This is a genomic window from Comamonas denitrificans (genome assembly GCF_017368815.1).
In the GTDB taxonomy this organism is placed as follows: domain Bacteria; phylum Pseudomonadota; class Gammaproteobacteria; order Burkholderiales; family Burkholderiaceae_C; genus Comamonas; species Comamonas denitrificans.
In genome coordinates, this window is record NZ_JAFNME010000008.1 from 1 (window position 1) to 55,602 (window position 55,602).

The 55,602-nt window shown below is 61.8% G+C and carries 55 protein-coding genes and 3 tRNA genes (1 of these 58 only partly in view); 26 read left to right on the forward strand and 32 right to left on the reverse strand.

Going from position 1 to position 55,602, the window contains the following annotated elements; genetic code table 11:
• The 7 genes from ubiT to bamC form a co-directional block, all read left to right on the forward strand.
• The coding region (ubiT, locus tag J1777_RS05000) for a ubiquinone anaerobic biosynthesis accessory factor UbiT (protein ID WP_207574746.1) at positions 1-489 on the forward strand (489 nt) is incomplete at its 5' end.
• The gene (locus J1777_RS05005) at positions 486-941 is read left to right on the forward strand and encodes a putative zinc-binding protein (protein WP_207574747.1); all 456 of its coding nucleotides are present in this window, start codon (positions 486-488) and stop codon (positions 939-941) included. The genes ubiT and J1777_RS05005, both read left to right, overlap by 4 nt.
• On the forward strand, positions 934-1,515 hold the full coding sequence (locus J1777_RS05010; RefSeq protein ID WP_207574748.1) for a UbiX family flavin prenyltransferase: 582 nt from the start codon (positions 934-936) through the stop codon (positions 1,513-1,515). The genes J1777_RS05005 and J1777_RS05010 overlap by 8 nt, the downstream gene beginning before the upstream one ends.
• A gap of 55 nt (positions 1,516-1,570) precedes the next feature.
• On the forward strand, positions 1,571-3,055 hold the full coding sequence (ubiD, locus tag J1777_RS05015) for a 4-hydroxy-3-polyprenylbenzoate decarboxylase (RefSeq protein ID WP_207574749.1): 1,485 nt from the start codon (positions 1,571-1,573) through the stop codon (positions 3,053-3,055).
• Between the two features lie 11 nt (positions 3,056-3,066).
• Entirely contained in the window at positions 3,067-3,618 is a 552-nt protein-coding gene (locus J1777_RS05020; RefSeq protein ID WP_207574750.1) for a class I SAM-dependent methyltransferase, read from the forward strand.
• Between the two features lie 142 nt (positions 3,619-3,760).
• A complete protein-coding gene (gene dapA, locus J1777_RS05025) occupies positions 3,761-4,657 on the forward strand; it encodes a 4-hydroxy-tetrahydrodipicolinate synthase (RefSeq protein ID WP_207574751.1) in 897 nt (298 codons plus the stop codon).
• Positions 4,658-4,738: 81 nt separating this feature from the next.
• On the forward strand, positions 4,739-5,857 hold the full coding sequence (gene bamC, locus J1777_RS05030) for an outer membrane protein assembly factor BamC (protein WP_207574816.1): 1,119 nt from the start codon (positions 4,739-4,741) through the stop codon (positions 5,855-5,857).
• 170 nt (positions 5,858-6,027) lie between these two features.
• Here the strand turns inward: bamC and J1777_RS05035 are convergent, their stop codons facing one another.
• Positions 6,028-6,420, reverse strand: a complete 393-nt coding sequence (locus J1777_RS05035) for a hypothetical protein (RefSeq protein ID WP_207574752.1) — start codon at positions 6,418-6,420, stop codon at positions 6,028-6,030.
• A gap of 411 nt (positions 6,421-6,831) precedes the next feature.
• Here J1777_RS05035 and J1777_RS05040 point away from each other — a divergent pair, with 411 nt between their 5' ends.
• Together J1777_RS05040 and J1777_RS05045 are read left to right on the forward strand one after the other, a co-directional pair.
• Positions 6,832-7,206: an antitoxin Xre-like helix-turn-helix domain-containing protein gene (locus J1777_RS05040; protein ID WP_242700401.1), complete on the forward strand. Its 375-nt coding sequence runs from the start codon at positions 6,832-6,834 to the stop codon at positions 7,204-7,206.
• Between the two features lie 53 nt (positions 7,207-7,259).
• Positions 7,260-7,922 (forward strand): RES family NAD+ phosphorylase, encoded by a 663-nt coding sequence (locus tag J1777_RS05045; RefSeq protein ID WP_242700402.1) that lies wholly within the window; start codon positions 7,260-7,262, stop codon positions 7,920-7,922.
• A 216-nt stretch (positions 7,923-8,138) separates the two neighbouring features.
• Here the strand turns inward: J1777_RS05045 and J1777_RS05050 are convergent.
• The 3 genes from J1777_RS05050 to J1777_RS05060 form a co-directional block, all read right to left on the reverse strand.
• Positions 8,139-8,225, reverse strand: a tRNA-Leu gene (locus tag J1777_RS05050).
• Positions 8,226-8,327: 102 nt separating this feature from the next.
• Positions 8,328-11,513, reverse strand: a complete 3,186-nt coding sequence (locus J1777_RS05055; protein ID WP_207574755.1) for an efflux RND transporter permease subunit — start codon at positions 11,511-11,513, stop codon at positions 8,328-8,330.
• The gene (locus J1777_RS05060) at positions 11,510-12,658 is read right to left on the reverse strand and encodes an efflux RND transporter periplasmic adaptor subunit (protein WP_207574756.1); all 1,149 of its coding nucleotides are present in this window, start codon (positions 12,656-12,658) and stop codon (positions 11,510-11,512) included. The genes J1777_RS05055 and J1777_RS05060 overlap by 4 nt, the downstream gene beginning before the upstream one ends.
• Positions 12,659-12,787: 129 nt before the next feature.
• Here J1777_RS05060 and hpnC point away from each other — a divergent pair, with 129 nt between their 5' ends.
• Positions 12,788-13,660 carry a squalene synthase HpnC gene (gene hpnC, locus J1777_RS05065; protein WP_207574757.1) on the forward strand — a complete coding sequence of 291 codons (873 nt, stop codon included), beginning with the start codon at positions 12,788-12,790 and terminating at the stop codon, positions 13,658-13,660.
• An 84-nt stretch (positions 13,661-13,744) separates the two neighbouring features.
• On the opposite strand, the gene J1777_RS05070 is transcribed toward hpnC, so the two are convergent.
• Together J1777_RS05070 and J1777_RS05075 are read right to left on the reverse strand one after the other, a co-directional pair.
• Positions 13,745-14,464, reverse strand: a complete 720-nt coding sequence (locus J1777_RS05070) for an LrgB family protein (RefSeq protein ID WP_207574758.1) — start codon at positions 14,462-14,464, stop codon at positions 13,745-13,747.
• Positions 14,461-14,844 (reverse strand): CidA/LrgA family protein, encoded by a 384-nt coding sequence (locus J1777_RS05075; protein ID WP_207574817.1) that lies wholly within the window; start codon positions 14,842-14,844, stop codon positions 14,461-14,463. The genes J1777_RS05070 and J1777_RS05075 overlap by 4 nt, the downstream gene beginning before the upstream one ends.
• A gap of 304 nt (positions 14,845-15,148) precedes the next feature.
• On the opposite strand from J1777_RS05075, the gene J1777_RS05080 reads away from it, so the two are divergent.
• From J1777_RS05080 to hpnE, 3 genes are read left to right on the forward strand one after another with little or no spacing between them, the layout of a single operon-like run.
• Positions 15,149-15,850, forward strand: coding sequence for a DUF3334 family protein (locus tag J1777_RS05080; RefSeq protein WP_207574818.1), 702 nt, complete (start codon positions 15,149-15,151; stop codon positions 15,848-15,850).
• A gap of 17 nt (positions 15,851-15,867) precedes the next feature.
• A complete protein-coding gene (gene hpnD, locus J1777_RS05085; RefSeq protein ID WP_207574759.1) occupies positions 15,868-16,710 on the forward strand; it encodes a presqualene diphosphate synthase HpnD in 843 nt (280 codons plus the stop codon).
• Positions 16,707-17,987: a hydroxysqualene dehydroxylase HpnE gene (gene hpnE / locus J1777_RS05090; protein ID WP_341352935.1), complete on the forward strand. Its 1,281-nt coding sequence runs from the start codon at positions 16,707-16,709 to the stop codon at positions 17,985-17,987. The genes hpnD and hpnE overlap by 4 nt, the downstream gene beginning before the upstream one ends.
• 28 nt (positions 17,988-18,015) lie before the next feature.
• Here the strand turns inward: hpnE and J1777_RS05095 are convergent, their stop codons facing one another.
• The 7 genes from J1777_RS05095 to J1777_RS05125 form a co-directional block, all read right to left on the reverse strand.
• On the reverse strand, positions 18,016-18,222 hold the full coding sequence (locus J1777_RS05095) for a DUF2788 domain-containing protein (protein ID WP_242700406.1): 207 nt from the start codon (positions 18,220-18,222) through the stop codon (positions 18,016-18,018).
• 238 nt (positions 18,223-18,460) lie between these two features.
• Entirely contained in the window at positions 18,461-19,666 is a 1,206-nt protein-coding gene (locus J1777_RS05100; RefSeq protein ID WP_207574761.1) for an ABC transporter permease, read from the reverse strand.
• Between the two features lie 2 nt (positions 19,667-19,668).
• Entirely contained in the window at positions 19,669-20,490 is an 822-nt protein-coding gene (locus J1777_RS05105; RefSeq protein ID WP_278253472.1) for an ABC transporter ATP-binding protein, read from the reverse strand.
• Complete coding sequence (locus J1777_RS05110) at positions 20,487-21,833, reverse strand: efflux RND transporter periplasmic adaptor subunit (protein ID WP_207574762.1); 1,347 nt, start codon at positions 21,831-21,833, stop codon at positions 20,487-20,489. The genes J1777_RS05105 and J1777_RS05110 overlap by 4 nt, the downstream gene beginning before the upstream one ends.
• 11 nt (positions 21,834-21,844) lie before the next feature.
• Positions 21,845-23,359 (reverse strand): efflux transporter outer membrane subunit, encoded by a 1,515-nt coding sequence (locus tag J1777_RS05115; protein ID WP_207574763.1) that lies wholly within the window; start codon positions 23,357-23,359, stop codon positions 21,845-21,847.
• Between the two features lie 122 nt (positions 23,360-23,481).
• Positions 23,482-24,528: a tRNA (adenosine(37)-N6)-threonylcarbamoyltransferase complex transferase subunit TsaD gene (gene tsaD, locus J1777_RS05120; protein WP_207574764.1), complete on the reverse strand. Its 1,047-nt coding sequence runs from the start codon at positions 24,526-24,528 to the stop codon at positions 23,482-23,484.
• A gap of 155 nt (positions 24,529-24,683) precedes the next feature.
• Positions 24,684-25,220 carry a DUF937 domain-containing protein gene (locus J1777_RS05125; RefSeq protein WP_207574765.1) on the reverse strand — a complete coding sequence of 179 codons (537 nt, stop codon included), beginning with the start codon at positions 25,218-25,220 and terminating at the stop codon, positions 24,684-24,686.
• A gap of 114 nt (positions 25,221-25,334) precedes the next feature.
• On the opposite strand from J1777_RS05125, the gene J1777_RS05130 reads away from it, so the two are divergent.
• The 3 genes from J1777_RS05130 to rpsU all read left to right on the forward strand — a co-directional run bounded on the left by J1777_RS05130 (position 25,335) and on the right by rpsU (position 27,392).
• Positions 25,335-25,814 carry a MarR family transcriptional regulator gene (locus tag J1777_RS05130; RefSeq protein WP_207574766.1) on the forward strand — a complete coding sequence of 160 codons (480 nt, stop codon included), beginning with the start codon at positions 25,335-25,337 and terminating at the stop codon, positions 25,812-25,814.
• 1 nt (position 25,815) lies between these two features.
• Complete coding sequence (locus J1777_RS05135) at positions 25,816-26,943, forward strand: FUSC family protein (protein WP_207574767.1); 1,128 nt, start codon at positions 25,816-25,818, stop codon at positions 26,941-26,943.
• 236 nt (positions 26,944-27,179) lie between these two features.
• Positions 27,180-27,392: a 30S ribosomal protein S21 gene (gene rpsU / locus J1777_RS05140; RefSeq protein WP_003052999.1), complete on the forward strand. Its 213-nt coding sequence runs from the start codon at positions 27,180-27,182 to the stop codon at positions 27,390-27,392.
• 61 nt (positions 27,393-27,453) lie between these two features.
• On the opposite strand, the gene J1777_RS05145 is transcribed toward rpsU, so the two are convergent.
• Both J1777_RS05145 and J1777_RS05150 read right to left on the reverse strand, forming a co-directional pair.
• The gene (locus J1777_RS05145; RefSeq protein WP_207574768.1) at positions 27,454-28,092 is read right to left on the reverse strand and encodes an FMN-binding negative transcriptional regulator; all 639 of its coding nucleotides are present in this window, start codon (positions 28,090-28,092) and stop codon (positions 27,454-27,456) included.
• Positions 28,093-28,133: 41 nt separating this feature from the next.
• The gene (locus tag J1777_RS05150; RefSeq protein ID WP_207574769.1) at positions 28,134-28,751 is read right to left on the reverse strand and encodes a LysE/ArgO family amino acid transporter; all 618 of its coding nucleotides are present in this window, start codon (positions 28,749-28,751) and stop codon (positions 28,134-28,136) included.
• A gap of 111 nt (positions 28,752-28,862) precedes the next feature.
• Here J1777_RS05150 and J1777_RS05155 point away from each other — a divergent pair, with 111 nt between their 5' ends.
• Together J1777_RS05155 and J1777_RS05160 are read left to right on the forward strand one after the other, a co-directional pair.
• Positions 28,863-29,780 (forward strand): LysR family transcriptional regulator ArgP, encoded by a 918-nt coding sequence (locus tag J1777_RS05155; RefSeq protein ID WP_207574770.1) that lies wholly within the window; start codon positions 28,863-28,865, stop codon positions 29,778-29,780.
• A gap of 70 nt (positions 29,781-29,850) precedes the next feature.
• Entirely contained in the window at positions 29,851-30,297 is a 447-nt protein-coding gene (locus J1777_RS05160; RefSeq protein WP_207574771.1) for a GatB/YqeY domain-containing protein, read from the forward strand.
• Positions 30,298-30,410: 113 nt separating this feature from the next.
• Here the strand turns inward: J1777_RS05160 and J1777_RS05165 are convergent, their stop codons facing one another.
• Positions 30,411-31,307, reverse strand: coding sequence for an EamA family transporter (locus tag J1777_RS05165; protein WP_207574821.1), 897 nt, complete (start codon positions 31,305-31,307; stop codon positions 30,411-30,413).
• Complete coding sequence (gene pmbA, locus J1777_RS05170) at positions 31,307-32,734, reverse strand: metalloprotease PmbA (RefSeq protein WP_207574772.1); 1,428 nt, start codon at positions 32,732-32,734, stop codon at positions 31,307-31,309. The genes J1777_RS05165 and pmbA overlap by 1 nt, the downstream gene beginning before the upstream one ends.
• A 70-nt stretch (positions 32,735-32,804) precedes the next feature.
• Here pmbA and yjgA point away from each other — a divergent pair, with 70 nt between their 5' ends.
• Together yjgA and mog are read left to right on the forward strand one after the other, a co-directional pair.
• Positions 32,805-33,452: a ribosome biogenesis factor YjgA gene (gene yjgA / locus J1777_RS05175; protein ID WP_207574773.1), complete on the forward strand. Its 648-nt coding sequence runs from the start codon at positions 32,805-32,807 to the stop codon at positions 33,450-33,452.
• Positions 33,445-34,065, forward strand: coding sequence for a molybdopterin adenylyltransferase (gene mog / locus J1777_RS05180; RefSeq protein ID WP_207574774.1), 621 nt, complete (start codon positions 33,445-33,447; stop codon positions 34,063-34,065). The genes yjgA and mog overlap by 8 nt, the downstream gene beginning before the upstream one ends.
• A 122-nt stretch (positions 34,066-34,187) precedes the next feature.
• Here mog and J1777_RS05185 read toward each other — a convergent pair whose 3' ends face one another.
• From J1777_RS05185 to J1777_RS05220, 8 genes are all read right to left on the reverse strand, one after another.
• On the reverse strand, positions 34,188-35,267 hold the full coding sequence (locus tag J1777_RS05185) for a TRAP transporter substrate-binding protein (RefSeq protein WP_207574775.1): 1,080 nt from the start codon (positions 35,265-35,267) through the stop codon (positions 34,188-34,190).
• Positions 35,268-35,469: 202 nt separating this feature from the next.
• Positions 35,470-36,552 carry a TRAP transporter substrate-binding protein gene (locus J1777_RS05190; protein ID WP_207574776.1) on the reverse strand — a complete coding sequence of 361 codons (1,083 nt, stop codon included), beginning with the start codon at positions 36,550-36,552 and terminating at the stop codon, positions 35,470-35,472.
• Positions 36,553-36,757: 205 nt separating this feature from the next.
• Positions 36,758-38,632 (reverse strand): 1-deoxy-D-xylulose-5-phosphate synthase, encoded by a 1,875-nt coding sequence (gene dxs / locus J1777_RS05195; RefSeq protein WP_207574777.1) that lies wholly within the window; start codon positions 38,630-38,632, stop codon positions 36,758-36,760.
• Positions 38,633-38,705: 73 nt separating this feature from the next.
• On the reverse strand, positions 38,706-39,611 hold the full coding sequence (locus J1777_RS05200; RefSeq protein WP_207574778.1) for a polyprenyl synthetase family protein: 906 nt from the start codon (positions 39,609-39,611) through the stop codon (positions 38,706-38,708).
• Positions 39,611-39,859, reverse strand: coding sequence for an exodeoxyribonuclease VII small subunit (gene xseB / locus J1777_RS05205; protein WP_207574779.1), 249 nt, complete (start codon positions 39,857-39,859; stop codon positions 39,611-39,613). The genes J1777_RS05200 and xseB overlap by 1 nt, the downstream gene beginning before the upstream one ends.
• A 71-nt stretch (positions 39,860-39,930) precedes the next feature.
• On the reverse strand, positions 39,931-40,638 hold the full coding sequence (locus J1777_RS05210) for a MarC family protein (protein ID WP_207574780.1): 708 nt from the start codon (positions 40,636-40,638) through the stop codon (positions 39,931-39,933).
• A gap of 42 nt (positions 40,639-40,680) precedes the next feature.
• Complete coding sequence (gene cutA / locus J1777_RS05215) at positions 40,681-40,998, reverse strand: divalent-cation tolerance protein CutA (protein ID WP_341352936.1); 318 nt, start codon at positions 40,996-40,998, stop codon at positions 40,681-40,683.
• A 13-nt stretch (positions 40,999-41,011) separates the two neighbouring features.
• Positions 41,012-41,470 carry a RidA family protein gene (locus J1777_RS05220; protein ID WP_207574781.1) on the reverse strand — a complete coding sequence of 153 codons (459 nt, stop codon included), beginning with the start codon at positions 41,468-41,470 and terminating at the stop codon, positions 41,012-41,014.
• Between the two features lie 86 nt (positions 41,471-41,556).
• On the opposite strand from J1777_RS05220, the gene J1777_RS05225 reads away from it, so the two are divergent.
• Entirely contained in the window at positions 41,557-44,055 is a 2,499-nt protein-coding gene (locus J1777_RS05225) for a ComEC/Rec2 family competence protein (protein ID WP_207574782.1), read from the forward strand.
• Positions 44,056-44,113: 58 nt separating this feature from the next.
• On the opposite strand, the gene bfr is transcribed toward J1777_RS05225, so the two are convergent.
• Positions 44,114-44,587: a bacterioferritin gene (gene bfr / locus J1777_RS05230; protein WP_207574783.1), complete on the reverse strand. Its 474-nt coding sequence runs from the start codon at positions 44,585-44,587 to the stop codon at positions 44,114-44,116.
• 204 nt (positions 44,588-44,791) lie between these two features.
• On the opposite strand from bfr, the gene ahpC reads away from it, so the two are divergent.
• Together ahpC and ahpF are read left to right on the forward strand one after the other, a co-directional pair.
• The gene (gene ahpC / locus J1777_RS05235) at positions 44,792-45,367 is read left to right on the forward strand and encodes an alkyl hydroperoxide reductase subunit C (protein ID WP_207574784.1); all 576 of its coding nucleotides are present in this window, start codon (positions 44,792-44,794) and stop codon (positions 45,365-45,367) included.
• A 100-nt stretch (positions 45,368-45,467) separates the two neighbouring features.
• Positions 45,468-47,024, forward strand: coding sequence for an alkyl hydroperoxide reductase subunit F (gene ahpF, locus J1777_RS05240; RefSeq protein WP_207574785.1), 1,557 nt, complete (start codon positions 45,468-45,470; stop codon positions 47,022-47,024).
• A 210-nt stretch (positions 47,025-47,234) separates the two neighbouring features.
• Here the strand turns inward: ahpF and J1777_RS05245 are convergent.
• The 5 genes from J1777_RS05245 to J1777_RS05265 all read right to left on the reverse strand — a co-directional run bounded on the left by J1777_RS05245 (position 47,235) and on the right by J1777_RS05265 (position 50,030).
• Positions 47,235-47,311 (reverse strand) — tRNA-Asp (locus tag J1777_RS05245).
• Positions 47,312-47,313: 2 nt separating this feature from the next.
• Positions 47,314-47,389 (reverse strand) — tRNA-Glu (locus J1777_RS05250).
• A 97-nt stretch (positions 47,390-47,486) separates the two neighbouring features.
• Positions 47,487-48,137 (reverse strand): LysE family translocator, encoded by a 651-nt coding sequence (locus J1777_RS05255; protein WP_207574786.1) that lies wholly within the window; start codon positions 48,135-48,137, stop codon positions 47,487-47,489.
• Positions 48,138-48,415: 278 nt separating this feature from the next.
• Positions 48,416-49,150, reverse strand: coding sequence for a GTP cyclohydrolase I (gene folE, locus J1777_RS05260; protein WP_207574787.1), 735 nt, complete (start codon positions 49,148-49,150; stop codon positions 48,416-48,418).
• Between the two features lie 106 nt (positions 49,151-49,256).
• Entirely contained in the window at positions 49,257-50,030 is a 774-nt protein-coding gene (locus J1777_RS05265) for an endonuclease/exonuclease/phosphatase family protein (protein WP_207574788.1), read from the reverse strand.
• Between the two features lie 287 nt (positions 50,031-50,317).
• On the opposite strand from J1777_RS05265, the gene J1777_RS05270 reads away from it, so the two are divergent.
• The 3 genes from J1777_RS05270 to J1777_RS05280 are packed head-to-tail and all read left to right on the forward strand — an operon-like array spanning position 50,318 to position 53,809.
• Positions 50,318-51,370 (forward strand): Fe(3+) ABC transporter substrate-binding protein, encoded by a 1,053-nt coding sequence (locus J1777_RS05270; RefSeq protein WP_207574789.1) that lies wholly within the window; start codon positions 50,318-50,320, stop codon positions 51,368-51,370.
• 24 nt (positions 51,371-51,394) lie between these two features.
• Positions 51,395-53,047 (forward strand): ABC transporter permease, encoded by a 1,653-nt coding sequence (locus J1777_RS05275; protein ID WP_207574790.1) that lies wholly within the window; start codon positions 51,395-51,397, stop codon positions 53,045-53,047.
• Between the two features lie 24 nt (positions 53,048-53,071).
• Positions 53,072-53,809, forward strand: a complete 738-nt coding sequence (locus tag J1777_RS05280) for an ATP-binding cassette domain-containing protein (protein ID WP_207574791.1) — start codon at positions 53,072-53,074, stop codon at positions 53,807-53,809.
• An 83-nt stretch (positions 53,810-53,892) separates the two neighbouring features.
• Here the strand turns inward: J1777_RS05280 and aspS are convergent, their stop codons facing one another.
• Positions 53,893-55,602, reverse strand: partial view of an aspartate--tRNA ligase gene (aspS, locus tag J1777_RS05285; protein ID WP_207574792.1) — the 3' portion only. It continues 93 nt past the right edge of the window; the window shows 1,710 of its 1,803 coding nt (coding positions 94-1,803); the start codon falls outside the window, past its right edge — the gene reads right to left on this strand; the stop codon is at positions 53,893-53,895.

The following is a 55,602-nucleotide window of genomic DNA, read 5'->3' on the forward strand; positions in this document are numbered from 1 at the left end:
CCGGTGGGCGCTGTGCTGGCCCGCCTGCCGGCCTACCCCGGCTCGCTGCTGCTGGTCACCGCCATCAACCTGGCCCTGGCCAAGCAGTTACCGGACGATGTCAAAGCCATCTTGCACGGCAAGCGCATCAGCATCCGCGTGCGCGATGCCCGGCTGGGCTTTGATTTCACCTGGAACGGCCAGCGCTTTGCCCCCAGCCAGCCCTACGCCGAGGCCGACCTGACCATTAGCGCCAACGCGCAAGACTTTTTGCTGCTGGCCCAGCGCCGCCAAGACCCGGACACCCTGTTCTTTAACCGCCGTTTGGTCATGGAAGGCGACACCGAACTGGGCCTGGTGGTGAAAAACGCCCTGGATGCACTGGAGCTGCCCGTACTCGACCCCAGCCACTGGAGCCCGCGTGCGGTGCTGCAGCGCAAAGCCCCCCATCTGGCCCGGCAACTGCCTGCCCTGCCATCTTTGAGCACCTTGTTCGGAAACCGCCCATGACCGACACCGCCCCATCTGCCGATACCACCGGTGCAACCGCTGCCACCGATCCCGCCAGCGCTGCCTTGCCGCTGGTCTATTCCTGCTCCGGCTGCTCCAGCGCCGCGCAGCTGGCCAACCACGTTGCCGTGCGCATGGACCGCACCGGCATGGCAGAAATGTCTTGCATCGCCGGTGTCGGGGGCGACGTGCCCAAGCTGGTGAAACTGGCCACCTCGGGCCGCCCCATCCTCGCGCTGGATGGCTGCCCGCTCGAATGCGTGCGCAACAGCCTGCAGCGCCACGCCATCACCCCGACCCGCCACTACCAGCTGCACAAATACGGCGTGAAAAAGCGCAACCACCAGGACTTTGACCCCGAACAGGCCGCTGCCGTGCTGGCGCACATCCAGGCCGACCTGCACGCCCATCCCCTGCCTGAGCAGCCCCCGCTGGCCACCGCCCATGTCTGAACCGCGCCAACGCATCATCGTCGGCATTTCCGGGGCCAGCGGCGCCATCTACGGCGTACGCCTGCTGCAGGCACTGCGCACACTGCCAGGCATAGAAACCCACGCGGTCATCTCTGACGCAGGCTGGCTCAACATCACCCACGAACTGGGCCTAGAGCGCACGCACGCACCCGCCCTGGCCGACGTGGTGCACAGCATCGACCACATCGGTGCCAGCATCGCCAGCGGCTCGTTTCGGGCCAGTGGCATGGTGGTGGCGCCCTGCTCCATGCGCACGCTGGCGGCCATCGCCCACGGCCTGACCGACAACCTACTCACCCGCGCGGCCGACGTAATGCTCAAAGAGCGCCGCCGTCTGATCCTGCTGGCCCGCGAAACCCCGCTGCACCTGGTCCACCTGCGCAACATGACCACCGTGACGGAAATGGGGGCCATCGTCTGCCCGCCGGTGCCCGCCTTCTACCAAAAGCCGCAAACCGTCGAAGACATCGTGCAGCACAGCCTGGCCCGCGTGCTCGATTTACTGGGGCTGAAGCAAACGCTGGCTGCACCGTGGATGGGATTGAACCAATAAAATACATAGCTACTTGCGCTTATCCCATAAGCGATAAGACCACTTTTTATTCAAAATGCACTACCGCGACCTGCGTGACTTCATCGCGCAACTGCAAAGCCAGGGCGAGCTGCGCCGCATCAGCGCCCCGGTTTCGCCCCACCTGGAAATGACCGCCCTGGCCGACCGCGTGCTGCGCTCGGGCGGCCCGGCGCTGTTGTTTGAAAACCCCACCGGCCACACCATGCCCGTGCTGGCCAATTTGTTTGGCACGCCGCAGCGCGTGGCCCGCGCCCTGGGCGTGGCGGGCTTGCCAGAGATCCGCGCCTTTGGCGAAGTGCTGGCCGCGCTGAAAGAGCCCGAGCCGCCGCGCGGCATGAAAGACCTGTGGGGCCGGCGCGACCTGATCAAAACCCTGTGGAGCATGGCCCCCAGCAGCGTGCGCCGCCCGCCCTGCCAGGAGGTGGTGTGGACGGGTGCAGAGGTCGATTTAACGCGGCTGCCCATCCAGCACTGCTGGCCCGGCGATGTGGCCCCGCTCATCACCTGGGGGCTGACCATCACCCGCGGGCCGCATAAAAAGCGGCAAAACCTGGGCATCTACCGCCAGCAGGTGATCGGCCATAACCAGCTCATCATGCGCTGGCTGGCGCACCGGGGCGGAGCGCTGGACTTTGCCGAGCACGCCAAGCAGCACCCCGGCCAACCCTACCCCGTGGCGGTGGCCATCGGGGCCGATCCGGCGACCATCCTGGGCGCGGTCACCCCCGTGCCCGATACGCTGTCGGAGTACCAGTTTGCCGGCCTGCTGCGCGGTGCCCGCACCGAAGTGGCCGATGCCATGACCGTGCCGCTGCAAGTGCCAGCCAGCGCCGAAATCGTGCTGGAGGGCCACATCCACCCCGACCCCAGCCACAAAAGCGGCTACCAGCACGCGCTGGAAGGCCCGTATGGCGACCACACCGGCTACTACAACGAGTGTGCCGAGTTTCCCGTCTTCACCGTCGAGCGCATCACCCAGCGCCAGAATGCCATCTACCACAGCACCTACACCGGCAAGCCGCCGGACGAACCGGCCATGCTTGGGCTGGCGCTCAACGAGTTGTTTGTGCCGCTGTTGCAACGCGCTTTTCCGGAGATCATTGATTTCTACCTGCCCCCCGAAGCGTGTAGCTACCGCATGGCCGTGGTCAGTATCAAAAAGGCCTACGCGGGCCACGCGCGGCGCGTAATGATGGGGGTGTGGAGCCACCTGCGTCAGTTTCTGTACACCAAGTTTGTCGTCGTGGTCGATGAAGATATCGACGTGCGCTCCTGGCCCGAGGTCATCTGGGCCATGACCACGCGCATGGATCCCGTGCGCGACACCATGCTGCTGGAAAACACACCAATTGATTACCTGGACTTTGCCTCGCCCGTGAGCGGCCTGGGCGGCAAGATGGGGCTGGATGCCACCAACAAATGGCCTGGCGAAACCCAGCGCGAATGGGGCCGCACCATGGCCATGGATGCCCAGGTGACGCAAAAAATGGCCGCGCTGGCCGAGCAACTGGGGCTATAAACTCTTGCCCCATGCTCTCTCCCCCACCCCCCTCTGATTGGATACTGCGCTGGCAACACCTGCTGGCTGCGCACTGCACGGTGCTGGACTTGGCGTGTGGAGCCGGTCGCCATCTGCGCCATTTTGCGCAGCGGGGGCACCGGGTCACCGGGGTCGATCGCAACGCCGAGGCCCTGGCCCACCTAGCCCACCTGGGCGAAGTGCTGCCCGCCGATTTGGAAAACGGCCCCTGGCCTTTGGCGCAGCGCCAGTTTGCTGCCGTCATCGTGACCAACTACCTCTGGCGGCCCCGCTGGCCCCAATTGCGTGACTGCCTGGCCCCAGGTGGGGTGCTGCTGTACGAAACCTTTGCCCACGGCCACGCCGCCTATGGACACCCCAGGCGGGCAGAATTTTTATTGCAGCCGGGGGAGTTGCTCAGCCTGTGTGCTGGCTGGCACATCGTGGCGTACGAGCATGGCGTGCTGACCAGCCCAGGTTCTGCACGGGTGGTGCAGCGCATTGCCGCTGTGCGTCCCGCATCCGATGCAGCGGACACCCTACGGCCACTGCAAGCCGAATAACGATTTGACCAATTGTTTCGTCAGATTAATCATTGTTTTGCCATGAATGGCAAAAATCGACGAAAAAATACCCCCATTCAGATCACTAAAATGGCGGTTTTCTTCTCCCCTCGGCCTTTTTTTTAGAATCGCAGAAATTTTTATGAGCACTCCCACCGTCGGCCTGCAAGGCAGCATCGTCGCCCTGATTACCCCCATGCTTGAAGACGGCAGCGTCGATTACCCCGCCCTGCGCAAGCTCATCGACTGGCACATTGCCGAAGGCACCGACTGCATTGGCGTGGTGGGCACCACCGGCGAATCGCCCACCGTGAACGTAGAAGAACATTGCGAAATCATTCGCGTGGCCGTCGAGCAAGCCGCCGGGCGCGTGCCCATCATGGCCGGTTGCGGCGGCAACAGCACGCGCGAAGCCATTGCCCTGGCGCAGTACGCCAAGCAAGTGGGGGCCGACAGCCAGCTGCAAGTGGTGCCCTACTACAACAAGCCCACCCAAGAAGGCATTTACCAGCACTACAAAGCCATTGCCGAGGCCGTGGGCGACCTGCCCATCGTGCTGTACAACGTGCCCGGGCGCACGGTCGCCGATATGCAGCCCGAAACCGTACTGCGCCTGGCACAGATCGACAGCATCATTGGCGTGAAAGAAGCCACCGGCAACATTGAACGCGCCCAGTGGCTGATTCGTGAAGTGCCCGCCGGCTTTGGCGTGTATTCGGGCGACGATCCAACCGCCGTGGCCCTGATGCTGTGCGGCGGCCATGGCAACATCTCCGTGACGGCCAACGTGGCCCCCCGCCTGATGAGCCAGCTGTGCAAAGCCGCCATCGCCGGTGACCGCGACACCGCGATGGCCATTCAGCGCCGCCTGCTGCCCGTACACCGCAGCCTGTTTGTCGAATCCAACCCCATCCCCGTGAAATGGGCCGTGGCCCGCCTGGGCCACTGCGGTGCCACCCTGCGCCTGCCGCTGACCCCGTTCACGGCGCAAAATCACGCGGTGGTGGAATCGGCTTTGCAAGGTGCTGGCTTGCTCTAAACTCGCGGTTTGCCATTTTTTCGCAAAAGTGGCTGCCCATTGAAATCCCCTAGGACCTTACCCAAGGAAACTCGCGTGAAAGTGCAACACCCCCTTGCCCGTGCTGGCGTAATTGGCTTGGCGCTTGCCGTGTCGGCCTGCTCCGTCATTCAAGAAGACAAGATCGACTACAAAAGCGCTCAAAAAGCCAGCACCCTGGAAGTGCCGCCGGATTTGACTCAGCTGTCCAAAGACACGCGTTACACCACCACGCAAGACAAGTCGGTATCGGCCCTGGCGCTGCAAGCCGGCCAAGCGCAGGTGCCCACGGTCGAGCGCTCGGCCCCCTTGCAAGTGGGTGATGTGCAAATTCTGCGTGAAGGCGACAAGCGCTGGCTGCTGGTGAATCGCCCCGTCGAGCAACTGTGGGAGCCCGCCCGCGAGTTCTGGATCGACCACGGCTTTAACCTCGAACAGGAAAAGCCCGACCTGGGCATCCTGGAAACCGATTGGGCAGAAAACCGCGCCAAGCTGCCCCAGGACGTGATCCGCAAAACCCTGGGCAAGGTGTTCGACTCGCTGTACTCGACCAGCGAGCGCGATAAATTTCGCACCCGCTTAGAGCGCCGCGCCGATGGCAAGACCGAAATCTTCATCACCCACCGGGGCATGGAAGAGGTGTACAGCTCCAGCCAGAAAGACTCCACCGTCTGGCAACCGCGCGGTGCCGACCCGGAGCTGGAAACCGAATTTCTGCGCCGCCTGATGATCAAACTGGGCACCAGCGAAGAGCAATCCAAAGCCTTGGTTGCTTCAGCCGCAGCCCAAGGTGGCAACACAACCAGCAGCGTCAAAATCATCACCGTCGCAGATGCCCCGGCCCTGGCGATGCAAGAGCCATTTGACCGCGCTTGGCGCATTGTGGGCGTGGCCCTGGATCGCACTGGCTTCACCGTGGAAGACCGCGACCGCAGCAAAGGGCTGTACTACGTGCGCTATGTACAAGCCAACAAGGCCGAAACCACCAAGGAAAAACAAGGCTGGTTTGCCCGCAAGTTCAGCAGCAAGAAGCAAGCCGAAAACACCCCCCAGCAATACCAAATTGCCGTGCGCAGCGAAGGCACAAGCAGCCAAGTACTGGTCTTGAATGCCCAGGGTCAGCCGGAAACCACCAAAGCGGCGCAAAACATTGTGCGGGTGTTGGCCGAAGACCTGAAGTAGTCCTCCAACCAGCGGCGGCCACCACCGCTGGTGCCATCCCCAAACCAAAATCAAAACAAAACCGCTGCCTGGGCAGCGGTTTTTTTATTGGCCAGCGCCCAACACGCTGCCGGGCCGCACCAATAAAAAAGCCTGCTTAAGCAAGCAGGCTTTTTTGTGGTGAACGCGAATTACTTGGCGGCTTCGGTAGCGGCTTTGGCAGCAGTATCAGCAGCTTCTTTGGCAGCATCTGCAGCCTTGTCCAGGGCTTCTTTGGCAGCGTCAGCAGCAGCTTCTACTTTTTCGCCAGCCTCAGCAGCGGTGTCTTTGGCAGCATCGGTGGCATCCGTAGCAGCGGCTTGCGCTTTGTCGCCAGCTTCTTCAACAGCGGCAGTGGCAGCGGTTGCGGCCTGGTCAGCAGCTTCTTTGGCGGCATCAGTGGCTTCAACAGCAGCGTCTTTGGCAGCTTCAACGGCTTGCTCAACCGCAGGTGCGGGAGCGGGCGCAGCAGCTTCTTCTTTTTGACCGCAAGCGGTCAAGGCGAAAGCGGCAAGCAAGGAGGCCAGCAGGACGGATTTTTTCATGAAAAACACCTCTCAAAAGGATTGTTGTCAATAGAGCAAAACGCTAGTTCAGTGAGAAACCGGGTGCTACTGTAGCTGAATTTGATTTAACACAACCGAACCTATCGCCATTAACGAGGCACTTGCCCATTCGGTTTACCCAAATTTAAAAATATTTTGCGTTTTGCCTGCTGCGCAGCACCAGCCTGTGCAGCGGGTGCAAAGAACCGAAGACTGGTACCTCATACCACTTGCCATCAATCGACCGCCAATGGCTGTCCGTAGTGCTATGGCTTTGACATGCAGCTTTACCCCAATCAAATGAAAGAAAATTAGAAAATAATTTCAAAAAATACTTTGTTAAGTATGATCTACACCAACAATGGATTGCGACCCTTCGCAATCGCATCCCTAGCTAGTAGGAGAGAGCACATGCAAGCCATTCAACGCCCAACACTCGACCGTGCAGTCGTCCTGACTAAGGCCACCTTGAGTGCTGCCGAGCAACTGGGTTTGAGCAATGCAGATTTGGCGGCTGTGATTGGCGTGAGCGAGCCAACCATATCGCGCATCAAAAACAGCAACCGAACTATTGCCCCCGATTCCAAGGAAGGTGAACTGGCGCTGCTGCTGATCCGCGTTTTCCGCTCGCTGGATCCGCTAATCGGTGGCGATGAAGGCAAGCGAAAGATTTGGATGAACAGCTACAACAAAGCGCTGGTAGGTCAGCCCAATCAGTTGATCTGCAAGGCCGACGGTTTGGTGCGTACCCTGTCGTATTTAGATGGAATGCGTGCAGCATCATGAGGTCAGAAAGCTGGAACCCCAATTGGCTTGAGACGCACTGCATTGAGCTGAGCATGGAGGGCGCGTGGCGCGGGGTAGAAACCCAGTACATCGCTGCCTCCATGAAACTGGTTGATACGCTGGAAGAGCAAGATGTGTTGGAGCAATTGCTGGAGGAAAGCAAGCCACCGATACCTCCAACACAGGTCAGCAAGCACTATTTGCTTTTAAGTCCTTTTCGCTATTTTCCACACCATAGCTCACGCTTTCGCCCAGGCCAGCAAAGTGGGCTGTGGTACGGATCATCAACCTTGGAGGGGGCCTGTTCTGAAATCGCCTACTGGCGCATGCGCTTCATTTTGGACAGTGCTGGCTTGTCTGGAGATGGCGCGGTTGTTACCGAGCACACGTTTTACCAAGCCACAGTACAAGGCAAAGCCATCAATTTGATGGAGTTACCCTGGGTCGATTTTGCGCATATTTGGAAGCATCCGTCAGACTACAGCGCAACCCACAAGCTCGCTGAAGCAGCCGTCAAAACAGGCGTACAGTGGATTCAGTACGAGTCTGTTCGTGCGCCATCCTGCCAGCTGGCTGCAGTCCTCACGCCTGATGCTTTGCATGCAAGCAATGCAGAGATTGATCAATCTAAGCAGGAGTGGATTTGCAAGGCAACGCGCGATGCTGTGCTGATGCGCAGCAAAGACGGAAAACGCCAGTTCGAGTGGCACGAGTAGCTATAGCCGGTCAAGGCTGTGGCCCGCAGGTCGTGAAAGCGCAAGCCCTCGATCATGGAGCGGTCACGCAGCAGAGCAGTTTACGCAGATGCTTCCCAAATTCCCGCTGGAAAGGGTCGGGAAAAGCCGTAAAGACGAGGATAAAACCGGAAATCTGACCAAAACAAAAGGGCTTACAGATTTCTCTATAAGCCCTTGAATTTATTAATAATTTTATGGTGCGCGGGGCGGGACTCGAACCCGCACAGTGTTGCCACCGTCAGGACCTAAACCTGGTGCGTCTACCAATTTCGCCACCCGCGCTTGGGCAGAATAAAAGCGGGCACAAGAACCCGCCTTTATCAGCTGCCAAGCTGACTATTGTAGTGGCGAAATACAAACCACCAGGGCTTAGTCCGCTCTTTTTTACTCCCCTGCGGCCGGTTGTGGGCGTTGCACACGAAACCAGGCTGCGTACATGGCCGGCAACGTCAAGAGCGTGAGCACCGTTGCCAACATCAATCCGCCCATGATCGCCACGGCCATCGGCCCCCAAAACACGCTGCGCGACAAGGGCACCATTGCCAGCACCGCCGCCGCTGCCGTCAAGGCAATGGGGCGCAGGCGACGCACGGCGGCTTCGACAATCGCATCCCAAGCGGGCACGCCCCGGGCGCGATCGGTTTCGATCTGGTCGATCAGGATCACCGAGTTGCGCTGAATCATGCCCATCAGCGCCACCACCCCCAGCAGGGCGACAAAGCCAAACGGCCGATCAAGCACCAACAGCGCCGCCGCCACCCCGGCAATGCCCAGCGGGCCGGTGAGAAACACCAGCACCGCCCGGCTAAAGCTGTGCAGCTGCAGCATGAGCAAGGTAAAAACGAAAAACAGCATCACCGGCAGGCCCGCCGCAATGGCGCTGGCCCCTTTGGCGCTTTCTTCCACGGCCCCGGCCACTTCGATGCGGTAGCCCTGCAGGCCTTGTTCTTGCCAGCTGTGCTCCAGCGCCCGCAATTGCGGCAGCAACGCCTTGGTCACCGTCGCGCCCTGAATGCCCGCACGCACATCGCCCTGCACGGTAATGGCGTACTCACGCCCTTGGCGCCACAGCACCCCCGGCTCCCAGGCCAGCTGCGGCTGGGCAATTTGCGTGAGTGGGATGGCCTGGCCGCTGGCCGTGGGCACATAGGCTTGCTCCACAGCACCGATCTGGTTGCCCTCCTGGCGGGGTTGGCGCAGCACGATGTCGATGAGCTTGTCTCCCTCACGGTACTGGCCCACCGTGGTGCCACTGAACAAAATTTTGCTGGCCTGGGCAATCGACTGGCTGCTGACCCCCAACGCCCGGGCTTTGGTTTGATCGATCTCTAACTGCACGGCTTTGACGGCCTCGTTCCAGTTGTCGTTCACGCCACGCATATCGGGGTGCGCACGCAGCGCTTGCTTGACGGTATCGCCCAGAGTGCGCAGCTGCTGCGGATCGGGCCCCAGCACCCGAAACTGCACCGGGTAGGGCACGGGTGGGCCATTGGAGAGCAGCTTGACCCGCGCCCGCACCTGCGGAAATTTTTCCGCCAGCAAGGGCGGCAATTGCTCTTGCAAGGCTTTGCGCTGCGCAATCCCATCGGTCAGCAAAATAAATTGCGAAACATTGGGCTGGGGAAAGACTTGGTCCAGCGGCAAGTAAAACCGGGGCACGCCCGAACCTACCCAGGCCGTCACACTTTGCACCCCGGCCAGGGTGCGGAAAACGCCTTCCATGTCTTGGACCACCGCTTCATTGGCCGCCAGGGCCGTGCCCTCGGGGAACCAGACATCGACCATGATTTCCGGGCGGCTGGAGTCGGGAAAGAACTGCTGCTGCACCCGCGTCATGCCCAGCAAGCCCAGGGCAAAAATCAGCACCGTGGCACCAATGGTCAGCCAGCGGTGTTCCACACAGGCATACACCCAGCGGCGAAAGCGGTTGTAGAAGGGGGTATCAAAAACCTCATGCGGATTGGGCGCAAACCCTTCACCCACATGCCGAACACGCTCTTTTAAAAAGAGCATCCCCAGGTAGGGCACAAAGTACACCGAGGCCAGCCAGCTGAGCACCAAGGCAATCACCGTCACCGCAAAAATGGCAAAGGTGTATTCCCCCGTCATGGACTTGGCCATGCCAATGGGCAAAAAGCCGGCCGCCGTGATCAAGGTGCCGGTCAGCATCGGAATGGCGGTGATCTCATAGGCAAAGGTGGCCGAGCGCAGCTTGTCGTGCCCTTCTTCCATTTTGCGCACCATCATTTCCACCGCGATGATGGCATCGTCCACCAACAGCCCCAGGGCGATGATGAGCGAGCCCAGCGACACTTTGTGCAAGCCAATGTCCCAATACCACATGGCCAAGAAAGTGGCCGCCAGCACCAGGGGAATCGTCACCCCCACCACCAGCCCTGGGCGCGGATCAATCGTCCAGCGCCGCCACCACACGGGTGCATCCTTGCGGGTGTGCAAGCCCAGGCTGACAAAGCTGACCGCCAGCACCACCACCACGGCCTCGATCAGCACCTGAATAAACTCATTGACCGAGCTGGCCACCGCCTGCGGCTGGTCTTGCACGTTTTTCAGCGTCACCCCCACAGGCAGTTGCGTGGCAATCGACTGGGTTGCCTGGCGCAAGGCTTTGCCCAGGGCGATGATGTCGCCGCCCTTGGTCATCGCCACCCCCAGCGCCACCACCTGCTCGCCGTCAAAGCGCACCTTGACGCTGGCCGGATCGCTGTAGCCCCGGGTAATTTGCGCAATATCGCCCAGCCGCAATTGCCGCCCTGGGGTGGTCGCGGTGGCAGGGCCACGCAGCGGCAGGGCGCGCAAATCCTCCACCGCATCAAACTGCCCGCCCACGCGCAGCTGCACCTGCTCCAGGTCGGTGGTAATCACCCCGGCGCTTTCCACCGCGTTTTGTTGGTTGAGCTGGCCAATCACCTGCTGCATGTCCAGGCCCAGGGTGGCCAGGCGTTTTTGCGAGATTTCGATGTACAGCTTTTCATCCTGCACGCCAAACAGCTCGACCTTGGCCACGTCTTTTACCCGCAGTAGCTGCTGGCGCACCCCATCGGCCAAGTCTTTGAGCTCTGCCGGCGTAAAGCCTGCACCGCTCAAGGCGTAAATCACGCCATACACATCGCCAAATTCGTCGTTAAAAAATGGCCCCAGCGTGCCTTGGGGCAAGGTGTGGCGGATATCGCCAATTTTTTTACGCACCGTGTACCACAGCTGTGGCACATCGCCAGGGCGCGAGGTATCGCGCAGCTGAAAAATAATTTGCGACTCGCCTGGTTTGGAGTAGCTGCTGATCTTGTCGGCCGAGGGCACCTCCTGCAGCACCCGCTCAATCTTGTCGGTAACCTGCTCGGCCACCTGCTGGGCGGTGGCCCCGGGCCAATACGTGCGCACCACCATGGCGCGAAAGGTAAACGGCGGGTCTTCATCCTGGCCCAGCTGGAAATACGCCAGCCCCCCCAGCAGCAAAATGACCACCATTAAATAGCGCGTCAGCGCCATGTGCTCTAGCGCCCAGCGCGAAATGTTAAAGCCCTTGCGCGGATTTTCGGGCGGCGTGCTCATGGTTGCGCCCCCACGGCCCCGTGGCTTGGGCCTTGATAAACCAGCACTTTTTGCCCTTCGGTCAGCACATGGGTGCCTGCGGCCACCACCTGCTGCCCAGCCTGCAGGCCAGAGCGCACCACCAAGGCATTGCCCTGCACCCCTCCCAACTGCACGGTTTGCGCCCGCACGGTAGAAGTAGGCGCATCAAACACCCACACCGCCGCGCCCCCCTGGGCCTGCTGCCAAACGGCACTGCTGGGCAAGGTCAGCACCTCAGCGGGTGCGGCGCTGGGCGCAGTGGTGGCCATGCTGGTGCCGCCCGGCACCACCACCTGCACGGTGCTGCCCAGTGCCAGGGCCTGGCCCCCCACGGCTGGGGGCAGCGCCACTTTCACCAAAAAAGTGCGCGTCACGGGGTCGGCACTGGCGGCCACCTCGCGCACCTGGCCTGCCAACGCGGCACCGTCTCCCCATGGCTGCACCTGCACGGTCTGGCCCACGGTAAGTTGCGCCTGAAACCCTTCCGGCACCGCAAACACTGCATCGCGCGGGCCATCGAGCGCCACCGTCAGCACCGGCGCACCCGCGGCCACCACCTGCCCCGGTTCGGCATGCACACCGGTCACCACCCCTGCGGCATCGCTGCGCAATTGGGTGTAGTGGTTTTGGTTGCCTTGCACGGTCGCTTGGGCTTTGGCCTGCTGCAGCTGGGCCTGGGCCGCCTCCAGTTGGGCGCGGCGGCGGTCCAGCTCTACGGGGCTGATAAAGCCCTGCGCTTGCAGGGCCGAAAAACGCTGCCAATCGGCCTGGGCCAAATCGCGCTGGGTTTGCGCCGCTTGAACCTGTGCCTGGGCCGCTTGCGCCCCCAGGGCGTAATCTTGGGCATCGAGCTGGGCCAGCAACTGGCCTGCCGTCACCGCTTGCCCCAATTGGGCCGGGCGCTGCAGCAGCTTACCGGCGACACGAAACCCCAAACGGGCCTCGGTTTGGGCGCGCACCTCAGCGGCAAAACTGCGCGATGCTTGTGCCGCATGGGCTTGCACTTGCAGCAGCTTGACCGCCCGGATCGGCTCCGGGGGCACGGCTTGGCGCGAGCACGCCGCCAGCACCAAGCCCAGGCCCAACCCAACAATCCCAGGTCGCAGGGATGATAAAAATTTCATAGCAACTCGCTTACGGCATATTTCGAAAATGGCGCGGCAATCTAGGGGGCGACCCAGGCTTTGTCAAGCGACAATGCGACAGTGAATACGCCCCTGCCTCCTCCCCATGTGCATGATCGTGCACAAAGTGTGACCGACACGCCCGCCCTGGCCGCATCGCACCGCACCCATTACGAGAATTTCCCCGTTGCCTCGTGGCTGTGCCCCGCGCACCTGCGCCCGCCAATTGCGGCAATTTATGCCTTTGCCCGCACTGCCGATGATTTGGCCGATGAGGGCGCTGCCCTGCCGGCCCAGCGCCTGGCCGATCTGAGCGCCTACCGCCACGACCTGCACGCCTGCGCCCAGGGCCTCGCCACCAGCGCACGCTGGAGCGCTGTGTTCACCCCGCTGCAGCAGGCCATTGCCCGCCACCAGCTGCCGGTGCCGCTGCTCGATGATTTGCTCAGTGCCTTCATCCAGGACATTGAAAAAACCGCCAGCGCCGCCGGTTATGCCGACCGCGCCGAGTTGCTGGACTACTGCCGCCGCTCAGCCAACCCCGTGGGGCGCTTGCTGCTGCACCTGTACGGCATTACCGACGCGCAAGCACTGCAGCGCAGCGATGCCATTTGCACCGCGCTGCAACTGATCAACTTTTGGCAAGACCTGAGCGAAGACCTGCCCCGGGGCCGCTTTTACCTGACCGAGGCCGATTGCCAGCGCTTTGGCATCACCCGCCAAGACCTGCAGGCCGCCCAAGTCACCCCGGCCATGCACCAACTGCTGGCCGACAGCAGCGCCTGGGCCGCCGCCCTGATGCACGCCGGGCAAGATTTGGTACACCAGCTGCCCGGGCGCATTGGCTGGGAGCTGCGCCTGGTGGTGCAAGGCGGCTGGGCGATTTTGCGCAAAGTGCAGGCCCAGCAAGGGGGCAATCTGCACACCCGGCTGCAGCTCAAAAAGGGGGACTGGCCCGGCATCCTCTGGCGGACACTGAGGATGCAAGCAGATCAAAAATAATAGCTACTTCCGCTTTTATTTAATCATTTAAATGGCGTTTTTATATAAAAAACCATTTAAATAAAGCGGAAACAGCTCACGTTATTAGGACTGCAAGCGCGCAAACAACGCCACCACCAGCGGCATGACCACGGCCGTTGCCACGCCATTGAGCCCCATGGCCAAAGCCGCAAACGCCCCCACCGTAGGGTGCATCTGCAGCCCCCGCGCCGTGCCAATGGCGTGGGCGGTCAGGCCCAGGGCAAAGCCTTGCACCGCCGGGTCACGCACCCGCAGCAAGCGCATGCACAGGCCACTGAGCATCACCCCCGCCACCCCGGTCACTGCCACGGCCACCGCCGCCAGAGAAGGCTCGCCGCCCAAGCGCTCGGCCATCGGCAGGGCAATGGGAATGGTGGCCGACTTGGGCGCCAAGGACACCAGCGTCTGCCAACTGCCGCCCAGCACCCAGGCAATGCCCATGGCCCCGGTCAAACCCACCACACACCCCACCAGCAGCGCCACTGCAATGGGCCGCCACAAGGCCCTGATGCGCTGGCGCTGGGTGTACAGCGGCACGCCCAGCGCCACGGTGGCCGGGCCAATCAAAAACGTGAGCCACTGCACCCCTGCGCGGTACTGCGCATACGGTGTATTGGTGGCCAGCAGCACCGCCACCACCAAGGCCACCGCCGTAAACACGGGCACCAGCAACGGGTAAAAATTGCTGCGCTTGTACAGCCACACCGCCAGCAAATACGCGCCAACGGTCAGCACCAGCCAAGGCAAATCGCCATGCAACCAGCTTTGCCACAACGCGCTCATGCTTTGGGCTCCGCAGCCTCAGCCTCAACCTCCGTCTTTTGGCCGCTGCGCTGCAGCAGCCAGCGAAACACCGCCGCTGTCACCAGCAGCGTCAGCACCGCCCCACCAATGCCCGAGGCCAAAAACGGCAGCCACTCGCTGGCAATGCGTTCAAAGTGCAGCATCACCCCGGCCACAATGGGAATGAACAACAGCATCAAATTTTGCAACAGCGCTCCGGATGTTTGCTCCAGCGCTTTGGGCAAACGCCCCAGCAGCAACAAACCCACCAGCAGGAGCAACGCCCCCACCAACGCCCCTGGCAAGGGCAGTCCCAAGGCCTGCACCAGCACCTCCCCCACCCACTGCAGCACCAACAAAGCCAAAAAAGCGTAGAGCACGGCCATCTCCCTGATTCTGAAAGGGCGCTAGTCTAAGGAGGTCTTCCCCAGCCTGCAGCACGGCCCGCATTGGCCTCCCCCCTGGGGCAGCACCTGCTCGCTTTCTAAGCAAAGGGTGGCAACGCACGCAAAAACAAAGACTTATGCATGCAAACCTTGTAAAACCCAGACTTATCCACACAGTTACCCCAATTTTTCGGGGATAGCGGGTTACTACCACCCCCACCCAGGGCGCATTCAACATCCCCAAGCCCTGCAGGCGGCCGATAATGCCCGCTTAAAGGACAATCCCCACCCTATGACCATGACCCTTACCACCGACGACACCCTGGGCACCAACGACCTGCTGGTCACCCTGTGCACCTCTGTAACCCGTGTTTTAAGCATGGCCACCAACAGCCAAGTGCAGTATTCAGCGGTGGTGCAGCGGATCAAAAAGACCTACCTCAAACCCGATATTGGCTGCTTTGTGCTGTTTGACGGCGGTTTTTCTGGCCTGGTCATCATCAACCTGTCAGCCGATGCCGCCATGGAGCTGTACCGCAGCTATTTGCTCAATATGGGCTTGAGCAAGGACGACCTGGCCAACTCCCACACCGCCGACGAGGTCAGCAACGTCATGGGGGAGTTGATGAACCAGGTAGTGGGCGACTTCACCGGCAAAGTACGCCGCGAGATGCAAACCCACATCACCCAAAACCAGCCCAAGATGCTGGTGCTGAACAAGCAGGTGCAGCTCAGTGTCGATGCCAACCTGGACAACCCCGAGGCGCGGCGCGTGACCTTCTACACCGCGGGCGGCAATATTTTTTACCTGGAGCTGGCCGTCGATAGCACCGAGTTCATCAAACTGCACGACTTTGATGCCTCGGAAGAAATCGACCCCGATGCCATCATGGAGCAAACCAACCAAGCCACCGCCAACGCCAACCACCCCGCCGCTGCCGCCGCTGGCACAGGGGATGATGACGAAACCGCTGCCTTGCTCAAATCTTTGGGCATGTAAGCCCCTTTGCCTGCGCGATGACCACACCCCAAACCTATGTTCAGCAAAAAGCTGCTGCCTCGGGCAGCAGTTTTTATTACGCCTTTTTGTTTTTGCCTGAAGCCCAGCGCCAAGCCATCACCGCCTTCTACGCCTTTTGCCGCGAGGTGGACGATGTGGTCGATGAGGTGCACGACCCCGAGGTTGCCGCCCGCACCCTGCAATGGTGGAGCCGCGAAGTCAGCGCCGCCTTTGCCGGCAACCCCAGCCACCCGGTGCTGCAAGCACTCATGCCGCACACCAGCGCCTACGGCATCCAAGCGCGGCATTTGCACGCGGTGATTGAAGGCTGCGAGATGGATTTGGCCTACAGCCGCTACACCGACTTTGCCGGGCTAGAGCGCTATTGCCACCTGGTCGCCGGCATTGTGGGCGAAGTGGCCGCCAAAATTTTTGGCCAAACCGACGCGGCCACCACCACCTACGCGCACAAGCTGGGCCTGGCCTTTCAGCTGACCAACATCCTGCGCGATGTGGGCGAAGATGCCCTGCGCGGGCGCATCTACCTGCCCCTGCAAGAGTTGGAGCGCTTCAACGTTCCGGCCAGCGACCTGCTTGAGCGCCAGTATTCCGAGCGGTTTACCGCCCTGATGCAATTTCAGGTCGCACGCGCCCAGCAGCTGTATGACGAGGCCCTGGCCCTGCTGCCCGAAGCCGATCGCCGCAGCCAAAAACCCGGGCTGATGATGGCCAGCATCTACCGCACCCTGCTGCGCGAGATTGAATCGAGCCACTACCAAGTGCTGCACCAGCGCATCGGCCTGACCCCCCTGCGCAAACTGTGGCTGGCCTGGAAGATGCAGGCCCTGGGCCGCATGTGAGCACTGCCCAACAAAAACCCCACATCGCCATCATCGGCGGCGGCTGGGCCGGCATGGCCGCTGCCGTCACGCTGGCGCAGGCCGGTGGCCACGCCATCAGCGTCTTTGAAAGCAGCCGCCACTGGGGCGGTCGCGCCCGGGGGCTGGACATTGCCGGGCCGCAGGGCGCAATGTGGCGGGTGGACAACGGCCAGCACATCCTCATCGGCGCTTACCGCGACAGCCTGGCGCTCATGCGGCACGTGGGCATCGACCCTGCCCACGCCCTTTACCGCAGCCCCCTGGATTTGCGCGATGGCCACGACCAGGGCCTGCACCTGCCCGATCTGCCCCCACCCTGGGATGCGCTGCTGGGCATCGCCCGCGCCCAAGGCTGGACTTGGCACGAAAAACTCGCCCTGCTGCGCCGCGCCGCCCGCTGGCACAGGGCAGGCTTTGAATGCGCCGCCCAGGCCACCGTGGCCGACCTGTGCCAAGGCCTGCCGCCGCGTTTGCTCGATGGTTTTGTCACCCCGCTGTGCGTCTCGGCCCTGAACCTGCCGATAGAAACAGCCAGTGGCCGCGTGTTTTTGCGCATCCTGGCCGACAGCCTGTTTGCCGGGCGGGGCGGCTCCAACTTTCTGATCCCCCGCGTGGACATGGGGGCCTTGTTCCCCGAGGCCGCCGCCCACTGGCTGGCCCAGCAAGGGGCCCAACTGCACCTGGGCGCACGGGTGCACACACTCACCCGCAGCAGCACGGGCCCAGGCTGGCAGGTCAATGGCCGCCCCTTTGCCCACGTGCTGCTGGCCACCCCCAGCCACGAAGCGGCCCGTTTGGCGCAGCCCACGGCCCCGGCCTGGGCGGCCACGGCAGGCCAACTGCCCCACACCGCTATTGCCACGGTGTACGCCTGGGCCGCAGGCGTGCAACTGCCCCGCCCCATGCTGGCCTTGCAGGGGGGGCCAGCGCAATTTGTGTTTGACAAAGGCCAGCTTGGCGGCCCCGCAGGTTTGCTGGCCTTGGTGGTCAGCGCCAATCAGCATGGCCGTGCGGAATTAGAAAATTTAACGCTGGCGCAAGCCCAAGCGCAATTGGCCCTGCCCCGCTTGCAAGCCCTCAAAACCGTGATCGACAAACGCGCCACGTTTGCGTGTACACCGGCCGTCGCCCGCCCAGGCCAGGCCATTGCCCCCCAGTTATGGGCCTGTGGCGACTATATCGACGGGCCCTACCCCGCCACGCTCGAAGGTGCTGTGCGCAGCGGCATCGCGGCGGCCCAGGCGCTGGGCCGCTAAGCCATGGGCCCGCTGCTGGCTGGCCGGTTTACATGTGGTTTTCTAAGTACCACTGGATCACGTACTTGGCGATAAAACCCAGAAAACCCACGGCCAAGCCCAAAAACAAAACAAAGGTGCCGAACTTGCCCGCTTTGGACTGCCAGGCCAAATTGCCGATGATGAAGACCATGAAAAGAATCAACGCCCCTACGCCGTAGGTCGAAAAAAACTCTGAAAACTGCTCTTCTGTCATGCCAAACACGGTGCATCCTTTATTCCATTGCCATTGCATCCCAGCGGGGCCCCCGCCAGGCGGCGCGATTGTGCAACACCGGGCAAAGCCAGCATCGGCCGCCGTACTTTCTACGGTGTGCCGGGCCATCCAGATTGGCCTTTAGTGGCTTAAACCATAGCTGCTAGCGCTTTATTTATAAGCATTTCAAGGCTTTTTAGCTTTAAAACCGCCTATGTAAAAGCGCTAACAGCTTTGTTTATTCATGCCGCAAGGCTTCAATCGGGTCAAGCTGCGCGGCCCGGCGGGCTGGAAAGTAGCCAAACACCACGCCAATCACGGCAGAGAACACGAACGACAGCACATTGATGCTGGTGTTAAAGATATACGGCACCTGCATCACCTGCGTGAGCAGGAGCGAAGCGACCGTGGCCAGGGCAATGCCCAGCAAACCGCCCAGCGCGGCCAGCACCACGGCCTCGATCAGAAACTGCAGCAGCACCTCGCGCTCCAGGGCCCCAATGGCCAGGCGCAGGCCAATCTCGCGGGTGCGCTCGGTCACGCTGACCAGCATGATGTTCATGATGCCAATGCCGCCCACCAGCAAACTGACCGCCGCCACCGCGCCCAAGAGCGTGGTCATCACCTTGGTGGCACCGGCCATGGTGTCGGCCAGCTGCTTGGTGTCGAGCACGTTGAAGTTGTCATCGTCGCCGGGGGCCAGTTTGCGCAGTTCGCGCAGCAGTTGGTTCAAACTGGCCTTGACGCGCTCGGGATCGCTGCCATCGGCCATCGAGACCAAAATCGTGTTCAGCCGCTGGTTGCCCGTCACGCGCCGCTGCAAGGTGGTCAGGGGCAAAAACACCACATCGTCCTGGTCATTGCCAAACGCGCCCTGGCCTTTGGAGCCAAGCAGGCCCACGATCTCGCACGAAAACGATTTCAAGCGCAGCTGCTCGCCCAAGATATCGGGGGTGTTGTTGAACAGTTCGCGGTGCAAGGTGCTGCCAATCAGGCACACCGCCGCCCCGGCGCGTTGCTCTTGGGGGGTGAAGGGGCGGCCTTGCTCCAGCTGCCAGTTGCCGGTAATCAGCCAGTCATTGCTGCTGCCGATAAAGCTGGTATTCCAGTTGCGGCCATTGGCCACCACGGTGCCAGCGGAGCGGGCCTCGGGCGCGACAGCGGCAATGCCGCCAATTTGCTGGGCAATGGTGGTGGCATCGCTCACCTTGAACGAGGGGGCCGGTGCCGCACCCGGCCCCAGGCGCTGGCCCGAGCGCACTTGCAGCAAATTGCTGCCCAAGCCGGCAATCTGGTTTTGCACCGCCTGCGTGGCGCCATTGCCCAGGGTGACCATGGTGATGACGGCGCTGACCCCAATCACAATGCCCAAAATCGTCAAAAACGAGCGCAGCAAGTTGCGCCGAATGGAGCGCAGGGCCAGCCAAATCGTGTTCCACAGCATGGTTAGGCCCCTTCCTGCACAGCGCTGCCCAGCCCCACCGGACTGCCCGCATGACTGCCCACATGACTGCCCACGTGCTCCGGGCGCAGGGGCAGCGGCGTATTGGGCTGGTCGCTGTCGAGCCGACCATCGCGAAAATGCACAATGCGCCGCGCGTAGGCGGCCATTTCGCTCTCGTGCGTGACCATCAGCACGGTGATGCCTTGGTCTTGGTTGAGCTGCCACAACAGCTGCATGATTTCTGCGCTGCGCTGGCTGTCCAGGTTGCCCGTGGGCTCATCGGCCAGCAGCACGGCGGGGTTGGACACAATCGCCCGGGCAATGGCCACGCGCTGCTGCTGGCCGCCGGACAGTTCGGCCGGGGTGTGGTGCTCCCAGCCGTTCAGCCCCACGGCCGCCAGCGCTTGGCGGGCGGCGGCGCGGCGCTGGGCGGTGCTTTCGCCCCGGTACAGCAGCGGCAGCTCGGTGTTTTCTTGGGCGCTGGTGCGCGCCAGCAGGTGAAAGCCCTGAAAGACAAAGCCAAAGTAGCGCCGCCGCAGCCGCGCCCGCTCATCGCGGTCCAGCCCCTGCACGGGCACGCCTTTGAATAAATACTCGCCGCTGGTGGGCCTATCCAGGCACCCCAAGGTGTTCATGACGGTGGATTTGCCCGAGCCGCTGGGGCCCATGATGGCGACAAAATCGCCCTGGTGAATGTCTAAATCCACGCCTTTCAGGGCCTGGAACGCCAAGGCCCCTTCCCCATAGGTTTTGGTGATGTTGCGCAGGCGAATCAGGGGCGGGGCGCTGTCCTGCGGTGCTGCGCGGTGCGGCTGCGCACTCATGCATCGGCTCCGGCGGCGCGTTGGTCGGTGATGACGGCATCGCCCTCTTTCAGCTGGGCCGCGTCCTTGACCAGGATTTCGGTCATGCGGCCATCGGTCAGCCCGGTTCTGACCGGCACCATTTCGGGCTGGCCATTGGCCTGGCGCAGCACCCACAGCTTGCGCTCTTGCCCGGCCTGGGTGCTCTCCCGCGCCCCATTGGGGTTGCGGTTGCGCGCGGGGCCACGCGGCATGATTTGATCGACCAGGCCGCCGCCTTGGGGCTTGCCCGCGCCGGACTTGCCCTGCGGGCCTGCTGCCGTGGCCGGGGTAAAGCGCAGGGCGGCATTGGGCACCAAGAGCACGTTTTTGCGCTCGGTGGCGTTGATGGTGGCGCTGGCCGTCATCCCTGGGCGCAGGCTTAAATCGTCGTTTTGCACGTCCAGGCGGGCCACGTAGGTGACCACGTTGTCGGTTTTGGTTGCGCCATAGTCCACGCGCGTAACGTTGGCCGGGTAATTGCGGGCCGGGTAGGCGCTGACCGTGAAGCTGGCACTTTGCCCTTGCTGCACGCTGCCGACATCGGCCTCATCCACGGCCACCTCCAGGCGCAGGCGGGAGAGGTCTTCGGCCACCATGAACAAGGTCACCGCCTGCAAGGAGGCTGCCACGGCGTTGCCCGGATCGACCGAGCGAGACAGCACCACGCCATCAATGGGCGATTTGATGGCGGCTTTCGATAAATCGGTTTCCACCGTCACCAGCGAGGCCTTGGCATCGGCCACTGCGGCTTTGGCCGACTCCACCCCGGCCTTGGCTTTGTCCAAGCTTGCGGTGGCCGTATCCATTTCTGCCGCCGAAGGCAGCTGGCCGCCCGAGATGCGCTGCACCTCTTGCAAGCGCTGCATGCTGGCCTGCGCTTCGCGCAGCGTCGCTTGCGCTTGGCCCAAACCGGCCTGGGCAGCGGCCAAATTGGCGCGTGAGCGGCCTAACTGGGCATCGAGCTTGGCCGTGTCCAGCTCGACCAGTACCTGGCCTTTTTTCACCCGGTCGTTCACATCGACCAACACACTGCGCACCGTGCCCGACAGTTCCGAGCCAATATTCACCGTGCGCGTCGGCTGCAGCGTGCCGTTGGCCGAGACGGTCAGCGCCAAATCACCGCGCTTGACCACTTCGGTCACGTACAGCGGCTTGGCGTTGGCCGCGGCTTTGGCACTCCACCAGGCGTAGCCACCGGCGGCCAGCACCACGGTCGCCACCCCCATCCACACCGTGGGGCTTTGCCACCAGCGGCGCTGCAGGTTGTCGCCCAGCAGGGCTTGAATGGCTTCGGGCGAGGGCGTATTTTTTTCTTTAGGCATCAAGGTACTCTTTATTCTGTAGCGCTTACCGTTTGTGAAACAAGGTTTTCATCAGTTAATTGATTGTTTTCTTTGGTCCAGCCTCCGCCAAGCGCTTTGAATAGTTTGACAACATCGGTGCTAATGGCCGCTTGGGCACTGGCCAGACTGTCTTGGCTGGCGAGCAGGCTGCGCTGGCTCTCCAGCACCGTGCGAAAGTCGATCAAACCACTGTCATAGCGCTGCTGGGCCAGCCGCTGGGCATGGCCCGCCGCCTCGGCGGCCACGCGCACATGCACCAGGCGCTGCTGGTCGCTTTGCAATTGCACCAAGGCATCTTCCACCTCTTGCAGCGCCGCTAAAACACTGCTGCGGTAGGCTTGCCGCGCCTGCACGACGGCGGCTTGCTGCGCGGCAATTTGTGCCCGGTTGGCCCCAGCATCAAAAATGGGCGCCGCCAAACTGGCGGCAATGCTGCGGGCCACCGAGGCCCCATCGCTCAGCGCCCCCAGGGTCAGCGCACCCACCCCCAGGCTGCCCGATAGGCGCAGCGTGGGGAAGTTGGCCCGCTCCTGCGCCGACAAATTGGCCAGCGCCGCTTGCACCCGGTGCTCTTGCGCTTGCACATCCGGGCGCTGGCGCAGCGTGTCGGCGGGCAGGCGCATGACCCAGGTTGGCGGCGCAGCAGGCACCGGGGCGGGTTGCGCCAACGCCGCCAGCAAAGCCGCCGGGGCTTGGCCCGTCAGCACGGCCAAGGCATGCTGGGTTTGCCGCACGCTGGCCTGCAGGCTGGGGATTTGCGCCGCCGTTTGCGCCAGGGTCTGGCGCGCTTGCTCGGCATCCAGACTGGAGGCCAGCCCGGCCTGGACACGCCAGCGGGTCATTTGCTCGGTCTGGGCTTGCAAGGCCAGGTTGTGTTGTGCGATGCGCAAGCGCTCTTGCGCATTGCGCAGCTGGATGTAGTGCAGCGCCACCTCGGCCGACAAACTCACATGCGCAGCGTAGAGCGAGGCTTGGGTGGCGGCCAGGTTTTCTTGGCCCGCCTGCACCAGATTGCGCTTGCGCCCCCACAGGTCCAGCTCCCAACTGGCATCCAGGCCCACGGTGTAGTTGTTGCTGGCATCGGCCACGCCCTGCTGGCTGCGCCGCGCCCCGGCGCTGGCATCCAGGCTGGGCAGCAAACCGGCGCGTTGCACATCGACCTGGGCACGGGCCTGCTGCACGGCGGCCTGGGCGCTCACGATGCTGGGGTTGGCCGCCAGGGCTTGCTCAATAAGTGTGACCAGTTGGGCATCGCCAAAGCCTTGCCACCACTGGGCCAAATCCAGCGCGGGTGCCGCTGGGGCATCGCTGGCAAGGGCAGTGGCAGGCGCTGCGGCTGGGCCCGTGGTGTTGGCCCATTCTGCGGGAACGGGCAGGTTCTGCGGCTGCGCCGCCATGCGGGTGGTGTGGCTGCATGCGGCCAAGCTAGCGGCTGCAAGCGCACTGACCACCAAGGAGCGCACCGGAAAAGCCAAGAAGGGAGAGAAGGTATTGGAAAAAACCATGCGCCAATTGTGCCGCCGCCGTGTAGCCGGTTTTTCCCTGCTGTGTGAAGCCAGCGTAAAGCCGCCCCGATTGAACCGCCCCGATTGAGCCAACCCGATGAAGCCGACCCCATGGGCCCGACTCAAGCGCTTGCGGTGATGCTATCGAGCGGCCAGCGCGGCTTAACATCAAACGCATAGCTGCAATCGGCCTGCTGCTGGCCCGCTTGCAGGCGCATGGCGGCCGCCATGGCAATCATCGCGCCGTTGTCGGTACACAAATGCAGCTCGGGGTAATGCACGCGAATGCCGCGCGCGGCACACACAGCGTTGAGTTGTTCGCGCAGCAAGCGGTTGGCCCCCACACCGCCGGCCACCACCAGGCGCTGCATGCCCGATTGCTGCACGGCTTTGACGGTTTTTTTGACCAGCACCTCAACAATCGCCGCTTGCGTGCTGGCCGCCAGATCGGCCTTGTGCGCAGGCAGGTCGGCCCCCAATTTATTCGCCTGGGTGAGCACCGCCGTTTTCAAGCCGGCAAAGGAAAAATCCAAATCACCGCTGTGCAGCAAGGGCCGGGGCAATTTAAACGCTTGCGGGTTGCCGCCTTCGGCCAGCTTGGCCAGCTCCGGCCCGCCAGGGTAAGGCAGGCCCAGCAGCTTGGCCGATTTGTCAAAGGCCTCGCCAGCGGCATCGTCAATCGTCTCGCCCAAAATCGTGTACTGGCCCACGCCATCGACGCGCATCAGCTGGGTATGCCCGCCCGAAACCAGCAGCGCCACAAAGGGAAACTGCGGCGCATCCGCACTTAAAAAGGGCGAGAGCAAATGCCCCTCCAGGTGGTGTACCCCCAGCACCGGCTTGCCCAGCGCCGCGCCCAGGGCGCAGGCCACGCCCGCCCCCACCAGCAGCGCCCCGGCCAAACCGGGGCCACGGGTGAAGGCGACCACGTCAAGATCGGCCAAAGCCACCTGGGCATCGGCCAGCACCTGCTCAGTTAGCGGCAGCACCCGGCGAATGTGGTCGCGGCTGGCCAGCTCCGGCACCACGCCGCCATAGGCGCGGTGCATCTCAATTTGGCTGTGCAAACCGTGGGCCAGCAGCTGCGGCAGGCCGCCTCCAGCGGGCACACGCACCAAGGCCACGCCGGTTTCGTCACAAGAAGATTCAATACCCAGGATCAATTGCATGGGGCAGGAGTCTAGGGTTTACCCAAAGACTCGGAGAAAACAAATAAGAAAATAGCTTTTTCCGCTGCTATACCCGCATATTTTTGCAAAAACAATCTAAAACTGTTTATCTATCAACGGAAAAAGCTTTTATTTTTATAGCATTATTCAGCGCATTACCGCTTGCTGAACAAGCCGGCCCCCAGCTTGAACAAATCGCCCGCATCCAGCTTGCCATCGCCGTTTTGGTCCAGCAAGCCGCCCAGCAGTCCACCGGCCAAGCCGCCTGGCTGGGGCACGCGGGCTGTTTCCTGGCCCAGCAGCTGGCCCACACTGGCGGCATCTAAATTGCCAGCGCGTTGGCTTAAAAACTGCAGCACCAAGGGGGCCAGCATGGTCAGCAGCGGGCCGATTTTGTCGCCCAGCCCCGAGGCTTGGCCCAACTGGCTTTCGACTTGGCCACGGGCACCGCCCAATATCTGCCCCAAAAGCGCCGCACCATCACTGCTGCCCGCGCCTGCGCCCAGCCAGCCACCGAGCAAATCGGCCACCCCTTGCGGCTGGGCGGCGTTGTGCCCCAAGGCGCCCAACAGCACCGGCAAAACCTGCCCCAAGGCGCTTTGCACCTGCTCGGTGCCTGCACCCAATTGCTGCGCCATCTGCTGCACAGGAGCCCCTTGCAGTTGCGCCAGGAGTTCTTCGCTCAAATTCATATCCGTCACCTGTTGGTTAGCTACTCGTTGCGAGGGCAAGCAGTATGCAGCAAAAGGTATGGGGGCATGAATGCCTGATAGTTTGAATTCAAATTATTTCATTAGAATTAATTCATGCACAAAACCATTCCTGACATCCCCCCTGATGCCTACACCGACCCCAAACGCCTGCTGGGCGTACGCTTGGTCGGCCTGGGTCGGCGCTGGCGCAAGACACTGGACACGCAATTGGCCACCAACGGGCTGAGCGACGCGGCCTGGACACCGCTGATGCACTTGCTGCGCCTGGGCGACGGCCTGTCGCAAACCGAGCTGGCGGCGGCCATTGGGCTGGAAGGCTCCAGCCTGGTGCGCCTGCTGGACATGCTGGTTGCCCAGGGGCTAATCGAACGCCAAACCCACGCCAGCGATCGGCGGATCAAATTGATCTATCTGACTGCGCAAGGCCGCCAAACCGCCACCGAGGTACGCCAGAGCCTGACCGCCATCGAAGATGCCTTGCTCATTGACCTGGAGCCCCAGGCTGCGCAATGGATGTTGCAGGCCTTTGACCGCATTGAGGCGCGAATTGCCGCCACCCAGCCGAAAAGTTGATATGACCCTGTCCCCGCGACGCGCAGCGTCCTACCGCCTGTCCCTGCGCCTGCTGCTATCCCCGGCCCGGCTGCGCGAGAGCCTGACCACTCTCCAGCCGCAACCCTCCCTGCGCAACGCCACCATTGCCGGGGCCCAGGTCGCCCTGGCGCTGGTGCTGATCGCAGCCGCCCTGCATCCCTCCCCCTGGCAGCACGTGCTCGGCTTTGCCTGTCTGGGGGCGCTGGCGGCGCTGTTCGGGCGCTGCGCCACGGTAGCGCAGCGCCGGCGCATCGTGCTGATCGCCGGTGCCCTCCTGCTCGGGCCGGTGGCGGTGCTGTCCTGGCTATCCTGGCTGGGCCTGCCCGCCCTGGCCCTGCTGCTGGCGCTGGCTGCCATTACGGGGGTCATCGCTGCCCTGGCGCACCGCCTGCAGACCGGGGTGCCGGGGGCGGTGATTTTCATTTTTGCCGCCAGCGCCGCCCTCAGCCCTGTAAGCAGCCTGCAATTGCTGCTGGAACGCTGCATCGCCACCGCGCTGGGGGTGGCCGTTGCCTGGGTGCTGTGCCTGCTGACCGATCGCCTGCGGGATATCAGCGCCCTGCCAGCGCCCCCCACCGAGGCACTGCAACACCGCGTGCTAACCGTCCCCTCGCCCGGGTACGCGCCCCGGCAAGCCCTGCGCGTCGCCCTGTGCGCTGCATTGGCATCCGGCCTGGCGTATGCCGCAGGCTGGCCTCACCCGGCCTGGGCCGCCATCGGCGCGGTGGCCGTGCAGCAAGGGGCGCACCTGCCCGGCACGGTCCACCGCGCCTGGCAGCGCACTCTGGGCACCCTGGTGGGTGCAGCCCTCGCCTGGGCCTTCCTGTCCGCCGCCCCCTCGTTCTGGACGGTGCTGCTGGCCGCCGCCGTGCTGCAGATTTGCACCGAAATGACGATCGGCATGAATTACGCCCTGGGGCAGATCTTCGTCACCCCCATGGCGCTGCTAATGACCACCTTGGCCGTCCCCGGCGAAGCCGCCGACATGGCGCTGGCGCGCATCCTCGACACGGTCCTGGGGGCTGGTGTCGGCACAGTGCTGGCCCTGGCGTTTTCGTCGGTGCAAGAGCGCATCGAGCTGGCCCGCCACCATCGGCGGACTGCGTAAATTCCCCCCACCCAGCCTGTCCAGCCATACCCATGCCATCCACAGCGGGCCGAAGGGCACCAACAAAACGAAAGAGCTCAAAAGAGCGCAAAAAACATCCTATAATGTTGCGCTTTGCTGGCAATCCCCCGCCGTGCCAATACTAGTTTTTAGGCGGGGAACAACCGCTGACCCATGGCTTGCAGGCCCGATCTTCCCGCAAACCCTCTGACAGCACAGATATATCTGGAAATTGAATGACCACCATCCGCGTTAAAGAAAACGAACCCTATGAAGTTGCGCTGCGCCGCTTTAAGCGCACCATCGAAAAACTTGGCCTGCTGACCGACCTGCGCGCCCGTGAGTTCTACGAAAAGCCCACCGCCGAGCGCAAGCGCAAAAAAGCTGCTGCCGTCAAACGCCACTACAAGCGCGTACGCAGCATGCAACTGCCCAAGAAACTGTACTAAGCACAGCGCAGTTCTTCACAAAAAAACCGCACCAGGGACGCCGGGTGCGGTTTTTTTGCGCCTACCCGATCACTCCATCCCTGGCCCGGCGCATCGCTGCTGCCAGATCCTTTCGGCCCCGGTTTTCCAGGGTTTGCACCGTATTTTCAAAGTCCCTGGCATCGCGGTTCTGGCTGAGTTTGCGCTTGCCCTCGATGCGGGTCAGCTCGATTTCGATGCCAACAATCTGCCCCAGCTCCTCGGCCAGGTAGTCCGCAGGCGCATCGCTCATCCGCCAGGGCCGAGGTTCGCTGGCCTCATGCACCCGCGTCAGACGGCCCAGAACGGCACGCAGAAATTTTTCGTCTTCACGCACCCGGATGCAGCCATGCGCATGCACCGCTTCGTAATTCCAGGTGGGGACATGGCGGTGCGTTTCCTGCTTGCCGGGATACCAGTTGGGGGAGATGTAGCCATCCGTCCCCCGAAACACCACCAGCACGGCATCGCCATCGCGCACGGCCCGCCACAGCGGGTTGGCACGAGCAACGTGCGCCTGCAAGCTACCCAGCGGCCCCTGGTCGGCAATCAGCAAAAAGGGCAAATGATCGGCCTCCAGCCCATCGGGCCGCTGCGTCACCAGCATCGCCAGAGGATGCTCGCGCATGATGCGCTGGAGTTCTTCGGGGCAGGATTCTGCGAAAGGGGCAGGTAAATACATACAAAAAATTGAGAGAAGTTGAAAACACCGATCGGACAAGCTCAGCGCAGCGGATGCAGCAACAGCAACCCACACAGCACCAGCATAAAAACAGCAATGCACGCATCCAGCACCCGCCACGCATGGCGATTGCGAAACACGGGTTGCAAAAAGCGCGCCCCAAAGCCCAGGGCCGAGAACCACACCACGCTGGCCAGACATGCCCCCAGGCCAAAGGCCCACTGCGCCGTGCCGGCATAGCGGGTGGAGATGGTGCCGATCAACACCATCGTATCCAGGTACACATGCGGATTGAGAAAGGTGAACGCCAAACAGGCCAGCAGCACACGGCGGCGGCTTTGCGGCTGGCCTTGGCCGGGCTGCAAAGCCCCCGTGCCGCGCCAGGCCCGGTGCGCGGCCAGCAGGCCATAACAGGCCAGAAAAGCCGCACCGCCAAAGCGCAGCCCTTGCAGCAACTGCGGCCACGCCAGCACCAAAGCGCCCATGCCCGCCACCCCGCACACAATCAGCGCCATATCGCTGGCCATACAGACGGCCACCACCAGCCCCACGTGGCTGCGCTGCACACCCTGGCGCAGCACAAAGGCGTTTTGCGCCCCAATGGCGATGATCAAACCCGCACTGGTGACAAAGCCAGCAGCGGCAGAGGAAAACAACATTCTGGTATCCAACAGTTCAAGAAGGCGCGTATGGTGCAGCGCCCAAGCGATGAAGTAAAACTAAAAATTCTTCATACCATCCAGAAAATCTAATCTCACAAAAACACCCCCATGGATTTACTCCACCCCCAACTGGCCGCCTTTGCCGCCGTGCTGGAAGAAGGCAGTTTTGAAGCAGCAGCCCGGCGGCTGTGCATCACCCCTTCGGCCGTATCCCAACGCATCAAGGCGCTGGAAGACCGGCTGGGGCAGGTGCTGTTGGTGCGCCAGCCGCCCTGTCGCCCCACGCCGGCCGGGGCGCTGCTGCTGCGCCGCGTGCGCCCGATGCAACTTTTGGAGGCCGAGGCCCTGGCCGACTTCCTGCCGGAAAAAAACGCACACCACCCCGGCGCAGCCCTGCGCCCCATCCCGATTGCGGTCAATAGCGATTCACTGGACACCTGGGTGCTGGGTGCGCTGGCGCAACTGCACCAGCAGTATGGCTACCTGTTCGATGTGCGGGTGGACGACCAGGACCACACCCTGGATTTGCTGCGCGACGGCTCGGTGCTGGGCGTGGTCACAGCCAACGGCGTGCCTGTGCAGGGCTGCACAGTGCAGGCGCTGGGTGCCATGCGCTACCAAGCCATTGCCGCGCCGGAGTTTGCCGCGCGCCACTTTCATGCTGGGGTGAATGCGGCCACGCTGGCGCGGGCACCCATCATTGTTTTCAACCGCAAAGATGCCTTGCAGTGGCGCTTTGTGCGCCGCATCACCCGTGCCCGGCTGGCACCGCCCATGCATTACCTGCCCACGGCCACCGGTTTTATCGATGCCGCAGCGCTGGGCCTGGGCTGGTGCCTGGCCCCGCAAGCGCTGGTGCAGCCCGCCTTGCAGGCGGGCCGCGTGGTCTGCATTGATCCTGAACGCTGGCTGGACGTGCCCCTGCACTGGCAGCACGCTGGCGTGCGCTCCGACACATTGCAACACCTCAGCACGGCACTGTGCCAGGCCGCGAAAACGGCTTTACAGCCCGCCCCGGGCGGCTAGCCGCCCGGATTTTTGCCAGAACAAAGCCCAAAGAATGGGCACAATTGCCGCTTTGCCCAGGACGATTGTGATGAGCCTCAAAGCCCAGATTACCGAAGACATGAAAACCGCCATGCGGGCCAAAGACAGCGCCCGCCTGTCCACCATCCGCCTGCTGCAAGCGGCGATGAAGCAAAAAGAGGTCGATGAGCGCATCGAGCTGGACGATGCGGCCATCGTCGCCATCATCGACAAACTCATCAAGCAGCGCAAAGACAGCATCAGCGCCTTTGAAAGCGCAGGCCGCCAAGACTTGGCCGCGATTGAACAAGCCGAAATGGCCGTGCTGCAGGTGTACCTGCCCCAGCGCATGAGCGCCGAGGAAGTTACCGCCGCCGTGGCCACCATCGTGGCGGAACTGGGGGCCAGCGGCCCAGGCGATATGGGCAAGGTCATGGGTGCCGTGAAAGCCCAATTGGCCGGCAAAGCAGACATGGGCCAGGCCTCGGCAGCCGTCAAAGCTGCGCTGAATCCTTAACCACTTTCAACGCTTCCAGCGCTCTGATTAAAGAAGCTGTTTTCGCTTGAATATTCGCCATTTTTAATGGTTTTTAACCTAAAAATGGCGAATAGCTTGCGGTAGTAGCTTCTTTAATCTTTTCTGGCCCAGCGCCCACCCCATTGGTTGATGGCCATGCCCACCAACACGCCCAGGGTGCCCAGCCAGTGCTGCAGCACCGGGCGTTCGCCAAACACCAGCATCCCCGAGACGATGCCAATCACCGGCACCAGCAGCGACAAAGGGGCCACCGTGCCCACGCTGTAGCGCTGCAGCAGCTTGGTCCACAACCCGTACCCGAGCAAGGTGGAGGCCAGCGCCAGATACGCCACCGAGCCCACCGCCACCCACCCGGCAGCCTGCAGCTGCGTGGCAATGCTGCCAAAGTGCGGGCTTTCCAACCATTGGGACAAGATCAGCAGGGGAATGATCGGAAAGATACTGGACCACACCAGAAACGGCAGCGGCTCATACGGCCCGCTCTTGGCGGCGTGGCGGGTAATCAAATTGGCCACCGACCACAGCGCGGCCGAGCCCAGCGTCAGCACAAAGCCAATCAAGCTCATGCTGCCGCTGCCCTCGCCCCGGGCCATGGCAATCACGCCCAGGCCGGCGCTGGCCACGATCAGGCCCATCCATTGCCACGGCTTGGGCTGCTCGCGCAAAAACAGCGCCCCCAGCAACATCGAGATAAACGCCTGCGCCTGCAGCACCACCGAGGCCATGCCCGCCGGCATGCCCAGCGCCAATCCGGCAAACAGCAGGCCAAACTGCCCCACCCCCTGCACCAGGCCGTACAAGGCCAGCAGCCGCCAAGTAAGGCTGGCGGGCTTGCGAATAAACAGCAAAAACGGCAGCGATGCCAGGCAAAAGCGCATCGCCGACAGCAGCAGGGGCGAGAGCTCTTGCAACCCCAGCTTCATGGGCACGAAGTTCACGCCCCAAATCACGATCACCAGCAGCGCCCAACCCCAATCGGCGCGGCGCATCATCCGCCGCCTGCGACTTTCATCCGATTGATCAGCATCGAACCCACTGTTTTGGCCCCCATGGTGTAGGCATCGGCACCAATGGCGCTGATGCCTTGGTACATGTCTTTCAAATTACCGGCGATGGTGATCTCTTGCACGGGGAAGGCGATCTGGCCGTTCTCCACCCAAAAGCCCGACGCGCCGCGCGAATAATCGCCCGTGACGTAATTCACGCCCTGGCCCATCAGCTCCACCACAAACAGGCCGGTGCCCAGCTTTTGCAGCATGGCGGCCAAGTCATCGCCTGGTTTCGTGCGTTTGGAGCGCATCACCAAATTGTGCGAGCCCCCAGCATTGCCCGTGGTGCGCATGCCCAGCTTGCGGGCGGAGTAGCTGGACAGAAAGTAGCCCTGCACCCGCCCATCTTCCACCACCTGGCGCGGGTGTACTTGCACGCCCTCATCGTCAAAGGGCGAGCTGCCCTTGCCGCCGAGGATGAAGGGGTCCTCCTCAATCTGCACATGCTTGGGGAAAATTTGCTTGCCCAGGCTATCGAGCAAAAACGTGCTGCGCCGGTACAGCGCCCCGCCACTGACGGCTTGCACAAAACTGCCCAGCAAGCCAGCGGCCAAGGTGGATTCAAACAGCACCGGGCATTCGGTGGTGGCAATCTTGCGGCTGCCCAGGCGCGACAGCGCCCGCTCGGCGGCGTAGCGGCCCACCGCCTCGGGGCTGGCCAGATCGGCGGCGTTGCGCTCGGAGCTGTACCAAAAGTCGCGCTGCATCTCGCCATTTTTCCCTGGCAGCGACGCAATCGGTGCCACCGACAGGCTGTGCCGCGAGCTGGCATAACCACCGCGAAAGCCGCGCGTATGGGCGCTGAAAAAGTGGCTTTGCTGGGCCGAAACGCTGGCCCCTTCGCTATTGGTGATGCGCTTGTGCATGCCCAGTGCCGCCTCCTCGCAGCGCAGCGCCAACGCGGCGGCCTGCTCGCTGCTGAGCAGCTGACCATCGACCAGCCAGGGGTGGAATAAATCCAAATCACGGTGCGTTGCTTGCGGGGCAATGTCTTTTTCATCCGGCAGCCCGGCAGCGGGGTCTTCGGCGGTAAAGCGGGCAATGTCAAACGCCGCTTGCACGGTTTGCTGCACCGCCGCTTCCGAGAAATCGGACGTGCTGGCATTGCCCCGGCGCTGGCCGACGTACACCGTCACGCCCAGCGATTTATCGCGGTTGCGCTCCACCGTCTCCAGCTCGCCCTTGCGCACGCTCACGCTCAGGCCACAGCCTTCGCTGGCATCCGCCCCGGCATCGGTGGCCCCCAGCTTTTTCGCGTGGGCCAGCGCCAAATCGACTAAATTTTCAAAAAAAACCGGGCTGTAACTAAAGCCCGAATCGGCCTGCCCGGCGGCAGTTCTTCCATCACATTGGCGCAGATTTTTCATAGCGGCGGCTATGATACCCAGCCGCGCAGCCCCCACCGGGCTGCCCTTGCAATTGCCCTGTGTTTTACTCATGCCCCGCAAACCAAAAAAAGGCTATTACGTCAAAGGCGAATTCGTTGCCGAAGGCAGTCCCCGCGATTTGGAACTCAAAGCCGAACTCAAAGGCCTGCGCGATGCCGACGACACCACCCGCTCCGATCAGAAAAAACAAAGTGATGCCCTGCAAGCCCTGGGCGAAGCCCTGCTGGAGCTGCACGCCAAAACGCTGCAGCGCCTGAACCTGCCGGAAAAGCTCACCGATGCCCTGGCGGAATACAAGCGCCTAACCAGTTTTGAAGCCCGCCGCCGCCAAATGCAATTCATCGGCAAACTGATGCGCAAGATTGAGGACGAAGATGTCGCTGCCATTCGCGCCGCCCTCGAAGAGCAACGCAGCGGCACCGGCACCGAACAAACCCAAACCCTGCTGGCCGAGCAGTGGCGCGACCGCCTGATTGCCGACGAGGCCGCACTGACCACTTGGCTAGAGCACTTTCCGAGCACAGATATTCAAGCTTTGCGCAGTTTGATTCGCCAAGCCCGCAAGGATGAAGCGCAAACAGCTCCTGAAAACGAAGCACCTGCGAAAAAAAGCCGCGCCTACCGCGACCTGTTCCAGCTGCTGCGCAACAGCCTGCGCACGCCCACAGCCAACGAGGAAGAGGCCAACGATGCTTGAGCAACCCACCGCACCCGCACCCACTGGCTTTGACGGCATCCAGATCGGCATCGTCTCCATCAGCGACCGCGCCAGCAGCGGGGTGTATGAGGACAAAGGCCTGCCCGCCCTGCAAGAGTGGCTCACCCGCGCCATCCGCAACCCCCTCACCTTCGTGCCGCGCCTGATTGCCGATGAACAGGCGCTGATCAGCCAAACCCTGCGCGAACTGGTCGATGCCGGATGCCATCTGGTGCTGACCACCGGCGGCACCGGCCCGGCGCTGCGCGATGTCACCCCCGAGGCCACCTTGGCCGTGGCCGACAAGGAGCTGCCCGGTTTTGGCGAGCAAATGCGCCAAATCAGCCTGCGCTTTGTGCCCACCGCCATCCTCTCACGCCAGGTGGCGGTGGTGCGCGCAAGCAGCCTGATCATCAACCTGCCCGGCCAGCCCAAGGCGATTGCCGAAACGCTGGAAGGGCTGAAAGACGCGCAGGGCCACAGCCTGGTGCCCGGCATCTTCGCCGCCGTGCCCTACTGCATCGACTTGATTGGGGGGCCGTACATCTATACGCACGAGGCCGTTTGCGCCGCCTTTCGCCCCAAAAACGCCCAGCGCCCGCTGCCCGCGTAAGACCAGTCTGGGGCGCATTGCAATGGCGGTGGGGCCATAGCCTCCACGCACGCCCTGGCCGCTGCCCGCATTAAAAAAGGCAACCCGCAGGTTGCCTTTTTGCTTGAAGGGAAAGAAAGCGCTTACAGCTTCTGGCCCATCATGAAGTTGTCAAAGCGCGATTCAGCAAAGCGGAACCACAGCACTTGGTCGCGCTGGAAGTTGCGGTAGTCGGCATAGATTTTTTTCCAGTCGGGGTTGCTGGCATCGAGCTCGTGGTACAGCTCCATCGCCGCTTTGAACGAGGCATCCATCACCTGCTGCGGGAAGGGCAGCACTTTGGCCTTGGCGGCCACCAGTTGCTTCAAAGCACCGGGGTTGAAGGTGTCGTACTTGGCCTGGGTGGTGAGGTGGGCCTCCATGGCTGCGGCACGCACGATGGCCTTGTTTTCGTTGGACAGGCTGTTGAATGCTTTGTCGTTGATGTAGAACGACAAGTGCAAGGAGCCTTCCCACCAGCCGGGGTAGTAATAGAAGGGGGCCACTTTGTTCAGGCCCAGCTTCAGATCGTCGTAAGGGCCAATCCACTCGGCTGCATCAATCGTGCCTTTTTCCAGCGACTGGTAAATTTCACCGGCGGGAATGTTCTGCGGCACCACGCCCAGGCGCTCCAGCACCTTGCCAGCAAAGCCACCGGCGCGGAATTTCAGGCCTTTAAGGTCGTCCAGGCTCTTGATTTCCTTGCGGAACCAGCCGCCCATCTGGGTGCCGGTGTTACCACCGGGCATGACGACGAAGTTGTACTTGGCGTAGAACTCGTTCAACAGCTTTTCGCCATTGCCTTCAAGCATCCAGGCCGTCAGCTGGCGCGAGTTCATGCCGAAGGGGATCGCACCACCGATGGCAAACACCTCGTTCTTGCCAAAGAAGTAATAGGGGGCGGTGTGGCACATCTCCACCGTACCGCTTTGCACGCCATCGACCACGTTGAAGGCGGGCATCAACTCACCGGCTTGGTGTACCGAAATATCAAACTTGCCACCGGTCATGCGCTTGACGGCGCTGGCAAAGACATCGGCCGACCCATAAATGGTGTCCAGCGATTTGGGAAAGCTCGAGGCAATGCGCCAGCGCAATGCCGCTTGGGCGTGTACGGCGGGCGCTGCACCGGCAGCCAGGATGCCGGCGATGCCGGCGTTTTTCAGGACTGAGCGACGATCCATGGTCTATGTCTCCTTGTAAAAATCGAACCGATTGCATTCTGAAGGTTTTTCCCCCCAATCTCTCATTAAAAGTATTGAATCTTTTTCAAAAAAGGTTGCAGTAAAAAACAGAGGACTTGCTTTCCCGTATTGACACGGTTCGGCAAGTCCTCGTAGTTTTTTTAGATATTAGTGATCTGGGTTTTTTAGTAGTTAATCCGCTTTACAGCTTCACGGAACTCATATACAGGCTAAAGCGTTGCTCAGAGTAACGGTCCCACAAAATCTGGTCACGCTGGAAGGCGCGCATATGGGCGTGAATTTTCTTGAACATGGGCGACTTGGCTTCGTTCTCGGCAAATACTTCCATCGAGGCTTTGTAGCCGGCATCCATAAAGTCTTTGGGGAAGGGCAGCACCTTGGTGCCGTCGGCCACCAGTTTTTTCAGGGCAATGGGGTTGAGCGTGTCGTATTTGGCCGTCATATCGCGGGCTGCGACTTGGCAAGCGGCATCGACCATGGCCTGGTATTCCTTGGGCAAAGCGGCGTACGACTTGGTGCTGATAAAGAACTCCAGCTCTGCGCCACCTTCCCACCAGCCAGGGTAGTAGTAATACGGGGCCACTTTGTTGAACCCCATTTTTTGGTCGTCGTGCGGGCCAACAAATTCGACCGCATCCAGGGTGCCTTTTTCCAGGGCCTGGTAAACCTCGCCCACTGGCATGTTTTGCGAAACCACACCCAGTTTGTGCATGGCATCGCCAAACAAGCCGCCACCCAGGCGCATTTTCAAACCATTGATGTCTTTGATGGATTTGATTTCTTTGCGGTACCAGCCACCCATTTGGGTGCCGGTGTTACCGGCGCTCATGCTCTTGATGTTGTAGTTGGCGTAGAACTCATCCATGAGCTTGCGGCCACCGCCGTGCTCCATCCAGGCATCCATTTGGCGGGCGGTCAGGCCAAAGGGCACAGCGCAGCCAAAAGCGAAAACGTAGTCTTTGCCGGTGAAGTAATACGGGGCGGTCAAGGCCATATCGACGATGCCATTTTGCACACCATTGACCACTTCAAAAGCGGGCATCAACTCACCAGCGGCGTGCAAAGAAACTTCAAATTTGCCGCCGGACATATCTTTCAACGTCTGGGCAAATTTTTCACCACTGCCAAAAATGGTATCCAGCGATTTAGGAAAGCTGGCGGCCAAACGCCAGCGCACCGCAGTTTGCGCTTGCACTGCGGGGGCCACACCAGCGGCCAAAATGCCAGCGATACCTGCTTGCTTAATCAGGGAACGACGATCCATAGTATCTCCTTGGTATTTGATTGGAATCAACGCGCCAGCGCGGTACGCAGCGCTAAGGCGTTGTGCAGTATTCCACAGCCAACACGGCTTTCAAATCAAAGCTGGTACCAATTGCACCCAGAAGACCACACAAAATGCTATGTCCCCCATAGCAATTCGGGAAATCCCTAGGATATTCGCGCCCCACTGCAATAAAACCGTGGCATTACTGCGCCATAAACCGCTGGCGAATGCGGGCCTCGATGCCTGGGGCATCCAAACCTTGCAAAGCCAATAATTTGGCCGGATCGCCATGTTCGATAAATTGATCGGGCAAACCCAATTGCAAAACCGGCTTGACCACGCCGACTTGGGCCAAGGCCTCCAGCACAGCGCTGCCCGCCCCGCCTTGGAGGCAGCCTTCTTCGACAGTCACCAAGGCATCGTGGCGGGCCGCCACATCCAGCAGCAGCGCGGTATCCAGCGGTTTGGCCCAGCGCATATTGACCACGGTGGCATCGATATTTTCTGCCGCTTGCAAGGCCGGATAGAGCAAGGTGCCAAAGGCCAAGATGGCGATTTTTTGCCCCTCGCGCCGGCCTTCTCGGCGAATTTCACCTTGGCCAAAGGGCAGGCTACTTAGATCGGCCAGCGGTGCCACGCCCACCCCCGCGCCGCGCGGGTAGCGCACGCACACGGGGTGGTCTTGTTCGTAGGCGGTGCTGAGCAGTTGGCGGCATTCACGCTCATCGGCGGGGCAGGCCAGGCTCATGTTGGGAATGCAGCGCACAAAGGCAATGTCATAGGCCCCGGCGTGGGTTGCGCCATCGGCACCGACCAAACCAGCCCGGTCCAAGGCCAGCACCATGGGCAGTTTTTGCAGGGCCACGTCGTGGATGAGCTGGTCGTAAGCGCGTTGCAAAAAGGTGGAATAAATGGCCACCACGGGTTTTACGCCCTCGCAGGCCAGCCCGGCGGCAAAGGTGACGGCATGCTGCTCGGCAATGCCCACGTCGTAATAGCGGTCCGGGAAGCGCCGATGAAACTCCACCATGCCCGAGCCTTCGCGCATCGCCGGGGTGATGCCCACCAAGCGCTTGTCCTGCGCGGCCATGTCGCACAGCCACTGGCCAAACACCTGGGTAAAGGTGGGCTTGGCGGGGGTGGCGGACGGGACGATGCCGACCTGCGGGTCGAACTTGCCCGGGCCGTGGTAAGTGACGGGATCCATTTCGGCCAGCTTGTAGCCCTGGCCTTTTTTGGTGACCACGTGCAAAAACTGCGGGCCGTCCAGCTGGCGGATGTTCTCCAGCGTGGGAATGAGGGAGTCGAGGTCGTGCCCGTCGATGGGGCCGATGTAGTTGAAGCCGAAATTCTCAAACAGCGTGGCCGGCACCACCATGCCTTTGGCATGCTGCTCCAGCTTTTTCGCCAGCTCCAGCAGCGGGGGGACATTTTTCAGCACACTTTTGCCCACGCCACGGGCGGCGGCGTAAAACTGGCCACTCATCAGCTGCGCCAAATAGCGGTTCAGCGCCCCCACCGGTGGACTGATGCTCATGTCGTTGTCGTTCAAGATGACCAGCAGATTGCCATCGAGCACCCCGGCGTTGTTCATGGCCTCAAAGGCCATGCCGGCCGTCATGGCCCCGTCGCCAATCACAGCAATGGCACGGCGCTTTTCGCCCTTGCGCTTGGCGGCCATGGCCATGCCCAGGGCGGCCGAGATGCTGGTCGAAGAGTGCGCGGTGCCAAAGGTGTCGTACGGGCTTTCGCTGCGCACCGGAAAGCCCGAGATGCCGCCCAGCTGGCGCAGCGTGGCCATGCGCTCGCGCCGACCGGTGAGGATTTTGTGCGGGTAGGTCTGGTGGCCCACGTCCCACACGATGCGGTCGTAGGGGGTGCTAAAGACGTAGTGCAGCGCCACCGTCAGCTCCACCGTGCCCAGGTTGGAGCTCAAATGCCCCCCGGTTTTCGAGACGCTGTCGAGCACGTAGGCCCGCAGCTCGTCGGCCAACATCGGCAACTGGGCGCGGGGCAGCATCCGCAAGTCGGCAGGATCGTTGATTTTTTCTAGCAAGGGGCGTGCGTTGGCATTCATGATTCCACTCTTTCTGGGCTAAAAAGCCCAAGGTGCATGCGGCACCAGCTATTCTTTATTGAGATTTCCAGGCTCAATGTGAGCGCCCCACCACCTGGTGGGCCAAGGCACGCAGGGCCTGCACATCGTCCTGGGGCAGGCCCGATTGGCCCAAGGCCGCACAGGCTTGCACCAGCAAGTCCTGGGCCAGCGCCTGGGCTGCGGGCAAGCCCAGCAGGGCCACATAGGTGGGCTTGTCGTTGGCGGCATCTTTGCCTGGGGTTTTGCCCAGCGTGGCGGCATCGGCCACCACATCGAGCACGTCATCGACCACCTGAAAGGCCAGCCCCAGCACTTCGCCATAGGTGCTCAGGGCCGCCAGGGCCGGGGCGCTGGTGGTGCCGCAAGCCGCACCCAGCAGCACACTGGCTTGCAGCAAGGCCCCGGTTTTCAAGCGGTGCATCTGGCGCAGCTGCTCTTCATTCAGGGGCTGGCCGACACTGGCCAAATCAATCGCCTGCCCGCCCGCCATGCCTTGGGCACCGGCGGCGTGGGCCAAGATGCGGCAGCAATGGGCCTGCATGGCAGCGGGCACTTCGTCGCCAGCGGGGGTCAGCAGCTCAAACGCCTGGGCTTGCAGGGCATCGCCCGCCAGCAGGGCTTGCGCCTGTCCAAAGGCAATGTGAACGGTGGGTTTGCCCCGGCGCAGCACATCGTTGTCCATGCACGGCATATCGTCGTGTACCAAAGAATAGGCGTGGATCAGTTCAACGGCACACGCGGCCCGCAGGGCGGCCGGGGCGTGGCCCTGCACGGCTTGCGCCGCTGCCAGCACCAGCAAGGGGCGCAGGCGCTTGCCCCCATCCAAAACGGCATAGCGCATGGCTTCACCCAAACCCGCCGGGGCACCCTGCCCGACCCAGGCGGTGAGCGCTTGCTCTACCAGAGCACCCTGGGCTGCAGCCCAGGCGGAAAAATCAAAATCGTGCAAATCGTGCATTACTGCTGCCCCGTCCATGGTTTCAAATCGCCGCCGTCGAGTTGCTGAATTTGCTGCTCCACCGCATCCAGCTGCGCGTGGCAGTAGCGCAGCAATACCGAGGCGCGGCGGTAGCCGTCGAGCATGTCACCCAGCGGCAGTTGCCCCGATTCCATGGCCTGGGCCAAGGCTTGCAGCTCGGCTTGCGCCGCTTCGTAGCTGGCAGGTTCATCAACAGGGGGTTTTTCAGCAGAGCGCTTGGCGGGCATGGCAGGTGTTCACGGTCAAAGGCAAACCGGGCATTTTAGGGGCTTACACATGCTGCACTGCAATAGCGCCTTTACTGGGCATCCACCGCGCCCAGGCCCAGCCCCGCCAGCAAGGCCCGCACTCCGGCCCACACAATCTCGACCCCCACACACAGCAAGATGAACGCCATCAGCCGCATGAACACCACTTGCCCCGTGTCCCCCAAGCGGCGCAGCAAGGTGGACGAATAGCGAAACGTTACCGCCACCAGCAGGCCCAGCAGCAAAGAGGCCACCAGACCACCGGACAAATTCACCAAAGACATCGGGATGCTGGTGCGCGAATGCAAGCTGGCCCCCACGGCAATGGCCACCGAAATGGTGCCCGGCCCGCAAGTGAGCGGAAACGTCAGGGGGTAGAAGGCTTTGACGCGGGCCTTGTCCTCGGTCAGGGCCTGGGCCATTTGTGTGGCATCGTCGGTGGTGGCCTGCTGGGTATTGAGCATGCGCCAGGCAATCGAGGCCACGATCACCCCCCCGGCAATGCGCACCGCAGGCAAAGAAACACCAAAAAACCGCAACACGTACGACCCGGTCAGCATGGTGACGGCCAGCAAAATGGCCACGTTTTTCCCAATGCGGTGGGCCAGCATGACCCGCCCCTGGTCGCTCAAGCCGCGCGCCTGGTCCACAAACAGGGGGGCCGTGGCCAGCGGATTCAAAATCGGCAGCACACCAATAAAGGCAAACAACAGGCTTTGCCCAAAGGCGGTGAGCAAATCCAAAAACGGTAAATTCATGAATAAAAATGGTTAAAACGCTTATCCATCCAGCGGATAAAGCTATTTTTTTATCGTATTTTCCAGCACCCATTGGGCATACGCCGGGCTGGCATGGGCCAGCGGCAGCGCATACATGGCCGGCAGTTCATAGGGGTGCAGGCGGGCAATGAGCTGCTGCAGCGCCGGCCAAGCGGCGGCCGTGGTTTTCAGCAGCAGGCGCACCTCGGGCTCTGAGTGGATCTGGCCCTGCCACGCATAGGTGCTGTGCACGCTGTCTTGTTGCACGCAGGCCGCCAAGCCCTGCGCGACCGCCGCCTGGGCGATTTTTTCAGCGCAAGCCCCATCGGGCACGGTGGTAAAGACAGCGAGCAGTTCCACGGCGGGGCGGGCCTTATTCGATTTCAGCAATCAACTCGATTTCTACGCAAGCGCCCAGCGGGATTTGCGCCACACCAAAAGCGCTGCGGGCGTGCTTGCCTTTGTCACCAAAGACTTGGCCCAGCAGCTCCGAGCAGCCATTGGTCACCAGGTGCTGTTCGGTAAACGTGGGTGTGGAATTGACCAGGCTCATGACCTTGACGATGCGCTTGACGCGGTTCAAGTCGCCGCCGCAAGCTGCCTGCAGGGTGCCCATCAGCTCAATGGCAATCGCGCGGGCCGCTTGCTGGCCTTCTTCGGTGCTGATGGCACCGCCGAGCTGACCTTGCCAGACCTGGCCATCTTTGCGCGCCAGGTGGCCACTTAAAAAGACCAAATTGCCTGTTTGCACAAAGGGCAGATAGGCTCCGGCAGGGGCACCCAGGACGGGCAAAGTGATGTTCAAGGCTTGCAGTTGATCGTAAACGCTCATAAAAAAATGCTTTCTTTCACAGAGGCCAGTGTGGGGTTTGAGCGCATGCCCAAATTCATCCACCCCCACTAGCATGGCCCGCAAGTATGCCAAGAGCACAAAACCCTGCGGGGCCACCCGCCTCCGATCTTGCCCCCTGGTACACCAGCTGGCCGCTGCTGGGTTGGGTGCTGGGCTGCGCCGTGCAGCTGCAGCAGGGGCAATTGGGGCCCTGGTGGACGTATGCCGGGGCCGGGTTGTTGGCCCTTGGGCTGGCCATGGCCGTGCGGCGTGGGCCGCCAGGGGCAACGCAGCGCGCGGGCCTGGGGATTTTTCTGAGCGTGGCCTTGCTCGCCTGGGGCAGCACCGGCATGCGGGCCATGCTGTTTCAAGCACAGGGCTTGGCCCCGGCGCTGGAAGGGCGTGATGTGCTGGTCGAAGGCATCGTCACCAGCCTGCCGCAAACCACCGACCGGGGCCAGCGCTGGCTCTTCACCCCCACGCAGGCCTGGGATGGCGCGGATACCACCCACGCCCCCGCCATTCAATTGCCCCCGCTGATAGCCCTGCAGCACTACCAATCCCGCCCCACCGAGGCCAGCGCCACCAAGCTCCCCCCTTCCCTGACCGTGCGCCCCGGCGAGCGCTGGCGCTGGACGGTGCGCTTGCAGCGCCCGCACGGCAGCCGCAACCCCCACGGTTTTGATGCCGAGCTGTGGTGGTGGCAGCAGGGGGTGCAAGCCACCGGCTATGTTCGCGCCCACCCGGCGCCCCAGCGCCTGGGCCTGACCTCCCACGCTTGGCTAGAGCAAGCCCGCGACCATGTGCGCCAGCGGCTGCTGGCCCACGCCGGGCCATCGCGCGCAACAGGGGTGGTGACGGCGTTAATCACGGGCGATCAAGCCGCCATCGCCAAAGCCGATTGGCAGGTGTTTCGCACCACCGGGGTGGCGCACCTGGTCAGCATCAGCGGTTTGCATATCACCATGTTCGCCTGGCTGGCCGTGGCCGTGGTCGGGTGGATGTGGCGGCGCAGCGCCCGGCTGTGTCTGCACTGGCCGGCGGCCTTGGCGGCGGCCTGGGCTGGCTTGGCGCTGGCCCTGGCCTATGCCCTGTTTAGCGGCTGGGGCATCCCCGCACAGCGCACCTTGCTGATGCTGCTGACGGTAACGGTGCTGCGCAGCCTGGGCATGGCCTGGCCCTGGCCGCGCACCTGGTTGCTGGTGCTGGCCGTGGTAGTGGCCTGGGACCCCTGGGCCTTGCTGCAAGCGGGGTTTTGGCTCAGTTTTGTCGCCGTGGGCATTTTGTTCCTGACCGATCCTGGGCAGCGCCCTCTGGATGCTCCGCGCCGCTGGTGGCAGCCCCTGTGGCGGCTGCTGCGCGAGCAAGTGCTGATTGGCCTGGCCCTGGCCCCCTTGACGGTGCTGCTGTTTGGGCACATTTCCATCGTGGGCTTTATTGCCAACCTGTGGGCCATTCCCTGGGTGACCATTGTGCTCACCCCACTGGCCATGCTGGGCGTGCTGTGGCCCCCCATCTGGACTGCGGCCACTGCTTGCGCCCAGGCCCTGCTCACCGGCCTGGGCTGGATGGCGCAATGGCCGGGGGCCGTGGCCACCTTTGCGCAGCCCCCGCTGGGCTTGGGGTTGTTGGGCATGCTGGGCTGCGCCTGGCTGTTAGTGCGTTGGCCTGGGGGCGTGCGCTGGCTGGGGCTGAGTTTGGTGCTGCCCTTGCTGCTGTGGCAGCCCCCGCGCCCAAAGCCTGGGGAGTTTTCCCTGCTCGCCCTAGACATTGGCCAGGGCAGCAGCCTCTTGCTGCAAACCGCCCAGCACGCCTTGTTGGTCGATGCCGGGCCACGCTGGGCCAGCGGCGATGCAGGCAGCCAAAGCATTGTTCCCCTGCTCCAGGCGCTGGGCGTGCGCTTGGACCGCGTGCTGCTCACCCACGCCGACAGCGACCACACGGGCGGCGCTTTGTCGGTGCTGGCCGCGCAGCCGCAAGCGGACTTGCTGGGCAGCGGCATTGCCGCCCTGGCCGACCAGGCCCAGCGCCCCTGGCAGCCCTGCGCACGGGGGCAACAATGGGCTTGGGATGGCGTGCACTTCAGCGTGCTGTGGCCGGCACCCGCCACCGTCAAAGCCGCCACCCACAACAACACCAATGCCCAAAGCTGCGTGCTCTTGGTGCGCTCGGCCCAAGGCGCAACAGCCTTGCTGGCGGGCGATTTGGAACGCGTACAAGAGCACGCTTTATTGGCCCTGCACGCGGGCCAGAGCCGCGATTTGCAGGCCCACGCTCTGGTCGTGGCCCACCACGGGAGCCAAACCTCCACCTCCGCCCCGTGGCTGGCCGCTGTGCAGCCCCAGGTAGCCCTGATTCAAAGCGGCTGGCGCAACCGCTTTGGCCACCCCGCAGCCGCGGTGGTGCAGCGCCTGACGGCAGCCCAAGCCCACATTTTCAACACCGCCCAGTGTGGTGCGATAGATTGGCAATCCTCCCGCCCCGACCAAGCCCAGTGCCAGCGCCAACGCCAACCGCGCTATTGGCAAACACTGCCACATCCCACCCCCACCGCACTGGCGACAAACACAACAGGCCCGGAGTAAACACCCCGGGCCTGTCATCAAATAAAATAAAAGTAATAGCTGTTAGCGCTTAATACGATTAGCTTTCACCCATTTTTGACTGTAAATAATTTTGCAAACCGATGCTCTCGATCAGCGCCAACTGGGTTTCCAGAAAGTCGATGTGCTCCTCGGTATCGTCCAAAATTTTCAGCAGCAGCTCGCGCGAGACAAAATCGTGCGCCGCCTCGGCCACGCGAATGCCGTCTTTGATGCACTGCTGGGCCGCTTGCTCCAGGCGCAAATCGCAGGCCAGGGCCTCGGGCACATCTTCGCCAATCTGCAGCTTGCCCAGGTCTTGCAAATTGGGCAGGCCATCGAGCAGCAAGATGCGATCCATGAGCATATCGGCATGCTTCATCTCGCCGATGGATTCTTTGTATTCCACCTTGGCCAAGTCCTCAAAGCCCCAGTGCTTGAACATGCGGTAGTGCATGTAGTACTGGTTGATGGCGGTGAGTTCGTTTTTCAATTGCGCCTGCAGTGCCGCAATAACTTGAGGGTCGCCTTGCATAGTGAATACTCCTTGAGAATGCAACAGAGGGGGCTGGTATGCCACGATTGTGGCCTTCGCGCAGGCATTGCACGCAGGCCGGGAACTTATTTAGTCTAAATCAATCAAAACGATCAAATCAATTGATTGGTTTTATTTCTTAACTTCACTACACTTCAGTCCTGTGTTCAATCGACACCGACTTTAAACCGAAAGGAAACTGCAATGACTTTGATCAACACCCAAGTGCAACCGTTTAAAACCCAAGCTTTTGTGAACCGCAATGGCAAGGGCGAATTTATCGAAGTGACCGAGCAAAGCCTCAAAGGCAAGTGGTCGGTGCTGATTTTCATGCCCGCAGCCTTCACCTTCAACTGCCCCACCGAAATCGAAGACGCGGCCGAGCACTACGCTGAATTCCAAAAAGCCGGTGCTGAGGTGTACATCGTCACCACCGACACCCACTTCTCGCACAAAGTCTGGCACGAAACCTCGGACGCTGTGGGCAAGGCCAAATTCCCGCTGGTGGGCGATCCTACCCACCAACTGACCAACGCCTTTGGCGTGCACATCCCTGAAGAAGGCCTGGCCCTGCGCGGCACCTTCGTGATCAACCCCGATGGCGTGATCAAAACCATGGAAGTGCACTCCAACGAAATCGCCCGCGACGTGTCGGAAACCCTGCGCAAGCTCAAAGCGGCCCAGTTCACCGCAGCCCACCCTGACCAAGTGTGCCCCGCCAAGTGGAAAGAAGGCGCTGCCACCCTGACCCCTTCGCTGGACCTGGTTGGCAAAATTTAATTTACTAACCTAGCTCAAAGCCGGACGGGTGCGAACACCGTACCGTCCGGCTTTTTATTGCCCAAAAATTTTAAAAATCACTGTTTTACGGAGGACACCGATGCTTGACGATCAACTCAAAACCCAACTGGCCGCCTACCTGGAGCGCGTGACCCAGCCTTTCGAGCTGGTGGCCTCCCTGGACGAGAGCGAGACCTCGGCGCAAATGCGCGAGCTGCTCACCACCATCCAAAGCCTGCGCAGCGACAAAATCACCCTGCGCGAAGATGGCAACGACGCGCGCAAACCCTCGTTCACCCTGCAGCGCCAAGGAAGTAATAGCAGTCTGCGCTTTGCTGGCTTACCTTTGGGCCATGAATTCACCTCGCTGGTGCTGGCCCTGCTGTGGACGGGTGGCCACCCACCCAAAGAAGAGCAAGACCTGCTCGACCAAATCAAAGCCATCGAAGGCGACTTTAACTTCGAGGTTTACATGAGCCTGGGCTGCCACAACTGCCCGGACGTGGTGCAGGCGCTGTCGCTCATGGCCATCCTGAACCCCCACATCAAAACCACCGTCATCGAAGGCGGTGCCTTCCGCCAAGAGGTGGAAGCCCGCGAAATCATGGCCGTGCCCATGGTGTACCTCAATGGCGAGGTGTTTGGCGCGGGCCGCATGCAGCTGGGCGAAATCGTCGCCAAGCTGGACACCGGCGCGGCCAAACGCGAAGCGGCCAAACTGTCGGCCAAAGAGGCATTTGAAGTGCTCATCATCGGCGGCGGCCCCGCAGGTGCGGCCGCAGCTATCTACACCGCGCGCAAAGGCATTCGCACCGGCATCGCCGCCGAGCGCATCGGCGGCCAGGTGAACGACACGCTGGACATTGAAAACTACATCTCGGTCAATAAAACCGAAGGCCCAAAATTTTCCGCCGCACTGGAATCGCACATTGGCGACTACGACATTGACGTGATGCGCCTGCAACGCGCCGCCAAGCTGATTCCGGCCACCGAAAAAGGCGGCCTGATCACCGTCGAGCTGGAAAACGGCGGCCGCCTACAAGCCAAAAGCGTGGTGCTGTCCACCGGCGCGCGCTGGCGCAATATGAACGTGCCCGGCGAAGACCAGTACCGCACCAAAGGCGTGGCCTACTGCCCCAGCTGCGACGGCCCCCTGTTCAAGGGCAAGCGCGTGGCGGTCATTGGCGGGGGCAACTCGGGTGTGGAAGCGGCGATTGACCTGGCCGGTGTGGTCGAGCACGTCACCGTGTTCGAATTCATGCCCGAGCTCAAGGCCGATGCCGTACTGCAGAAAAAGCTGACCAGCCTGCCCAACGTCACCATCATCAAAAATGCCCAAACCACCGAGGTGCTGGGCGACGGCAGCAAAGTCACGGGCCTGAGCTACAAAGACCGCAGCAATGACGAAGTCAAGCAGGTGCAGCTTGAAGGCATTTTTGTGCAAATTGGCCTGCTGCCCAACACCGATTGGCTCAAAGACACGCTGGAGCTGAACAAGATGGGCGAAATCGTCATTGATGCCAAAGGCCAGACCAGCGTGCCCGGCGTGTTTGCCGCTGGCGACTGCACCAACGTGCCGTACAAACAAATCATTGTGGCGGCCGGTGCCGGCGCAGTCGCAGGCCTGTCGGCCTTTGAGCACCTGATTCGCCACTAAGCACGTTCTAAGCACGGCCTGAACAAGGCCGCCCAGAGGATGGCTGCGCTGGGCAGCCATCCTTTTTTTATAGCTTGCACCGCTTATAAAACATCATTTTTTAGATGAATACGCTCAAAAATTGATTATTTATCAGCGGCTGATGCTTATAAAAAAATAGCAAAAAAAAAAGCCCCAAGTTATTTTTTACTTGGGGCTTTTGACTGTTTTTGGCGGAGCGGACGGGACTCGAACCCGCGACCCCCGGCGTGACAGGCCGGTATTCTAACCAACTGAACTACCGCTCCTTTGGCGACCCTACGGGGATTCGAACCCCGGTACTCACCGTGAAAGGGTGATGTCCTAGGCCTCTAGACGATAGGGTCAAAACCTAGAAAGAAGAAAAAATCGTACAGAGCTTTTCTTCTTGAGTGAAGCCAGTGATTATAGCCAAAATTTTTATCTGTTTAAAAAAAAGCCACCCTATGGCCCACGCTGCAAGCTCACCAAACGCACAGCCAAACCAATCAGCACCAAGCCAGTGGCACGGTTCAGCCAGCGCTGCGCCCGGGCCGAGCCTTGCAGCAAACTGCCAAACCAGCCGCTGAACAAGGCAATCGCCGCAAAGACCAAAAAGGTGGCCAGCATGAACACCCCGCCCAGCACCACAATTTGTCCCCCCACAGGGCCCAGGCGGGCATCGGCAAACTGGGGCAGCAGCGCCAAAAAGAAAATCAGCACTTTGGGATTGGTGGCATTCATGACGACACCACGCCCAACCATTTTGAGCGCTTCGTGCCCGGCCAGCGGTGGATGCCGCCCTGTCTGCGCCGTGCTGCTAACCCGCACCGGAGCCCGCAGCGCCCCCCAGGCCAGGTAGAACAAGTAGGCCGCCCCCAGCAGTTTTAAGGCCGTAAACGCCGCAGGCGATGCCGCCACCAAGGCCGCCAGCCCCAAAGCCACTGCGATGGTGTGGCCCAAAATGCCAATGCACAAGCCCACCACCACGGCCAGGCCTACACGCCAGCCGCGCTGGGCCGATTGCACAAGGACAAAAAGGTTGTCTGGCCCAGGGCTGAGTGCCAGCACCACACAGAGTCCAAAAAATGCCATGAGCACTTGCAAGCTGGGCATGGTCAATCCGCGGTGAACGCTTAGCGCTGGGGTGCCAACGGGGCACGGGCGCTGCAGCGGGGGTTGTTAAAAGGAGGGCCGCGCCGCTGCCAGCCTTGGCTGGGCATGAATTGGGCGCAAACGCGCACATCGCTATCGAGTCGGCTGTGCCACCAGTACCACGGCGCTGGGGCTGCTTGGCTGGCGCGGGGCTGCAGGGAAAGGGTTAAAAGGATTAAAAAGATTAAAAGGGTGCCCACCCATACAAGCGATATGCGCACTGGGCACTCCCCGGTCCGTTAAACATTGCGGCCTGGAATGAGGGCCAAGAACTCGCGCCGCAAGTTGGCATCGCGCAGAAAAGCACCGCGCATGACGGAGTTGAGCATCTTGCTGTCCATCTCGCGTACGCCGCGCCAGGACATGCAAAAGTGAGAGCACTCCATGACCACAGCCAAACCATCTGGTCGGGTTTTTTCCATGATGGTGTCGGCCAGTTGGACGATGGCCTCTTCCTGGATTTGCGGGCGGCCCATGATCCAATCGACCAGGCGGGCGTACTTGGACAGGCCAATCACATTCGATTGCTTGTTCGGCAGCACCCCCACCCACAGCTTGCCAATCACCGGGCACAGGTGATGGCTGCAAGCGCTGCGCACCGTGATGGGGCCAACAATCATCAGCTCATTCAAATACTCGGCATTGGGAAATTCGGTGAGGGCGGGCGCATGGGTGTAGCGGCCTTTAAAGACCTCTTTGACATACATCTTGGCCACGCGCCGGGCGGTGTCCTGGGTGTTGTGGTCATTGACTGTGTCAATCACCAAACTGTCGAGTACGCCCTGCATTTTTTCTGCCACTTCATCCAGCAGCTGCTCAAGTTCGTGGGGGTTCAGAAAAGCGGCAATATTGTCATTGGCATGAAAGCGCTGGCCAGCGTCTTGCAAGCGCTGGCGAATGATGGTGGAAATGGGCGTACCCTCTGCCGTAGCAGCGGGCACCGAGGCGGATGAAGAGGCCAAATCGGTAAACATGGGGCAATAGTAGCAGCGATTAAGTCGGTGAAAATTTAAAAGGAAATTCGCGTTTTACGCTTATAGATAAATCGCTAATAGCTATATTAAAAATAGTTATCAAGGCTTAAAACCGAAATTCGGCAATCAAAGGCAAATGGTCGGACATGCGCCACCACACCCTGCCCTGGGGGACGTGCAAGCCCAGCGGAGTCAGCCCGCGCACATACACATGGTCCAGCTGGGCCAGGGGCAACCGGGCGGGGTAAGTCAGGGTGCTGGCATCTTGGCTCTCAAACTCGTACAGCCCATAGCTGGCCAGCATGCGTTTGAGTTGGCTACCCCAATCGTTGAAGTCCCCGGCCACGACCAAAGGTGCTCCGGGGGGTATTTCCCGCTCAATAAAGCGCTGCAGCTGCTGTATTTGGCGCACCCGGCTGCCTGGAATCAACCCCAAATGCACAACGATGGCATGCACCGGGCGGCCTTGAAACATCACCTCCACATGCAGCAGGCCGCGCTGCTCAAAACGGTGGTCGGACATGTCTTCATGCTGGTGGGTAATCACCGGCCAGCGCGTCAGCAGCGCATTGCCATGCTCGCCGTGGCGGGTAAAAGCATTGGTTTGGTACACCGCACGGTAGCCCTCAGGGGCCAGAAAATCGGCCTGCGGCACATCAGGCCAGCGCCGAAAGTACTCGGCTTCGCGCCGATTCATCTTGCGCACCTCTTGCAGGCAGACAATATCAGCGTCCATTTGCTCCACGGCCAACCCCAGGTTGTGAATTTCCAGGCGGCGCGTCGGCCCCAGTCCTTGCACCCCTTTGTGGATGTTGTAGGTGGCAACGCGCAGCAGCTGCGGTGCGGGCGGCTCTCGGTGGGGATTGGTGGGGACGGTCATGGTGGGAAAAGTCCTGGTGGTCTACATGGGCCACAGCCGGCACAAGGGGCTTGGCCCAATAGCACGGCTTTCTATCAATAGCATATGTCGCATCGGTCGGTAGATTCAAGGGTCGGTCGGTGCGGAAAAACAATTTCCCGATCCCAGCATCCCAGTTCCTTGAAAAAAAGAAACAAGCCAAGGAATGCGAATGCATCTTGCTTCATAATCAAGCACCTGCACCAATTCCGGTGCTGCGACCCGTGTGCCATCTTTTTGCGCCCCTTTGTTTGCTGGATGCTTTGTCTATGAATCCCGTGTCCCTTCGCTCATTTTCCCGCTTGGCGGTGTGCACTGCCTTTGCCGCTTTTTCCGCTTTGGCAGGTACGGTTGCCAGCGCTGCTGAAGAAATCAATCTGTACACCACGCGCGAACCGGCGCTGATCCAGCCGCTGCTCGATGCGTTCACGCAAGCACACCAAGGCAGCATCCAAGTCAATACGGTGTTTATCAAAGACGGCCTGCTCGAGCGCGTCAAAGCCGAGGGAGCCCGCTCCCCTGCCGATGTGCTGATGACGGTGGACATCGGCAATCTGATCGATCTGGTCGATGGCGGCGTGACCCAGCCGGTGCAGTCGGCCGCCCTGGAAGCGGTCATTCCTGCGCACCTGCGCGATGCGCAAGGGCAATGGTTTGCCCTGTCCCTGCGTGACCGGGTGCTGTACGTGGAAAAAGACCTGCCGCTGACCCAATTTACCTACGACGATCTGGCCGACCCGAAGTGGAAAGGCAAAGTCTGCCTGCGCTCGGGCCAACACCCGTACAACACCGCGTTGGTGGCCGCCATGATTGCCCACCGGGGCGAGGCGCAGGCCGAGCAATGGCTGCGTGGCGTGAAAGCCAACCTGGCCCGCAAAGCCGCAGGTGGTGACCGCGATGTGGCGCGCGATATTCTGGGCGGCATTTGCGACATTGGCCTGGCCAATGCCTACTACGTTGGCCACATGAAAAATGCCGCCGTCGGCACCGATGCCCGCAAATGGGGCGATGGTATCAAAGCCATTCGCCCCACGTTTGCCCAGACTGGCGGCACACACGTAAACATCTCGGGGGCCGCCGTGGCCAAGCACGCGCCCCATAAAGACAATGCGGTCAAATTGCTTGAATACCTGGTGTCCGAACCTGCCCAGGCGCTGTACGCCCGCGCCAACTATGAATACCCGGTGCGGGCCAATGTCGCGCAAGACCCGGTGATGCAGGCGCTGGGGCCGCTGCAAGTCGATTCTCTGCCCATTGCCGAGATTGCCAAACACCGCAAGCAAGCCAGCCAATTGGTGGACAAAGTTGGCTTTGACCAGTAAGCATCGCCCAGCCCATTCAACCGTATGCTGCTGCGCATGATGGACGCTGGCCGTGGCCGCTTCGCGCTGGCGGGGGCGATCATCATCGCGGCGCTGGTCGTGTTGCCCGTGGCCGTGCTGGCCGCACATGCTTGGATGGCCGACGTGGAGCACTGGGCACACTTGGCCCAATTTGTGCTGCCGCAAGCGCTGCGCAATACCGTGCTGCTGCTGCTGGGCGTGGGGCTGGTGTGCGCCGTGCTGGGCACCGGCAGCGCCTGGCTGGTCACGGCCTATGACTTTCCTGGGCGCGGCGTGCTGGCCTGGGCGCTGCTGCTGCCGCTGGCCGTGCCCACGTACATCGTCGCTTTTGCTTATCTGGATTTGTTGCACCCCATCGGCCCCATTCAAACGGCCTTGCGCACCTTGCTGGGCTACGACAGCCCACGCCAATTTCGCCTGCCGGACCTGCGCTCGCTGCAAGGGGCCATCTTCGTGCTGGGCTTTGTGCTCTACCCCTATGTGTACCTCACCACCCGGGCGATGTTTTTAACCCAATCGGCCAGCCTGCTGGAAGCAGCGCGCACCCTGGGGGCCAGCCGCTTGCAGGTGTTTCGCGAAGTCGCCTTGCCCCTGGCCCGCCCGGCCATTGCCGTGGGCATGAGTCTGGCCCTGCTAGAAACGCTCAACGACATCGGAGCCTCTGAATTCCTGGGCGTGCAAACGCTCACCGTGTCCATTTACACCACCTGGACCACCCGTTCCGACCTGGGCGCGGCAGCGCAAATTGCACTGAGCATGCTGGCCCTGGTACTGGCGCTGATCCTGCTGGAGCGCCATGGCCGCCGCCGCCAGCGCTTTGCCAATACCCAGCGCATGCGCCCCATGCAGCCCCACCGCCTGCATGGCCTGCCAGCGGCCGGGGCGCTGGTGCTGGGCGGCTTGCCGGTGGTGCTGGGCTTTGTTTTGCCAACGGCCTATCTGATCAATGAATCGGTCAAACGCCTGAATTTGGTGGGCAGCATCTCATCGGCCTTGCTCCAGGCACTGGGCAATACCGTGCTGGTGGCCGTCAGTGCCACGGTGCTGACCGTGGCCTGCGGCCTGATGCTGGCCTGGGCCGGGCGCTCGCTGCGCGAGAGCACACGCCGACTGCTGCCGCGCGCCTGTGTGCGCATGGCCAGCCTGGGCTATGCCGTGCCAGGGACGGTGCTGGCCATCGGCCTGCTGCCCCCGCTGCTATGGGCCGATCGGGTGCTGGGCCAAGTGCTGCAGTATTCCGGCCTGCTGCTCATGGGCAGCAGCGCCGCACTGGTGCTGGCGTATGCCATCCGCTTTCTGGCAATTCCGGCCGGCGGCATTGAGGCCGGGCTGTTGCGCATCCCGCCCTCGCTGGAGCAGGCCTCGCGCCTGCTGGGCGAAAGCTCAGGGCGCACACTGTGGCGCGTGCACCTGCCGCTGCTCAAACCCGCCCTGGCCGCCAGCGCCTTGCTGGTGTTTGTGGACACCATGAAAGAGCTGCCCGCCACCTTGCTGCTGCGCCCGCTCAACTTTGAAACCCTGGCCACCTGGTTGTATGCCGAAGCCGCCCGTGGCACCTACGAAGAAGGTGCGGTGGCGGCGCTGGCCATTGTGCTGACCGGCTTGCTGCCCGTCATCCTGCTGGCCCGCACCCAGGCATCCCGGGGCCACCACTAGCTTGACTCTATTTACCCTATTGCCATGCCCACTTTGCTTGCGCTTGAACACCTGCACCTGGCCTACGACACCGCACGGGGCCTGCGCACCGTCGTCCCAGATTTAAATCTAGAGCTCGAACGCGGACAAATCGGCTGCCTGCTGGGCGCTTCAGGCTGTGGCAAATCGACCGTGCTGCGGGCCATTGCCGGGTTCGAACCCGTGCGTGACGGGCGCATTGTGCTGGAGGGGCGGGTGCTGTCCTCGCCGCAGCAACAGGTCGCGCCAGAGCTGCGCCGCGTGGGCATGATGTTTCAGGACTACGCCCTGTTTCCGCACATGACGGTGGCTGGCAATGTGGGTTTTGGCCTGCGCCGCGCCAGCCCTCAAGAGCGCGCGGCCCGCGTGGGCGAGTTGCTGGAGCTGGTTGGCCTGTCCCACGCCCAGGACAGTTATCCGCACGAGCTCTCGGGCGGCCAGCAACAGCGCGTGGCCCTGGCCCGCGCCTTGGCCCCCGCGCCCGAGCTGCTGCTGCTGGACGAACCCTTCTCCAACCTGGACACCAACACCCGCGAGCACCTGGCACAAGAGGTGCGCCACATTCTGCAGGCCACAGGCCACACGGCGATCTTGGTCACGCACAACCAGGCCGAAGCCTTGGCGATTGCCGACCACATTGGCAGCCTGTCCGGCGGGCAATTGCAGTACTGGGACAGCCCCAGCGCATTTCGGCAGCGGCTGGGCGAAGAACAAAAACAAAAAAAAGAGCTGTTAGCGGCTTAATCAACTTGGTTTCAGATTCTTTAAACCCTGAAACCAATACAGATTGTGCGCTAACAGCTCTTTTTTAAAGAGCAAATCGCGGTTTACTGGGCCGCTGCGGTATTTGCATTGCGCAGGCGAATGTGCAGCTCGCGCAATTGTTTTTCATCCACCGGCGAAGGCGCTTGTGTGAGCAGGTCCTGGGCACGTTGGGTTTTCGGGAAGGCAATCACGTCGCGGATGGACTCAGAACCGGTCATCAGCGTGATCAAGCGATCCAGACCAAAGGCCAAGCCACCGTGCGGAGGCGCACCGTATTGCAGCGCATCGAGCAGGTAGCCGAATTTGGCACGCTGGTCTTCAGGGCTGATATTGAGCGCGGCAAACACCTTGGCCTGCACGTCGGCGCGGTGGATACGCACCGAGCCGCCGCCCAGCTCCCAGCCATTCAACACCATGTCGTAGGCTTTGGCGATGCAGGCACCGGGGTCGGTGTCCATCAAATCTTCGTGGCCATCCTTCGGGCTGGTAAAGGGGTGGTGTACGGCCACCCAGCGGTTGTCTTCCTCATCGTGCTCGAACATGGGGAAGTCCACCACCCACAGCGGTGCCCAGCGGTCTTCAAACAGGCCGGTTTGCTTGGCAAAGTCGCTGTGGCCCACCTTCAGGCGCAAAGCGCCAATGGCATCGTTCACCACCTTGGCCTTGTCGGCACCAAAGAACAAAATATCGCCATCCTGTGCAGCGGTGCGTTCCAAAATGGCGGCAATGGCGGCATCGTGCAGGTTTTTCACGATGGGCGATTGCAAGCCGTCGCGGCCCTTGGCCACTTCATTGACCTTGATCCAGGCCAGGCCCTTGGCACCGTAAATTTTCACAAACTCGGTGTAGCCATCAATCTCGCCACGCGAAATCTGCGCACCGCCCGGCACACGCAGGGCCACCACGCGGCCGCCTTTGGTGGTGGCAGGGGCGCTGAACACCTTGAAATCCACATCGGCCATGACATCGGTCAGCTCGGTAAATTCAAGCTTCACGCGCAGGTCGGGCTTGTCCGAGCCAAAGCGGGCCATCGCCTCGGCGTAGGGCATCACGGGGAACTCGCCCAGGTCCACATTCAGCTGCTGCTGGAACACCGCTTTGATCATGCGCTGGAAGATGGCGCGGATTTCTTCCTCGTTCAGGAACGAGGTCTCGCAGTCAATCTGCGTGAACTCGGGCTGGCGGTCGGCGCGCAAGTCTTCGTCGCGGAAGCACTTGGTAATTTGGTAGTAACGGTCGTAGCCGGCGACCATCAGCATCTGTTTGTACAGCTGGGGCGACTGGGGCAGCGCGAAGAACTGGCCGTCATGCACGCGACTGGGCACCAGATAATCCCGTGCGCCTTCGGGCGTGGATTTGCCCAGCATGGGCGTTTCGATGTCGATAAAGCCTTCTTTGTCCAGGAAGTTGCGCACTTGGATGGCCGTTTTGTAGCGCAGCATCATGTTGCGCTGCATGGCGGGGCGGCGCAGGTCGATCACGCGGTGGGTCAGGCGCACGTTTTCCGACAGGTTGTCATCGTCCAACTGGAACGGGGGCGTGACCGAGGCGTTGAGCACCGTCAGCTCATGGCACAGCACTTCGATCTGGCCGCTTTTGAGCTTGTCGTTGGTCGTGCCCTCGGGGCGGGCACGCACCAGGCCCTTGATCTGAATGCAAAACTCGTTGCGGATGTCCTCGGCCACTTTGAACATCTCGGGACGGTCGGGGTCGCAGACCACCTGCACGTAGCCTTCGCGGTCGCGCAGGTCAATAAAAATCACGCCACCATG

Coding starts and splice junctions, on each gene's coding strand:
- J1777_RS05005 (WP_207574747.1), top strand. CDS start 486: ATGACCGACACCGCCCCATCTGCCGATACCACCGGTGCAACCGCTGCC.
- J1777_RS05010 (WP_207574748.1), top strand. CDS start 934: ATGTCTGAACCGCGCCAACGCATCATCGTCGGCATTTCCGGGGCCAGC.
- ubiD (WP_207574749.1), top strand. CDS start 1,571: ATGCACTACCGCGACCTGCGTGACTTCATCGCGCAACTGCAAAGCCAG.
- J1777_RS05020 (WP_207574750.1), top strand. CDS start 3,067: ATGCTCTCTCCCCCACCCCCCTCTGATTGGATACTGCGCTGGCAACAC.
- dapA (WP_207574751.1), top strand. CDS start 3,761: ATGAGCACTCCCACCGTCGGCCTGCAAGGCAGCATCGTCGCCCTGATT.
- J1777_RS05035 (WP_207574752.1), bottom strand. CDS start 6,420: ATGAAAAAATCCGTCCTGCTGGCCTCCTTGCTTGCCGCTTTCGCCTTG.
- J1777_RS05040 (WP_242700401.1), top strand. CDS start 6,832: ATGCAAGCCATTCAACGCCCAACACTCGACCGTGCAGTCGTCCTGACT.
- J1777_RS05045 (WP_242700402.1), top strand. CDS start 7,260: ATGGAGGGCGCGTGGCGCGGGGTAGAAACCCAGTACATCGCTGCCTCC.
- J1777_RS05055 (WP_207574755.1), bottom strand. CDS start 11,513: ATGAGCACGCCGCCCGAAAATCCGCGCAAGGGCTTTAACATTTCGCGC.
- J1777_RS05060 (WP_207574756.1), bottom strand. CDS start 12,658: ATGAAATTTTTATCATCCCTGCGACCTGGGATTGTTGGGTTGGGCCTG.
- J1777_RS05070 (WP_207574758.1), bottom strand. CDS start 14,464: ATGAGCGCGTTGTGGCAAAGCTGGTTGCATGGCGATTTGCCTTGGCTG.
- J1777_RS05080 (WP_207574818.1), top strand. CDS start 15,149: ATGACCCTTACCACCGACGACACCCTGGGCACCAACGACCTGCTGGTC.
- hpnD (WP_207574759.1), top strand. CDS start 15,868: ATGACCACACCCCAAACCTATGTTCAGCAAAAAGCTGCTGCCTCGGGC.
- J1777_RS05095 (WP_242700406.1), bottom strand. CDS start 18,222: ATGACAGAAGAGCAGTTTTCAGAGTTTTTTTCGACCTACGGCGTAGGG.
- J1777_RS05100 (WP_207574761.1), bottom strand. CDS start 19,666: ATGCTGTGGAACACGATTTGGCTGGCCCTGCGCTCCATTCGGCGCAAC.
- J1777_RS05105 (WP_278253472.1), bottom strand. CDS start 20,490: ATGAGTGCGCAGCCGCACCGCGCAGCACCGCAGGACAGCGCCCCGCCC.
- J1777_RS05110 (WP_207574762.1), bottom strand. CDS start 21,833: ATGCCTAAAGAAAAAAATACGCCCTCGCCCGAAGCCATTCAAGCCCTG.
- J1777_RS05115 (WP_207574763.1), bottom strand. CDS start 23,359: ATGGTTTTTTCCAATACCTTCTCTCCCTTCTTGGCTTTTCCGGTGCGC.
- tsaD (WP_207574764.1), bottom strand. CDS start 24,528: ATGCAATTGATCCTGGGTATTGAATCTTCTTGTGACGAAACCGGCGTG.
- J1777_RS05125 (WP_207574765.1), bottom strand. CDS start 25,220: ATGAATTTGAGCGAAGAACTCCTGGCGCAACTGCAAGGGGCTCCTGTG.
- J1777_RS05130 (WP_207574766.1), top strand. CDS start 25,335: ATGCACAAAACCATTCCTGACATCCCCCCTGATGCCTACACCGACCCC.
- J1777_RS05135 (WP_207574767.1), top strand. CDS start 25,816: ATGACCCTGTCCCCGCGACGCGCAGCGTCCTACCGCCTGTCCCTGCGC.
- rpsU (WP_003052999.1), top strand. CDS start 27,180: ATGACCACCATCCGCGTTAAAGAAAACGAACCCTATGAAGTTGCGCTG.
- J1777_RS05145 (WP_207574768.1), bottom strand. CDS start 28,092: ATGTATTTACCTGCCCCTTTCGCAGAATCCTGCCCCGAAGAACTCCAG.
- J1777_RS05150 (WP_207574769.1), bottom strand. CDS start 28,751: ATGTTGTTTTCCTCTGCCGCTGCTGGCTTTGTCACCAGTGCGGGTTTG.
- J1777_RS05155 (WP_207574770.1), top strand. CDS start 28,863: ATGGATTTACTCCACCCCCAACTGGCCGCCTTTGCCGCCGTGCTGGAA.
- J1777_RS05160 (WP_207574771.1), top strand. CDS start 29,851: ATGAGCCTCAAAGCCCAGATTACCGAAGACATGAAAACCGCCATGCGG.
- J1777_RS05165 (WP_207574821.1), bottom strand. CDS start 31,307: ATGCGCCGCGCCGATTGGGGTTGGGCGCTGCTGGTGATCGTGATTTGG.
- pmbA (WP_207574772.1), bottom strand. CDS start 32,734: ATGAAAAATCTGCGCCAATGTGATGGAAGAACTGCCGCCGGGCAGGCC.
- yjgA (WP_207574773.1), top strand. CDS start 32,805: ATGCCCCGCAAACCAAAAAAAGGCTATTACGTCAAAGGCGAATTCGTT.
- mog (WP_207574774.1), top strand. CDS start 33,445: ATGCTTGAGCAACCCACCGCACCCGCACCCACTGGCTTTGACGGCATC.
- J1777_RS05185 (WP_207574775.1), bottom strand. CDS start 35,267: ATGGATCGTCGCTCAGTCCTGAAAAACGCCGGCATCGCCGGCATCCTG.
- J1777_RS05190 (WP_207574776.1), bottom strand. CDS start 36,552: ATGGATCGTCGTTCCCTGATTAAGCAAGCAGGTATCGCTGGCATTTTG.
- dxs (WP_207574777.1), bottom strand. CDS start 38,632: ATGAATGCCAACGCACGCCCCTTGCTAGAAAAAATCAACGATCCTGCC.
- J1777_RS05200 (WP_207574778.1), bottom strand. CDS start 39,611: ATGCACGATTTGCACGATTTTGATTTTTCCGCCTGGGCTGCAGCCCAG.
- xseB (WP_207574779.1), bottom strand. CDS start 39,859: ATGCCCGCCAAGCGCTCTGCTGAAAAACCCCCTGTTGATGAACCTGCC.
- J1777_RS05210 (WP_207574780.1), bottom strand. CDS start 40,638: ATGAATTTACCGTTTTTGGATTTGCTCACCGCCTTTGGGCAAAGCCTG.
- J1777_RS05220 (WP_207574781.1), bottom strand. CDS start 41,470: ATGAGCGTTTACGATCAACTGCAAGCCTTGAACATCACTTTGCCCGTC.
- J1777_RS05225 (WP_207574782.1), top strand. CDS start 41,557: ATGCCAAGAGCACAAAACCCTGCGGGGCCACCCGCCTCCGATCTTGCC.
- bfr (WP_207574783.1), bottom strand. CDS start 44,587: ATGCAAGGCGACCCTCAAGTTATTGCGGCACTGCAGGCGCAATTGAAA.
- ahpC (WP_207574784.1), top strand. CDS start 44,792: ATGACTTTGATCAACACCCAAGTGCAACCGTTTAAAACCCAAGCTTTT.
- ahpF (WP_207574785.1), top strand. CDS start 45,468: ATGCTTGACGATCAACTCAAAACCCAACTGGCCGCCTACCTGGAGCGC.
- J1777_RS05255 (WP_207574786.1), bottom strand. CDS start 48,137: ATGCCCAGCTTGCAAGTGCTCATGGCATTTTTTGGACTCTGTGTGGTG.
- folE (WP_207574787.1), bottom strand. CDS start 49,150: ATGTTTACCGATTTGGCCTCTTCATCCGCCTCGGTGCCCGCTGCTACG.
- J1777_RS05265 (WP_207574788.1), bottom strand. CDS start 50,030: ATGACCGTCCCCACCAATCCCCACCGAGAGCCGCCCGCACCGCAGCTG.
- J1777_RS05270 (WP_207574789.1), top strand. CDS start 50,318: ATGAATCCCGTGTCCCTTCGCTCATTTTCCCGCTTGGCGGTGTGCACT.
- J1777_RS05275 (WP_207574790.1), top strand. CDS start 51,395: ATGCTGCTGCGCATGATGGACGCTGGCCGTGGCCGCTTCGCGCTGGCG.
- J1777_RS05280 (WP_207574791.1), top strand. CDS start 53,072: ATGCCCACTTTGCTTGCGCTTGAACACCTGCACCTGGCCTACGACACC.